Raw genomic sequence first — 56,523 nt, 5'->3', positions numbered from 1 at the left:
CGATCAGCGTCTCGCCCTTCTTCACGCTGCTGGTGGCGGCGTGCATGTTCACGACATCCGCGCCCAATCTTTTGCCCGCGATCTCGAAGCTCAGGAGCGTGCGGGTGGAATTCTCGAAAAAGGCATTGATGATCGTCAGCCCGGCGAGCGTATCGTGATGCTTGTGCCGCTTGCGGTTCAAATCGACCCATTGTTCCGCCTCGTCGAGCAGGAACAGGATTTCGTGCCGCTCCAGCTGCGCGATGCCGGTGAGGTCGCGATGCGGGAAGGCGAGCCGACCCGCAGGATAGCGGTTTTGGGAGGAAGGGACGCCGGACGATGCCATTGAAGCCATGCCCCTAATCGACCGCCATGGGCCGCTCAAGCATTATCGGTGGCGCTTGCCCCGCATCGTGCCTACACCCCGCCCCAAGCTGAAGACTGCAAGTTGATGGGGACGATCGCATGAAATTCGCAGGCCGGGTGTGGCGCTTGCTGGTGGGGATCAAGGACGGACTGGTGCTCGTCTTCATGCTGCTGTTCTTCTTCGCGCTCTATGCCGTGCTGACCGCGCGGCCCAGCCCCGCGCAGGTCCGCGAAGGCGCGCTGGTCCTCGCGCTAGACGGGGTGGTGGTCGAGGAACGCACCCCGATCGATCCGTTCCAGGCGCTGCTGTCGGGCGCCGCGCCGGTCGGTGAATATCAGGCGCGCGACCTCGTGCGCGCGCTTGACGCGGCGGCGAGCGACGAGCGGATCACCGCGGTCGTGCTCGATCTCGACAGCTTCTTGGGCGGTGGACAGGTCCATCTGCAGGATATCGGCGAGGCGATCGACCGGGTGCGCGCAGCGGACAAGCCGGTGCTGAGCTTCGCCACCGCCTATGCCGACGATGCCCTGCTGCTCGCCAGCCATGCCAGCGAGATCTGGGTCGACCCGCTGGGCGGCGCGGCCATTGCCGGGCCGGGCGGCGGCAATCTCTATTACGGGCAATTGCTCGAAAATCTCGACGTCAACGCCCGCGTCTATCGCGTCGGCACCTATAAGAGCGCGGTCGAACCCTATCTGCGCAACACCATGTCGGACGAGGCGCGCGAGAATTACGCCGCGCTCTACGGCGCGCTGTGGGGCGAATGGCAGGCGCATGTGAAGAAGGCGCGGCCCAAAGCCGATATCACGCTCGCCACGCGCGATCCGCAGGCGTGGCTGGCTGCGTCGAATGGCGATCCGGCCAGCGCCGCGCTCGCTGCCGGGCTGGTCGACAAGCTCGGCAGCCGCGACGAATTCGAAGCGCGGGTGGTGGAAGTGGTCGGCGCGGACGATTGGTCCAGCGAGCGCAACGCCTATCCGGCCACCGAGCTCGACCCCTGGCTCGAGGATACGGAGCCCGCGGCGGATGGCGGCACGATCGGCGTGGTCACCATTGCGGGCCAGATCGTCGACGGGGACGCGGGTCCGGGCACGGCGGGCGGGACGCGCATCGCCGACCTGCTCGACGAAGCGCTGAACGACGATCTTTCGGCTCTGGTCGTGCGGGTCGATTCGCCCGGCGGATCGGTGCTGGCGAGCGAGGAAATTCGCCGCGCGATCCTGCGGCACAAGGCGAACGACATCCCGATCGCGGTCTCGATGGCGAATGTCGCGGCGAGCGGCGGATATTGGGTCTCGACCCCCGCCGACCGCATCTTCGCCGAGCCGGAGACGATCACCGGATCGATCGGCATCTTCGCCGTGATCCCGACTTTCGAAAATCTCGCAGCGCGCATCGGCGTTTCGACCGATGGCGTGCGCACCACGCCGCTTTCGGGCCAGCCGGACCTGATCGGCGGCTTCACCCCCGAAGTCGATGCGATGATCCAGTCGGGGATCGAGGACGGCTATCGCGATTTCCTCACCCGCGTGTCGCAGGCGCGCAATCTCAGCATGGAACAAGCGGACCGCATCGGTCAGGGCCGGGTCTGGGACGGCGGTGCGGCGCGCCAGATCGGCCTGGTCGACCAGTATGGCAGTCTCCAGACCGCGATCGACTGGGCCGCGAAGGAAGCGGGCCTCGAGGACGGCGGCTGGCACGTCGCCTATCTGGGTGACGAGCCCGGCACCTACGATACCCTTCTGCGCCAGTGGCTGATCGGTGATGAAAGCGAGGCGCGGGCCGACATGACCGCCCTGTTCGCGCGCCGCCAGCAGGCGCTCGCCGGGAGGATCGAGGCCGATCTCGATCGCCTGCTCACCACGCAGGGCGCGCAGGTCTACTGCCTCGAATGCCCGCAGACACCGACCGCCAAAACGGCCCGTGTTGACGGGATGGGTGGCGAGCTGAATGGTTGGCTGGGCAGGCTGGCCAGACTGATCCTCGATTGATCGAGCAGCAGGCGAGGCGAGAGGCGCAAATTTCGCGCTGACCGCTTGCCAAGGCCGTCCACCAGGCGTAAAGGCGCGCCCCTGCCCGGCAGCCCAAAGCTGCCCCACGGGCGGGCGCGTAGCTCAGTGGTAGAGCACACCCTTCACACGGGTGGGGTCGCAAGTTCAATCCTTGCCGCGCCCACCATCTTTTCAATGACTTAGAAGAGATGGGCTGCGTTTCCATGAAAAAAACATGAAAAACTTGGGTGGACATCCGCGAACATGAGCGGAGACCTCGGCGTGACGATTTTTCGAGCAATCGCCGGCTTGATCGATTTGCAGCGATGCAGCGAGCCAGAGGGTTACCGCATTTTCACGATTGGCTGACAAATATGCCCGCTCAAATTCGAGAGAACGTATGTCAGTCCATCAACCAATCTTCCCGGCCAAGGCCATCGAGCTCGTTAAGTCCCGGGATCTCGAAAAAGCTGATGCTCTACTAGCCGATTTCGCCGCGGCCGGCCTAATCAAGACTTATGCTCTTGTGCGAGAGATAAGACCCACTGGGGGACCGACCAAGGTAGTACGCGACGCTCAGATTCCGGCCCAAGATTGGGAGAGGATTGTAGCATCAAAAAAGATTCAAGCCGCCCTGGACGGTGGAACGGTTCGGCTCGAAGGATCGCCCCTAGAAGGAGGCACGCCGTCCGTCCTCATAACGGGAATCAGCTTCTCCGAAGCCGCGCTGATCAAAGTCCTCGATAGATATTGCGTGGTTTCACCTGTTGGGCATGGCCGCTCGCGGTGATCTGGGTCCGGCCGACGAAGAGCAGCTGGAGGCCGATGCGGCCAATGCGGGGATCGGCTTCGCGCGCACGCCCCTGGTCTGCGTGATCGACGCGGATTCGATCGTCGAGCCGGATAGCCTGCTGCGCGCCTCCGAGCCCTTCATGCATGATGACGGCAGGCTCGTCGCGGTCGGCGGCGCCATCAGGGTGGCGAATGGCAGCAGGGTCGAAGGCGGATCGCTCCAGGAAATCCGCATATCGAGGGATTTCATCCCGCAATTTCAGGTCTGCGAATATCTGCGCGCCTTCCTCACCGCCAGAGTTGCGAACGCCCATACCAATACGCTGATGCTGATCTCCGGCGCCTTCGGGCTGTTCCGGCGATCGGATCTGATCGAGATGGGCGGATATCGGCACGACACCGTGGGTGAGGACCTCGAACTGGTCACGCATATCCATCGCCACATGAGGGAGAAGAAGCGGCCCTACAGGATAGCATTCGTTCCCGATATCGTCTGCTGGACCGAAGCCCCCGCGTCTTTGGAAGGCCTGGCCAATCAGCGCGCGCGCTGGCAGCAAGGCGCCCTCGAAACTCTCAGCTTTCATCGCCGGATGATCGGCAACCCGCGCTATGGCCGTATCGGAATGCTCGCCCTGCCGCAGATGATCCTGGAAGATCTGCTCGGTCCGCCAGCCGAACTCATCGGCTACGTCCTGATCCCGCTGGCGGTTCTGCTGGGTATTCTCGATCCGATGGCGGCACTGGTCTTCTTCTTCGTGTCGGTCGTGTTCGGATGCGGGTTGAGCGTGGGGACGCTGGCTCTCGAAGAACACCAGCTCCGCCGCACCCCGACCGCGAAGGACCTGTTGCGCATCGGATGGGCGGCGATCGTCGAGAACTTCGGATACCGCCAGTTGAACCTGTGGTATCGCCTCAAGGGGGTGAAGCGCTATCTCAAGAGCGACAGCACATGGGCGGCCGTTCCCCGCGAAGGCTTCAACGCCTGAATGTGATTTTGCTTTTTGAATGAGGACCAGTCAGGCGCGAGCCACCTCTGGAACGGTGGTCCGACGATCGCCTTCAAATGCTTTGGACGCTTGATTTGTCCCGATCCTGGAGAGATCAACCGCCGGTGCCCGCCATCGCCTCCCCTTGCATCAATCTCTGTCGGCTGGACCGGGACAATCGCCATTGCACGGGGTGCGGGCGCTCTCTCGACGAGATCGCGGCGTGGCAGGCGGCCAGCGACGCAGACAAGCGAGCGATCATTCGCGAGGCAGCAGAGAGGCTGCGTGTGGCCGGGTCGGTGCGACCGGAGCCGATGCCCTAAGCCCCACCAGTCTTGCCCACCGATCCCGGTGCGGGTCGCTCCGCCAGTCGCGCCGATCGGGCGGGCCGGTTCGAAGGGGTGTGGCTATGGACGTCCGGGTGTTTTACCCGTTCGTAACCATACCTGCCCTAGGGGTTTCCCGAACCAGCCGCTTCCACGTGTGAACCGAACACCGGGATCATCATCGCGACCATGCCCCAGGCCATCCTGCCGATCCTGACCAATATTCTGGTCGCCGCGATGTTTATCGGGGCGTTCCTCGTCACCGCCCATACCTACCCGATGGTCCGGCGCGCGCGCTGGTTCGCCCTTGCCTTTGCGTTCGGCGTGATCGAGCCTCTGGCTGGTCTCGCCATCTGGCTTGGCGGGAATGTCGCGGTCCTGCAAACCATCGGTTTCGCGTCTTTTCTCACCGCGCTGGTCACGATGGCGCTGGCCATGTCGCATTATCACAAGCGCCGACCGATGTGGGCGAGCGCCGCGCTGATCCTGATTTGCGGCTGCCTGTGGCGGGTCGCGACGATCGAGGCGCCGCGCGATACGGTTTGGTATCAGCTCTCCTTCCAGAGCTGGTTCACATTTGGGGCGATCCTTTGCACGGTGGCGATGAAGCGGCACGCGCCCCCGTCCCTGCTCAATCGCTGTCTCGTCGGTGTATCCGTCGTCATGGCCCTGCATTTCCCGCTCAAGGCGGCGTTCGCCATCTGGCTGGGAACGGGCGCGACGGAACGGGACTATGCGGGCACGATCTACGCCGCCATCTCGCAGGCGAGCAGCGGCTTGCTGACGATTGCCGCCGGCCTGTTGGTCATCGCGAGCTTCCTGCATTCGGTCGTGAGGGCCAGTCAGACCGAGGCGCTTTCCGATCCGCTCACCGGCCTCCCCAATCGCCGGGCGCTCGACCGATGGCTGGACGTTGCGCAGAGCGCAGACACGCACACTGCGCTCAGCATCGCGATCATCGACGTCGATCATTTCAAGCGGTTCAACGACCGTTTCGGCCATGCCGTCGGCGACGAGGTGCTGCGCAAGGTCGCCGCCTGTCTCGAACGCAACCGGCCTTCCGCGGGCCATGCGGCGCGCATCGGCGGCGAGGAATTCGTCCTGCTCCTGCCGCTGGACCAGCGCGCCGCCTTCCTTGCCTGCGAAAGCATGCGCCTCGCCATCGAGCAGCTCGACTACGCGGATGCCGATCTCATCACCGTGAGCATCGGCATGGCCACGATGAAGGCAGGCGAGGCGACGGGCGATCTTTTGCGGCGCGCGGACCGCGCGCTTTACCGTGCCAAGGCCGCCGGGCGCGACCGATGCGAGATCGATGCGGCAGATGGCGAGGTGGCACGGCAGATCGCACCCCCGGCCCTAAAGCTTGTTCCGCGTCGATGACCCCCCGAAAATAAACGCATAACAAACGTTTAAATGGAGCCCGGTGATCTCGCGGGCGGATTGGGTCCCTGTGAGTATCAGGGGCCCTCGTTTGCATATCATGTCGATCGCGCTGGGAGGCTGCCTTCGGGCAGAGCCGGTTCAATACGGAATTACCGAGGATACCGGCGGCCACATCACCTATATTCTCGGCGAGATGGAAGCGCTGGCGCGGCGGGACGATGTCGAGCTGGCGGAGATCATCACAAGGCGCTTCGTCGATAAAAGGCTCGGCGCGATCCATGCGCAGAGCGAGGAATGGATTTCGGACACATGCGTGATCCGGCGGATCGACAGCGGCGATCCGCGCTATCTGGCCAAGGAAGCCCTGGCGCAGGATCGTGCCGCCTTCATCGATGCTTTGTTCGCGGACCTGCGGGCGCGCAGCCGCTTGCCGGACATCGTCCACGCCCACTTCGCCGATGCCGCCGACATCGCCGCCCAGATCGAGCGCGAGTTCGGAATACCCTTCATCTACACCGCGCATTCGCTCGGGCTGGACAAGCGCGCTGCCGTCACCGCTCCCGGACCCGAACTGGCAGCCGAGTTGGATGGCCGGATCGCCGAGGAAGATCGCGCGATCGGTGCCGCGTCGGCGATCGTCGGCTCCTCGCGCGACGAATGCGAGCGGCAGATCCTGGCCTACCCGTCCGCCCGGATAGGCCGCGTCAACCGGATCGTGCCGGGCGTGAAGGTGCCCAGCGTCGGGCAAGACGCCAGGGACCGCGCACGCGATCTGATAGCGCCCTTCCTGCGTGAGCCGGACAAGCCGATCATCCTCGCTATCGCCCGACCCGTGGCGAAGAAGAACCTCGCCATGCTGGTCGAGGCCTTCGGTCGATCGCCCTGGCTGCGCGCGAAGGCCAATCTCGTGATCCTTGCCGGCCTGCGCGACGGGATCGAAAGCGGCGGGGCGGAAAGGCGCGCCGTCTTTTCCGAGCTCCTCGATACGATCGACCGGCATGAATTATACGGGAGCATCGCTTACCCGCCGCGCCACGCGCGCGAGGATGTGGAGGCGCTCTTCGCGCTTGCCCGAGAGAGTGGCGGCGTCTTCGTCAATCCGGCGAAGGTGGAGCCCTATGGCCTCACTCTCGTCGAAGCCGCGGCCCATGGCGTGCCGGTCGTCGCCACGCGCATCGGTGGCCCGATCGACATTCTCGACCAGCTGGACCACGGCTTGCTCGTCGATCCAGACGATCCGCAGGACATTGCCGATGCGATCGAGCGTCTGCTGGACGACCGCGCGCTCTGGGCGGAGAAATCGGCCAACGCCCTCGCCCGCGTAACCGCGATGACGTGGGAGGCCTATGCGGACCATTTCGTCGCTCTGGCGCGTGACATCTTGTCGCGGGAAGAGCCTGTGAACAAGGTCCTATCTTCGCTGCTCGTCTGCGATCTCGACAACACGCTGACCGGCTGCCGCATCGGCGTTTCGCGATTGCGCGAGTATCTGAGCAGGAACAGCGGCGTCGGCTTCGTCCTCGCGACCGGACGCTCGATCGTCGAGGCGCAGCGTATCGTGCGCGAATGGGGATTGCCCAGGCCGCGCGCCTGGATCACCTCGGTCGGAAGCGAACTCTACGTCGAGCGCCATGGAGAAATCGAGCGCGATCTCCTCTTCGATCGCAAGATCGCGCTCGGCTGGGATCCTGCTGCCGTGGACGAGGCGGTGAAAGGCCTCAAGGGCCTGACGCCGCAGCCCCATTACGAACAACGCGAATTCAAGCGCAGCTTCTTCGCCGACGACCCGACCGTGGCGGACGCCCTGCGCGTGCGTCTGCTGGAACGCGGCATCTACGCGCGGACCGTCCTCAGCCATGCGACCCTGCTCGACATTCTTCCGATCGCGGGGGGAAAGGCGGTTGCCATGCGGCACATCGCCGGACGGCTGGGCGTCGATATGCGCAACGTTTTCGCTGTGGGGGACAGCGGAAACGACGAGGATATGCTGAGCGTGTGCGACAATGCGATCATGGTCGCGAACCACTCGCAGGAAATCGCCACGCTGTCGGACCGGGCGAATGTCTATGTGGCGCGGCGCTCGCACGCCAATGGCGCGCTGGAAGGCATCCTGGCGCACCAGCGGCGCCAGCGCGCGGCTCACCGGGTGGAGCAGGTGGCATGACGCGCGCGCAGCCGATCGGCTATTTCGTCCACCACCAAGGACGCGGCCATGCCGAACGCGCGGCGAGCATTGCCAACGAGCTGGCGGCGAAAAGGCCGGTCACCCTGTTCTGCGCCCGCGAGGATATCTTTCCCGCTCTCGCCCCCGGTGTCGAGGTGATCGCCATCCCCTCCCTGTTCGAGCCGACCGGTCGCGAACCGGCAGCGCTACAAAGTTTCGCGATGCCGGACACCACGCATTGCGCGCCGCTGGGTTGGGATACGATCAGAGAGGCCATGGCGACCATCACCGCATGGTTCGCGCGCGCCAATCCGGCGCTGTTCGTCACCGACGTTTCCGCCGAACTCGGCCAGCTCGCGCGGCTCTGTTCGGTGCCGCATATAGCTGTGATGCAGCACGGCGCTCGCAACGATCCGGGTCACATGGCGGCGTATGACAGCGCGGTGGGCCTGCTGGCGCCCTATGCGCAGGCGCTGGAGCAGGCCGACCGGCCCTATCATCTGCGCAAGAAGACTCACTACGCCAGCGGCGTCGGGATCGATTGCCGCGCCGCGCCGTCTCGCATGGCGGCTAGGGCGGAACTGGGGATCGCGGAGGATGCGGAGATCGTGCTGGTGGTCGCGGGCGGCGGCGGCGAAGGCACGCCGAGCGCCCCGATCACGCTCGGCGCGCGGGCCGAACCGAATGTGCGCTGGATCACCATCGGCACCGTGCGGAGCGAATGGCACGAGACGCCGCCCGGCAATCTCGAGCATCGCGGCTGGGTCGACAATCCGCAGACCTGGATCGCGGCCGCCGACCGCGTCGTATCGAGCTGCGGCAACACGACCGCGCATATGGTGCTCGCCGCCGGTCGTCCTTGGATCGTGGTGCCCGAATGGCGCTATTTCGACGAACAGCTCTGCAAGGCGGAGGTGCTCGATCGCGAAGGCCTGGCCGCGGTATCGCGCCAATGGCCGTCCCATGCGGAAGGCTGGGCGGGCCTGAGGCGCGCTGCCGGTCTTATCGAGTGCGAACGCCAGCGCGCGATCATCGATCATGATGCTGCGACGAAGGCGGCACACTGGCTGGACGAACTGGCTGTCCGGCTCTGGCAATCGGACGGGGAAAAACCTGCCGTGGAAATAGTGGCGGAGATCATCGCATGACAGCTTCGGTTTGCACGCTCGCCCATGGGCGCGAGCGGCATCTCTCCAATCTCGTGAGCGGCCTCGCCCGTAATCGCCGACAGCCGATGGAACTGGTCGTGGCGGTCATGCAGGATCGCGAATACGATCTGCCGGAAACCGACTTTCCCATTCGCCAGATCGTCATGGGCGAAAAGGGAATCCCCCTGGCACAGGCCCGCAATCGCGCCGCTGCCGAGGCGCGGGGCGAGCTGCTCGTCTTCCTCGACGTGGATTGTATCCCGGATCCCGAATGTCTGGCGGATTACGCCATCGCCGCCGCATTGAACGATGGCGTGTTCATGGGCGAAGTCGGCTATCTACCGAAAGGCGCCACCGATGCGGGGATCGATTACGCCCGGTTCGAACGCGTCGCGGTCAAGCATTCGGAGCGTGCCGGCCCTCCGGCGGGAATGGTCGGCGAATGCGGCGATTATCGTTGCTTCTGGTCGCTCAATTTCGCTCTTACGAAAGCGGCGTTCACCCAGATCGGCGGGTTCGACGAGGGATATGACGGCTATGGCGGCGAGGATACCGATTTCGGGCGGACATTCGTGTCGCAAGGTCAGCCCTTGTGGTGGGTGCGCGGCGCGAAGGCCTATCACCAATATCACCCCCACCACATGCCGCCCGTCCACCACATCGACAGCGTGATCCGCAACGCGCAATATTTCGAAACGAAATGGAACGCGCCGACGATGGAACACTGGCTGCGCGCCTTCGAACTGATGGGCCTCGTCAAGCGCGATGGACAAGGCGGCTTCGTCAAGCTCCGCGATCCCGGCCCGGCAGAACTGGCCCTGACACGCCAGCAGGAACACGCGCCCTATGCGAGTGCCTCCAAAGCCTTGGCGCTGATGGAGGAACGGATCGCGCGCGGCGAACCGGCCGTGCCGCAAGCCGAGATGGCCGCCGCGTAGCAGCACTCGTACCCGGCGATCATCCGGGGGATCGAAAACCGCGCCAGCGCGCGCTCGCGGCACAGGGAGCGGTCGACCTTCGCGACAGCCTGAATGGCTCGGGCAAGCGCGGCCACGTCACCATCGGGCCCCAGTATCCCGCAATCGCCGACCACCTCCGGGATAGCCCCGCGCGCGAATCCGACGACGGGAGTGCCGCTGGCGAGCGCTTCCGCCGCGACGAGACCGAAAGGTTCGTCCCAACGCGGCGTGACGAGCGCGGCACGGCTGGTGCGGATTTCCTGTTGCAGGCGCGCGGAATCGAGATGGCCTTGATAGACGATCTGCTCGCAGAGATGCGGCGCGACTTCACGGGCGAAATACGCGGCATCCTCGATCGGGCCGAACACACGCAGCGCAGCCTTCGCGAGCCGCGCGGCGCGCACCGCTTCCGCCGTTCCCTTGTTCGGCGCGATCCGGCCCACCCATGTCAGGTGCTCCCCGACTGTCTCTTCGGGGTTAGCGGCTAGCGGACGCCATGCGTCGGTATCGACTCCGTTCGGCACCACGCGCAGCCGGTCCCGGCACGCTTCCGGCCAGAGAGAAACCTGGTGGTGCGAGGTCACGGTCACCGCCACACCCGGACGCCCGATATGGGCCGCAACCGCGTTCCTCATCGCGCCGAAGGGGGGCACGTGCTGGGATGTGACGCAGGGTATCCCCGCATCGGCGCACCAACCAATGACCGGAGCGAACAGCGAATTGTTGTGGACCATGTCGAACGATCCCGCGCGCAGGTGATCGAACGCGCTGGCGAACCCTTCGAATTGATAGGCCGCCAGCCGCTCCGTCCCGTGCCAGAGTTCGAACGGCAGCACGCTCTCATAGGGCTGCGCGACGGTCGGCACGAGAGCGGGATCGTCCGACCCGGCGGCGGCGAACAGCGTCACCTCGTGGCCTCGCGCCCGCAATCCGCGGCACAGGGCGTGGCAGTGCGCCTCCATCCCGCCCTTAAAGGGTTCGGCGATGGCGTGGCGGATATGGGCGAGAACCGCGATCTTCATGCGCGGCGTGTGCGTGTGGGCATGAGAAACCGAACGGGTTCGCCGCTCACCCGGCCACCGAACTAACAATAGTTGGCAGCTTGGCGATGCGCCGCTAACGCACCGCCATGGTGGACCAGACGGAGATCGAACGCTTCCCCCTGACCGGACGGTTCCTCGAGGGCCGCGCCCGGCACGCCCTGAGCGAGAGCGAAAAGGCGCGGATCGAAGGATTGGTGTCCGAAACGGTTGATCGCGACCATGGCGACCGCATCATCGCGCGCGGCGATGTCTGCAACACCTCCACCATGCTCGTCGAAGGCTTCATGCTGCGAACGCTCGAAAGCGACGGCAAGCGCCATGCGGTGAGCTTCCACGTGCCGGGAGACTTCGTCGATCTGCACTGCTTCGCGCTGAAGCACCTCGATCACAATATCGACTGCGTGGGCCCCGCCAAGATCGCGCTGGTTCCCCACGAGCGGCTGACCGCCGCCATGGCGGACGACCCCCATCTCGGCCGCCTGTTGTGGTTTTCCACCCTGCTGGACGCGGCCCTCCACCGCCAGTGGATCATGAAGCTGGAGCAGCTGACCGTGCCGCGCCGCATCGCCTATATCTTCGCCGAGATCTGGCGGCGGCTCGAAATGGTCGGCCTTGGCGACGAAACCGGGTTCGACACGCCGCTGACCCAGAACAATATCGCCGAAATGTGCGGCGCGACCGCGATCCATACGAACCGCGCGATCGGGAAACTGCGCGCCGAGGGCATCGCCGATTTCCGGCGCGGGCGCGTCGAGATCGCATCGCGCGAAACGCTCGAGACCTTCGCGGATTTCGAACCCGATTATCTCTACGGGGACGGAGACCTGTCCTTCCGCTGAGCGCTCGGTCTTCGCAAAAAACGCGAAACGAATAAAGAACAGGAAGCTAACATCCGTCAATAGACCCGCCCCACGGGCTCGCTTACGTCCGCGCCGACCTGAACGTGATGTGGGATTGCGAGACGATGGAGTATCCGCTGACCGGCAATTTCCTCGCCGGCCGCCTGCGCGACAATCTCTCCGAAGACGATCTGCGATATATCGAGACCCTGGTTGAATCTGTCGAGGAGCATGGCAATGCGACCGTCCTCATCGAGCGCGGCCAGGTCGCCGAACGCAGCACCCTTCTGATCGAGGGTTTCGTCTTCAGAACAATCGAGAAAACCGATCGACGGTATATCGTCGGCGTTCACGTGCCGGGTGACTTCGTCGACTTGCACGGGTTCGCCCTCAAGCGGCTGGATCACAACATCGTCACCGTAGGGCGAGTGAAGGTCGGGTATGTGAGCCACGGTGCGCTTCGATCGGTGATGCGCGAGCGGCCGGGTGTCGCGCGGGCGATGTGGTTCGCCACGCTGCTCGATGCCGCCATCCATCGCAAATGGATCCAGACGCTCGAACAGCTCGATGCCCCGCGCCGGATCGCGCATCTCTATTCCGAATTGCGCAAGCGGCTGCAATTGATCGATCGCCCGGTCAACGGACCGATGAGGACGCCGTTCACCCAATTGGACCTCGCCGATATGTGCGGGGTCAGCGCGATCCATGCCAATCGCGCAGTGGGCAAGCTGCGCGCGGCCGGGGTCGGCGAGATCCGGCGCGGCGATCTCTATCCCACCGATTGGGACGCGCTCGAAGCCTATGCCCGGTTCGAACCGGACTATCTCTATGGTGACGGCGCGCTGAGGCTGACGGAAGCGTGGGACGCCGCGTAAGCCCGCTGGTGACAGCCCTTATTCGCTGTCGAAGACATAGCCCAGCGATCGCACCGTGCGCAGCGGCTGGCCCGCGCCCGCCTGCTGGAGCGCGCGGCGCAGGCGGCCGACCCAGACATCGACGGTGCGCTCGTCGATCGGGGGGTCCTGCTTGCCCAGCCCCGCGATCAGATCCTGGCGGCTAAGCACGCGATCGGGATTTTCTGCGAAGAACCGCAGCAGGCGAAACTCGTTGGGGCGCAGGGCCAGCCGCTCGCCGCCCCAGCGCGCCTGGAGCGATCCCAGATCGATCGCCAGCGCCCCCAGTTCGATCACGCGCGCCACCCGCTGCTGCTGGCGCGGCGAGCGCAGGGCGAAGACCCGGTCGAGCATGGCGTGGCGATCGACGGGGCCGATCATGTAATCGTCCGCCCCCGCCTTCAGCGCGCGGCGCCGATCCTCGTCATGCGCAGCCTTGTCCTCGCCATCCAGCACCATGGTGATATGCGCATCCGCCATGCGCGGATCGCGGCGCAGGCGGCGGCACAGTTCGAGGCCCGACATATCCTCGAGCACCCAGTCGATAAAGGCCCAGACCTGCCCTTCCGCGATGCGGCGCGGCCCGTGCCCGGTCAGCCGGTCGAACACGACATGGGTGTCGTCATGATCGAAAGGCGCGAAGGTCTCCGCCTCTTCCCCGGTCAGAAAGATCGAAACGATTTGCATGATTCCCCGACGCAATGCCCCCTTTGCCGGAGCCTTGTGTCGCGCTTGCGTGACCGCTGCGTGACGGGGATATCGCGAATGTGACAGGCCTGTCGCAGATTGCGCGATTTGCGCGTGTTTTTTGGCGGATAGGTGCTTATTCCCCGCGCAGGGTAAGCGCGAGATCGCCCGCCACCGTGCTTTCGACTCCGACCGGATTTTTGGGAAGGTAGGGCGCTTCGAGCCGCGCGATCTCCTCCTCGCTCAGGGCAAGCCCGGTCGCCGCCACCGCCGCCGCGATATGGCCGGGCTTGGTCGCCCCGATGATGGGCGCGACCATGGCGGGCTTGGAAAACTGCCAGGCAAGCGCCACGCTGGCCCGCTCCACCCCGCGCTCCTTCGCGATTGCGCCGACCGCTTCGATCACCGCGCGATCGGCCTCGACGTGCTGGCGATAGAGCGTCTTGCCGAACCCGTCGGTCTCGCTGCGGACCGTGCTTTCGTCCCAGGCCCGCGCCAGACGTCCGCGCGCCAGCGGGCTCCACGGGATCAGGCCCACGCCCTGATCCTCACACAGCGGGATCATCTCGCGCTCCTCCTCGCGATAGAGCAGGTTCACATGGTTCTGCATCGAGACGAAGGGCGTCCAATTGTTCGCGCGCGCCGTCTCCTGCGCCTTGGCGAATTGCCAGGCATACATGCTGGATGCGCCGAGATAGCGCGCCTTGCCCATCTTCACGATGTCGTGAAGCGCTTCCATCGTCTCCTCGATCGGGGTCGACGGATCCCACCGATGGATCTGGAACAGGTCGACATAGTCCATGTCGAGCCGCTTGAGGCTGTCGTCCACCGCCTGGAACAGGGCCTTGCGCGACAGACCGCCAGCGTTCGGTGCCCGCTTCCACGGGAGAAAGGCCTTGGTCGCCACCACGATCTCGTCGCGATGGGCGAATTCGGGCAGCAATTTCCCGATCACCTCTTCCGATGCGCCCATCGAATACATGTTGGCGGTATCGAAGAAGTTGATCCCCGCCTCGACAGCCTCGCGGATGAAGGGGCGGGACTGCCCTTCGTCCAGCACCCAGTCGCCATGCCAGCCGCGGCTGGTGTCGCCATAGCTCATGCAGCCGAGGCACAGGCGCGACACCTTGAGGCCCGAACGGCCAAGATTGCCATATTCCATGATCGAAACCCTTACGCGTCGAGGAACCCGGCGAGCCGCTGACGGATAATCGCCTCGGCCTCGCTCATGATCCGGTCGATCAGTTCCTGACAGGTCGGGATGTCGCTGATGAGGCCGGCCACCATACCGCAGGACCAGGCGCCCGCATCCATGTCTCCTTCCGCCATGATGCGCGGATAGACGCCCGCGACCTGTTCGTAGATATCCTCGAAAGTGAGGTCCGCGCCCTTTTCCTTCTCGATCTCGAGCAGTTTCTCGACCGCGTCATTGGTCATCACCCGCTCGGTGTTGCGAAGGGGCCGCATGACCAGCCGCGTGTCGAGTTCGCTCGCCGCGAGGATCGCCTGCTTCACATTGTCGTGCACCGGCGCTTCCTTCGTCGCGATGAAGCGCGTGCCCATGTTCATCCCCTCGGCGCCCATAGCCAGCGCCGCGACAAGGCTGCGCGCATCGGCCATCCCCCCGCTCGCGACGAAGGGGATCTCCAGCTCGTCCGCCGCGCGGGGGAGCAGGATCATGTTGGGAATATCGTCCTCGCCCGGATGGCCGCCGCATTCGAACCCGTCGACCGAGACCGCGTCGCAGCCGATCGACTGGGCCTTCAGCGAATGGCGCACGCTGGTGCATTTGTGGATCACCTTGATCCCGGCACCTTTGAGATGCGGCAGGACCTGTTCGGGATTGCGCCCGGCGGTCTCGACCACCTTCACCCCGCCTTCGATGATCGCCTTGACGAGGCCGGGATAGTCGGGCGGATTCAGCGAGGGCAGGAAGGTCAGGTTCACGCCGAAGGGCTTGTCGGTCATGTCCTTGCAGCGTGCGATCTCGTTGGCGAGCTTTTCGGGCGTGCCTTGGGTCAGCCCGGTGATGATGCCCAGCCCGCCCGCATTGGAAACCGCCGCCGCCATCTCGGCAAAGCCGACATAATGCATCCCGCCCTGGATGATGGGATGCTGGATGCCGAACATCTCGGTGATCGCGGTCTTCATGGGCGGGCCTCTCCTTTGTGTTTCGTTTTGCAACCGGTATCGGTGCGGAAGAGAGCACGCAAGGGAGCAATAGGATGGAGCTGAACCCGGAACGGATACCGGTCATCGTGGGCGTTGGGCAGGTGAACGACCGCCCTGACCAGCCCGGAGACGGGCTCGATCCGGTCGGGCTGATGGCCGAAGCACTGCGGCGGGCGGAAAGGGATGGCGCCGCCGGGTTGCTCATGGATTGCGACAGCCTTGCCGTGGTGACGCAGATCGGCTGGCCCCAGCTCAATCCGGTTGAGGATGCTTTATGCGCCGCGCTGGGCATCGTTCCCGCCCACCGCACCCACACGCCCGGCCCGAACGGCGACGGTCCGACCCGTCTGCTGAACGATGCCGCCAATCGGATCGGCGCGGGCGAGGCGACAATCTGCGCGATCGTCGGTGGCGAGGCGCTGCGCACGGCGGGCCAGCTCGCCGCGCTGAAACGGCGCGAGGACGGCGCAAAACCCAACGCCCTGCGCGATGCGCCGCACCGCCGGAAGGAAGGTTATGCGCAGAGTTACGGCCTCACCCTGCCAGTCGACGTCTATCCGCTTTACGAGAACGCGGCGCGCTCCGCATGGGGGCAGCCGCTGGCCGAAGGGCAGGCGGAAAGCGGGGCCTTGTGGGCGGGAATGAGCGCGGTCGCAGCGGATAATGCGCACGCCTGGCTGGACGATGTCGTCTCTGCTGAGGAAGTCGTCACGCCTTCATCCCGCAACCGTCCGATTGCCTTTCCCTACACCAAATTCCAGGTCGCCAATGCGAGCGTCAATCAGGGCGCGGGTTTCCTCGTCACGAGCCTCGCCGAAGCGCGGCGGCGCGGCATCGCCGAACAGCGCCTGATCCATATCGGATACGGGGCGGCGGCGCGGGAGGATGCGGATTTCCTCGAGCGCGACAGCTACGCCGCCTCGCCCAGCCTCGCGGTGTCGATCGAACGGGCGCTCGACCTCAATGCCGTGACCGCCGCCGATCTCGACCATGTCGAACTCTACAGCTGCTTTCCCTGCGTGCCGAAGATGGCGCGGCGCGTCCTCGGGTGGCCACTGGACAGGCCGATCACCGTCTTCGGCGGCCTGACCTTCGGCGGGGGACCGATCGGCAATTATATGAGCCACGCGGTCGTCAGCATGGTGGAGCGGTTGCGTGGGCGTCCCGGCACGGGCCTGCTGTTCGCGAACGGCGGCTATGCGACCTATAACCACACGATCATTCTATCGAGCGAACCGACCGGCGCGCGCTTTCCGCAGGACTACGATTACCAGGCCGAAGCCGATGCGCGGCGCGGCCCGATCCCCGCGATCGACGAGGCCTATACCGGGCCGGTGACGCTCGAAACCTATACCGTCCAATACACCCGCAGCGGCGAGGTTCGGATGGGCACGGTGGTCGCGCGCACGGCTTCTGGCAAGCGTGTGCTGGCCTGCATTCCGGCGGAGGATGGCGAAACGCTTGCGACCCTGACCGATGGCGCGCGCGATCCGGTCGGGCTCGACGGAGTGATCGAAGCGGGCGCTGACGACCTGCGACGCTTCCGCTTCTGCTGACCGGCCTCAATCCTCGAATTGGGGCGCGCGCTTCTGCATCTCGGCCATCACCGCCTCGATCTGGTTGGGCTTGCGAATGACTGCATCCTGCTCCTCGCTCTCGGCCATCAGGATCGCGTCGGTATTGCGATCGTGCATCGCGTCGAACAATCGCTTGGACCCGCGCACCGCCGCCGGGTTCTTGCCAGCGATCGTCTGGGCCAAGGCCGTCGCGCGCGCCAGCGGGTCATTCTCGACGAAGGTCGCCAGCCCCAGCTCCTGCGCCTCGCGTCCGGTGAATTCGCGATTGGTGTAGACCAGCTCGCGCAGCACATCGTCGCGCACCAGCCCGCGCCACAGCGCGTATCCGCCCATGTCGGGGACCAGCCCCCATTTCATCTCCATGATCGCCATGCGCGTTTCGGGATGGACCACGCGGATATCCGCGCCGCTCGCGATCTGTAATCCGCCGCCGAAGCACACCCCATGCACCGCAGCGATCACCGGGACCGGGCATTTGCGCCAGGTCATGGCGGCTTCCTGCGCGCGATTAGAATTGCCGTGGGTGCGCTCGGCCAGCTTCGCCTGCGGGCTGGAGCCACCGGCGGCCATGCTGGAGAGGTCGAGCCCGGCGCAGAACGCCCTGCCCTCGCCCGACAGGACCACGACACGCAGGCCTTTCAGCGTGCGCAAATATTCGCCCGCTTCGATGATCCGGTCGAACTGTTCGGGGTCGAGCGCGTTCATCTTGTCGCCGCGCGTGAAGCGCACCTGCGCCACGCCATCCTCGCCGAGATCGATCCGAATCCGATCGTTTTCCTGCACGCCACTGCTCCTTTGCCGGGTCTTTCCCGCAATGGTGGGACAAGCGTGCGGCGCTGTCCAGCGTCAGCCTTTGAGCTTGTAGCCCCCTTCGGGTGCCGTCTCGATCAGGCCCGCGACTCCGGCGGCGTTCAGCTTGGTGCGCAGGCGCGAGACATGGACTTCGAGCGAATTGGTCCCCGGATCGTGCCGCAAGCGCCAGACCGCCATCAGAAGATCGGCGCGCGTCACGGCCTGGCCGGTCGTTTCGGCGAGATGCCACAGCAGCGCGAATTCGCGCGGATGCAGGCCGAGCCAGCGATCCTCCACCCGCCCGTCGCGGTGGAAGAGATCGAGTGTTACCGGCCCCGCCTGCATTTCGCGCGGCAGACGCGCGGCGTTGTCGGCCATGCGCGCGACGCGCGCGGCCAGTTCGGCGAGATCGATATCGGCTGCGAGGACTTCGCCGAAACCGCTTGTGAGCAGTTCGCCGCGCCGCGCCGGACTGTCCACGCCCAGCACCGCCACCCGGCGTCTCGGCGTCTCTGGAATGGCGGGCGCGGTGCCATCGCGCCCGTCGAGGAGGAGCGGCACGGTGCCGCCCTCGTCTGGCAGCATCGTCCAGCCCACCGTGCGCAGATCCCATGGCTCGGGCGGCTCGTCGGCGAGCGAAATCCAGCTGAATTGGCGCGCCATCGACCCTTCCCGGCTCCGCCACTGTGCGGGCCGGATGGGGGCCTAGCGGGCCGATCGCGAGGCTGCGGGCGCGGAAACCTCCGCTTTGGAGGGGTAGCGCGGTATTCCCGCTCAGCCCCGTTCGGCGAGGAAGCGCTTCACATTGCGTGCCGCCTGGCGGATGCGCTGTTCGTTCTCGACCATGGCGATGCGGACATAGCCCTCGCCCTCCTCGCCATAGCCGACGCCCGCCGCCACCGCGACACCCGCGTGTTCCAGCAATTGCTTGGAAAATTCGAGGCTGCCGACATTGTGGAAGCCCGGCGGCAGGGGCGCCCAGGCGAACATGCTGGCGGGCGGCGAGGGAATGTCCCAGCCCGCGCGCCCGAACGCCTCCACCATCACGTCGCGCCGATGCTGATAGCGGGCGCGGTTTTCCTCCACGATATCTTGCGGCCCGTTCAGAGCGGCGCAGGCTGCCGCCTGGATCGGCGTAAAGGCGCCGTAATCGAGATAGCTCTTCACCCGCGTCAGTGCCCCGATCAGTTCGGGATTGCCCACCGCGAAGCCCATCCGCCATCCGGCCATGGAATAGGTCTTGGACATGGAGGTGAACTCGACCGCCACATCCTTCGCCCCCGGCACTTCCAGGATCGATCGGGTCGGCTTGCCGTCGTAATACAGCTCGGAATAGGCGAGGTCGGACAGGACCCAGACCTTGTTCTCCTTCGCCCAGGCAACCAGCCGTTCGTAGAAGGCGAGATCGACCGTCTCGGCGGTGGGGTTGCTGGGATAATTGACGACCAGCACGGTCGGGCGCGGCACGGTGTAGGCCATCGCATTGTCGAGCGCCTGCCAGTATTTCTCGTCGGGCGTGGTCGGCACGCTGCGGATGGTGGCGCCCGCGATGATGAAGCCGAACGTGTGGATCGGATAGCTGGGGCTCGGCGCCAGCACCACGTCGCCCGGTGCGGTGATCGCGGTCGCCATGCTCGACAGGCCTTCCTTCGAGCCCATCGTGACCACCACCTCGCGCTCGGGATCGAGATCGACGTTGAAGCGGCGGCCGTAATAATTCGCCTGCGCGCGGCGCAGGCCCGGAATGCCCTTGGACTGGGAATAGCCGTGCGCGCCGGGCTTGCCCGCGACCTCGCACAATTTGTCGACGACGTGCTGGGGCGGCGGGCGATCGGGATTGCCCATGCCGAGGTCGATGATGTCGCGCCCTTCGCGCCGCGCCGCGTGCCGCATCGCGTTGACCTCCGCGATCACATAGGGCGGCAGGCGTTTGATGCGGTAGAATTCTTCGGCCAAGCGATCCTCCGAAAGTGCGAGACGGCGTCGTATCCCTTATGCGTCTAGCTGCTCCGGCCCGCCACGCAAACTCACCCTAGTCACGGCGCGCCGGAATATTCTACACGGGAGACAAGCGCGCCTTGATACCGATCGGCGCGACAGCGAACGAGCGGAGCCTGTGATGACCGACAAGACCCAAGCGCCCAACCCCTTCAGCACGGATGCCATGACGGCCATGGCCGAAGGCCCCGCCAAGCTCGCCCAGGCAATGTTCGCGCCCATGTTTACGCCGACGATGAACCCCTCCCTGTTCCCGATGGCGGGCGGCGAGGCGGTTTCCGCCATGTCGCCCCAGGATATGCAGCATTGGGCCGAGGTCGGCACGAAGCTTCAGACCATGTGGCTGGAATATCAGCAGGAGAAGCTGGCCGATCCCCAGGCGATGATGCCCTTCTTCGATCCGTCCCGCTGGATGAGCTTGGCCGAAAACTGGTACAGCCAGATGCCGATCGCCCAGGTCGAACAGCAGAAGGCCCTGTTCGAACAGGGCATGGCTTTGTGGGAACAGGTGCTGGGCCAATACGGCATCGGGCCGCAGGCCGACGCCGTGAGCGAAGGGGAGCCCGACCTCCCGCTCAAGGACAAGCGTTTCGCCGATCCGCGCTGGCGCGCCCATCCCGCCTTCGCGCTGATCCACCAGACCTATCTCTTCCTCGCCCAGCAGGCGCTGGCCATGGTCGACGATATGGAAGGCCTGACGCCCGACAAGCGCGAGCAGTTGCGCTTCACCACCCGCGCCATCACCGAAGCGGCGAGCCCGGCCAATTTCCCGATGACCAATCCGGTCGTGCTCGAACGCACGCTGGAAACGCGCGGCGAGAACCTCATCAAGGGAATGGAGCACCTGATCGCCGACCTGCGGCGCGGACAGTTGAGCCACACCGATTCCGACGCGTTCACGCTTGGCGAAAACATCGCGACGACGCCGGGCAAGGTCGTCCATGAAACGCCGCTGTTCCAGCTGATCCAGTATTCCCCGACGACGGACACGGTGATGGAGACCCCGCTCGTCATCTTCCCACCCTGGATCAACCGCTTCTACATCCTCGATCTGAACGAGAAGAAGAGCTTCGTGCGCTGGGCGGTGGCGCAGGGGCTGACCGTGTTCATGGTCAGCTGGAAATCGGCCGATGCCAGCATGAAGGATGTCGTTTGGGACGATTACGTGCGCGGCCAGATCGAGGCGATCGACCATGTGCGCGAACGGCTGGGCGTCGAAGCGGTGAACGCAATCGGCTATTGCGTGGCGGGCACCACGCTCGCCGCGACACTGGCGCTGCTGCATCGCCGGGGCGAGCAGGACAAGGTCAGCAGCGCGACCTTCTTCACCGCGCAGGTCGATTTCGAACAGGCTGGCGAATTGCTGCATTTCGTCGACGACCAGCAACTGGCCGCGATCCAGTCGCTCTCGCCCGAAGGCTATCTCGACGGGCGGTATATGGCGGCGACGTTCAACCTGTTGCGGGGCACGGACCTCATCTGGAACTACGTCGTCAACAATTACATGCTGGGCGAAGACTATCCGGCCTTCGATCTCCTGCACTGGAACGGGGACGTCACCAACCTGCCCGCCAAATGGCACCAGGACTATCTGCGCGATCTCTATCGCGACAACCGGCTGGTCGAGAAGGACCGGATGGAGGTCGACGGGACGAAGATAGATCTCGGGCTGGTGGAGACGCCCACTTATGTGCAGGCCGGGCGCGAAGACCACATCGCGCCCGCCGCAAGCGTCTGGAAGATCACCGAACACTTTAATGGCCCACTGCGCTTCGTCCTCGCCGGATCGGGGCATATCGCGGGCGTGGTCAATCCGCCCGAGGCGGGTAAATACCAGTACTGGATCAATGAAGGCGATCCCGCCTCGCTGGAGGAGTTTGCTGCCGGGGCGACCGAGCACAAGGGCAGCTGGTGGCCCGACTGGATCGAATGGCTGCGCGCGTCCGACGGATCGACGGTGAAGGCGACGGGCAAGCGCAAGCCGGGCGGCAAGGGCGACGCTGTTATCGAGAACGCGCCGGGGCGTTACGTGATGACGCGATAGGGGCCAACGCAAAGGGCGGACCCACCCTCTAAAATCGGAATTTGTGCACTGCACAAAAACTGCTTGACGTTTGTTGCCCCGCACCCTATTTGTGCAATGCAACAAAGTGAGGTTACCGATGGCCGAGGGTCAGAGCAAAATCGATGCTGCCGCGGAAAAGGCGTTTGCCGACGCGGCGCAGAAGAAAGCCGGCGAAGTAAACGCCAAGGCTGTCGAGAAGGCGGTTTCCGCTGACGAGACCGCTGCGGTCAAGCCGTCCGCGATTGCCGAAGCGGTTGCCGCGGAACCGGCGCAGGCCGAGTCGAAGGCTCCGGCTGCGAAAGTAGAAGCCGAAAAGGCGGTGCCTGCAAAGGCACCGGCGAAGAAGGCCCCTGCCAAGAAAGTCGCTGCCAAGAAGACGCCCGCGAAGAAGCGTGCGCCGAAGAAGGCTGCCGACAAGCCCACTGAGAAAACAACCAAGAAGGCGGCTGCGCGCAACAACGCCCGCCCCACTGTATCGCAATTGAAGGAAAAGATCATGGCCACTGCCAAGAACACCAAGACCGACTACACCGCCACCGCCAAGGACATGGCTGCCCAGCTGCAGACCCGCGCCAAGGCCGCTTTCGAAAAGGGCAGCGAAATCACCTCGCAGGTCACCGACTTCCACAAGGGCAACATCGAAGCCCTCGTCGAATCGGGCAAGATCCTCGCCTCGGGTATGCAGGACATGGGCCGCACCTATGTCGAGGAAGCCAAGACCGCTGCCGACACCGTCCAGGACGACGTGAAGAAGATGGCCGCGATCAAGTCGCCGACCGAATTCTTCCAGCTCCAGGGTGAGATCGCCCGTCGCAATTTCGACGCGATGGTCGCCACCACCTCGAAGAACGCCGAGATGATGATGAAGCTCGCCAACGAAGCCTTCGCGCCGATCTCGACCCGCGCCAGCGTCGCCACCGAGAAGCTCTCGAAGGCCGCCTGAGCGTAACAAGCTCCTCGTTCCCGGGCCTCTCTCCTCTCTCTCCCGCCCGGGGACGATACGATCACGGGCCGGATGGCATCTGCCATCCGGCCCGTTTTTTGTGGTTCCATCTCCAGGCAGCCATCGGCTTCGTATCCGATAAACCGCGCGCCGCATCGCGTGGCGACTTGCGAAGCGCACGATCGATACGATATGCGGTCTCTCATGCGATCCTTGCGCTCTCCCTATCCGGCCGCTGCCACCGATGCTGCGTATGCGGCGGGCCCTTTCGACCCTGCGATCTTCACCGCTGGCGGGGATGATGCCGATGGCGGCGGCGACGACGATGCCGGCGGCCAGAGCCGCGTCGGCCTCGCCACCCGGACCCGTGCCAAGCCGAAAAAGCCGAGCCAGTACAAGGTCCTGCTGTTGAACGACGATTACACGCCGATGGAATTCGTCGTCATCATCCTCAAGCGGTTCTTCCGCATGGACATGGAAGAAGCGACTCGCGTCATGCTCCACGTCCATCAGAAGGGCGTCGGCGTGTGCGGCATCTTCCCTTACGAGGTGGCCGAAACCAAGGTGAACCAGGTGATGGATTTCGCCCGCCAGAATCAGCATCCGCTCCAATGCACGCTGGAAAAGGCGTGAGCGCAGGCTGCGCAATCGTTTCGGGATGATCGGACATCCCGAACCCGATCAGATCGGTCCGGGGCAGGAAAGCGTCTGGGACTATCCCCGCCCCGCCGTGGCCGAACCGAGCGATCGCCATATCCTGATCCGTCACAAGGGTGTCGTCCTCGCCGATACGCGGAACAGCTGGCGCACGCTCGAAACCAGCCATCCGCCGACCTATTACCTCCCGCAAGGCGATATCGCGATGGACCTGCTGTCTCCCAATCCGCGCCGTTCGCTGTGCGAATGGAAGGGGCAGGCGCGATACTGGGACGTCGCGATCGGCGGCGACCGGTTTGAAGGCGTCGGCTGGTCCTATCCCGACCCCACCTCCTCCTTCGCGCCCGTCGCGGGCCACATCGCCTTCTATGCCGATCCGTTCGAGGAATGCCTTGTCGATGGCGAACAGGTCGTGCCGCAGCCGGGCGGGTTTTACGGCGGCTGGATCACCTCGCGCGAGGCTGGACCGTTCAAGGGCGTGCCCGGAAGCCGGTTCTGGTGACGGTTTGGTGCGTTTGCGACCCCGTTTCGAAGCCGGTACGACGCCTTTGCGCATGACCGATCCGGCAAACCACGCTAGGGCATTCGCGCCCCCCGAACGATAGCCAGGCCCCTAGTGTTCAACTTCGTCCCCAGCATCGATCGCTATATCTTCAAGCTCGTCGTCGTGCCGATGCTGGGCGTGTTCGCGCTCGCCGCCTCGCTGCTGACGCTCGACAAGATGCTGAGACTGTTCGATTTCGTCGCGGTCGAAGGCGGACCGGTCGGCGTCGTCTTCAAGATGCTAGGCGCGCTGATCCCTGAATATGCCAGCCTCGCCATTCCGCTCGGCCTGATGCTCGGCATCCTCGTCGCCTTCCGCAAGCTCGCCACCAGCAGCGAACTCGACGTGCTGCGCGCCGTTGGGATGAGTTATGGCCGGATGCTGCGGATGCCCTACATCATCACGGCGGTGCTGATGGCGGTGAACGTGGCGCTGGTCTTCTACGTCCAGCCGATCAGCCGCTATTATTACGAACAGCTCGAATACGAATTGCGGTCGGGCGCGCTGGGCGCCTCGATCAAGGTGGGCGAATTCACCACGCTGGCGGACCGGATGGCGCTGCGGATCGAGGAGAGCGAGGATGACGGAACACGCCTCAAGGGCATCTTCGCGCGCGTCTCCAACGATAAGGGCCAGATCCTCTCGATCAGCGCGCGCGAGGGCTCGTTCCTCGCCACGACCGACAGTCCCGACACGATCATCCTGCGGCTCGACGATGGCACCATCGTCCAGGACATGGGCAATCAGTCGCCGCGCGTCCTGGCCTTCACGCGCCAATATCTGCCAATCGACCTGCCCGCGATCGAGGAATTCCGCGCCCGCGGCGATGCGGAGCGGGAATATATCCTGCCGGAATTGCTGAGGATCGGATGGAATTCCGGTGAGAGCGAGGCGCGGCGCGATGCCAGCCAAGCGAGCTTCAATTTCCGCCTCGTCGAGGTGGTGATGATGGCGCTGCTGCCTCTGCTCGCCGTGTCGCTCGGCATTCCGCCCAAGCGATCGACCAGCGCGCTCGGCGTGTTCGTCTCGATCGTGATGGTGGTCTCCTACCACAAGATAAACCAGTACGGCGAAGACCTCGCCGCGCTCGGGCGCTTCGACCCGATCCTCGCCCTGTGGGGGCCGTTCGTGCTGTTCGCGGCGCTGATCGGCTGGATGTATTATCGCGTCGCCCATGTGCCCGGCGGACAGGCGATCGGCGCACTGGAAAGCTGGTTCGCGAAGATCGCCAAACGGCTCGGCAGGCTATTCGGACGGCGGCGGATGCGCGATGAGACGGCGCATCCCGACACGCAAGGCGGCACGCCGCTCGATCCGGTCCCGGCGGAATAGGACACGGCGCCCACAGATGCAGTTCGATTTCTTCCCCTCGCGCACGCTGACGCTTTATCTCGCAAAGATGTTCATCGCCCGCATCCTGGCGGTGCTGGTGATGCTGGTGCTCGTCCTGCTGATGCTGGACCTGCTCTCCTCGAGCGGCGAAATCCTCGCGGTGGAGGGGAACGGTCAAGCCGAATTGCTGACCTATGCCGGATTGCGCATCCCGCAGCTCGTCGCGCGTTTCCTGCCCTATTCGGTTCTCCTTGCGACACTGATCGCGCTTGTCGGCCTCAACCAGAACAGCGAGGTGGTGGCGATGAAAGCCGCCGGCCTGTCCGCCCATCAGGTGCTCGCCCCCTTCCTGCTAACGTCGCTGGTCGTCGCGGGCGTCAGCTTCGCCTTCAACGAGCGGGTGGTGACGCGCGCGACCGCTACGTTGAAAGCGTGGGAGGCGAACGAATTCGGCTCGATCCCCGAGACGAGCAATGTCCGCACCAATGTCTATCTGACCGATGGCACCGACATCCTTTCCGCTGCGGCCGTCGCTGGCAGCGGGGAGGCGATCGCGATGCGGCAGGTCACCTGGTATCGCCGCAGCCCCGAAGGCGCCATCGTCGAACAGATCCGCGCGCCGGTCGCGACCTATGCGGCGCCCGGCTGGCGGCTGGAGGATGCGACCCGCTTCGAGGTCGCAAGCGCGGGCGCGGAGCAGATACCCGAGATCGTGGTCGCCCAGGGGTTGACGCCCGAGCAGGTCGACCTCGCCCAGGTCGATCCCGACACCGTGTCCTTCTTTGCTCTGTCCGGCGCCATCGATCGATACGAGGCGGCGGGACGGCGCACGGCCGAATTGCGCGCCAAATGGTGGCACAAGCTGTCAGGGCCGCTCTCGGCCGTCCTGATGCCTTTATTGGGTTCGGTGGCGGCGTTCGGCCTCGCGCGGTCGGGCCAGTTGTTCGTTCGCGCGCTGATCGGAATGGCTCTGGGCTTTGCCTATTTCGTGGTCGACAACGCGGCGCTGGCGATGGGCAATTTCGGCGGCTACCCGCCCTTTCTTGCTGCCTGGGCGCCGTTCCTCCTGTTCTTCCTCGTGGGTGAGACCGTCCTGATCCGGACCGAGGAGTGAGCGGCGCCTGGTCGCTTCGTCTCGCGCGCAGCGAAGATGCGGCTGCGTTTCATCGGGTCGAGGAAGATGCGGCGGACCTGCTGCGCTCCGCGCCCGAACTGGCGGGCGTCGCGATCCCGCCTTCGCAGAGCGAGCAGGATTACGCGCGCCTGATCCGTCGCGGTCATTGCCTGTCCGCCATCGCGGGCGAGCAAGTGATCGGCTTCGCCGCCGCTGCCCCCAAGGGCCGCGAGCTTCATCTCCATGAACTGAGCGTCGCGCGATCCTGGCAACGTCGCAGGATCGGCGCGACATTGCTCGAAGCGCTCGCGATCGATGCGCGCAATTCCGGCTTCCGGGCGATCACTCTCACCACCTGGCGCGACATCGCCTGGAATGCGCCGTTCTATGCTTCGCAAGGTTTCGTTGAAGTGGCGAACAGTGATGATAGCGCGGTCGAGGACGGCGCGCCGGATCTGCCGCGCTGCGCGATGATCCGGCTGCTGGACTGACGCGCGCCCCCTCGATCAGCGGCGCGTCATGGTGCTCCGCGTGATGCGCGCCACCAACGAGGCCATTCCGGGGTGGTTCGCGCCATGATAGGTCGACCCCTCGCCCAATTCCCTCGCCAGACGCCGATGCGCCTCGGGCAGCGAATGGTAAGGCATGGACGGCATCAAATGGTGCAGCGCGTGATAGCGCAGGCCGACCGGCGCCCACAATTCCGCGATCCGCCCCGGCGGCGGCACGTTGACGCTGTCGAGGAACTGGGCGGTCACCGTCATCGGTTCGCCTTCATTCTCCCAGAGATGCGCCACCAAGGTCCGCAGCTGGTTGACCGTCGCCACGACCGAGAACACCGCGAAGGCGATCAGGATCGGCTTCCAGCCCAGCAGAAACACGCTGGCGATCAGCGTCCAGGCCCAGACCGCCCCGCCCAATTCCTGCCAGAACACCTTCTGGCGCAGATCGTCTTCCACCGGGCGGCGCCGGAACTTGGGATTGATCGCGAGGGCGGAAAAGCGCGCCCAGGTCACGCGTCGCACCGCCGGAATGACGGCCCCGAGCGGCACGAGCACCGCGAACCGGAACAGCAGCCCGACCGTCGCGAGCGGCGCGATCACGACGAAGAGCGGAAGCGTCCACGGTTTCATTAGAGCGAGCGGGAGATATTCCGGGTCCTCGACCGTGCCATACTGGGTGCGTTTGTGATGGATGACATGGGCGCCCTCATACATGAAGGACGGCGTCAGCAGCGGAATGCCGACGAGGACGTTCCAGGCCGCACCGAAGCGCGCCATCGCACCCCTGCGGAAATGCGAGATTTCGTGGATGAACAGCAGGGCGCGATACAGCGCCAGCGCCGATATCACCCCGAGCGCGATGGCGAGGGGAACGCTGTCGGCAAGGATCGCCCCGGCCAGAGCGCCATAGCCGATCAGGGCGGACACCAGCATATCGGTCCAGTAGATCGCGGGATTGGCCTCCGCGATATCCTTGGTCAGATCCCGCGCGGCGCGCAGCATCACCTTGTCGTCCTCGATCGGCTGGCGCGCGGCGGCAGGGGCCGCGCGCTGCTGCGTCACGATGCCGCGATCCGTGTTTCCGGGGTTCAAGGTGTGCTGACCATTCATGCCGCGATCTATCCGTAACTGCGCCGCGTAGGCAAAGCGATGTTTATCGTCGCGTTTGGGCGGGCGTCTTGACACGATGCTCTTTGGGGAAGCAGGGGCGAACCCCGGCTGAATGCCCAATTCATAGCGACGCACATTCCATCGAAAGGTTCGCACCGTGACGACAGGCGAAATAGTGATCCGCCCGGTATCGGGCAAGGCCGGTCGGGCGGAATTCGTCGATCTCGGCCGCAGATTCGCCGCGCGCGAGCCCCATTCGGTGCCGCAATTGCGCTCCGAACAGCTCGAACTGATCGATCCCGACAAGAACCCCTTTTTTGGCCATGCCCGTGCCGCCTTCTTCATCGCCTATCGCGGCGACACCCCGGTCGGGCGCATTTCCGCCCATATCGACGAACTCGCGCTCGAACTCCCGCGCGAACAGGGGATGGGGCCGGGCACCGGCCTGTTCGGCTATTTCGATGCCGAGGACGAGGAAACTGCCCGCGCCCTGCTGACCCAGGCCGAAGCCTGGAACCGCGCCCAGGGGATGACCCGCGTGCTGGGTCCGATCTCGCTGTCGATATGGGAGGAGCCGGGCCTGCTGGTGAAGGGGCAGGATCACCCGCCGACCATGCTGATGGGCCACCATCCGGCGCATTATCGCCGCTGGATCAAGGACGCGGGCTATGCGCCCGCCAAGACGCTTCTGACCTACGAACTCGACATCACGCAGGATTTTCCGCCGCTGATCCGCCGTATCGTCCAGTCGGGCGAACGCAATTCCCGCATCACGGTGCGGCCCGTCGACAAGGCGAACTGGGACCGGGATCTGGCGATCGTGCTGGCGATCCTCAACGATGCCTGGTCGGATAATTGGGGCTTCGTGCCCTTCACCGATCGCGAGATCGCCTATGCCGCGAAGAAGATGAAACCGATCGTGCACGAACGGCTCAACATGATCGCGGAAGTCGATGGCGAGCCGGTGGCCTTCATGCTGACCTTTCCCGACATGAACGCAGTTCTGAAGCGCATAAACGGTCGGCTGCTGCCCCTCGGATGGCTGCGCCTGCTGCGCTGGCTGAAGAAGCCGACCGGCGCAGATATGCGTGTGCCGCTGATGGGAGTCCGCCGCGAGCTTCAGAACTCGCGCATGGCCAGCCAGCTCGCCTTCATGATGATCGAGCGCATACGGCAGAACGCGACCAGGGATTTCAAATCGGTGCGCGGCGAGATCGGCTGGATCCTCGAAGACAATAAGGGGATGCTCGCCATCGCGGATGCGATCGATAGCCGGATCAACCGGGAATACGTAATCTTCGAAAAGCCGCTCGACGAGCGCTGAGCCGCATCGCCCGAAAACTGGGTCTTTGTCGCAACAGGGTCGTAATTCGCGTCAGGCGGGGAACCGGGAGGGGCCGCGCTCGGTTCGGAAGGACAGGTGCGGATACTCGCGCCCCAGATGGATTCGCGCACCCCGATCATGACTCGCACGGCTCAGCCTCCTTCCCGTTCCCTTCCCCGCCACGTCCTGGTGGTGGAAGACGACGCCATTCTGGCGATGGCGCTGGAAATGGCCCTGCGCGACGCGGGCGTGGAGCAGGTCGAGATCAGTTCGACGAGCGAAATGGCATTGGCCGCGCTCAGAACCGGGCAACCCGATGCTATCGTCCTCGACGTCCATCTGGCGGATCGCGACGATGGCTGGGCGGTCGCCGAGCTGGTTCGCTCGCTCGGTCCATCCGGCCCGAGAATTGTCTTTTCGACCGGTGCCCCGCAGGACATTCCCGAACAGATCGCGGAAATGGGCTGTGTCATGGAAAAGCCCTATGACCCTAAGGAACTGGTCGAAGTTCTGACGGAGCCGAAGCGGCGCGGCCTGATTTCGCGCCTGCGTGCTGTTCTGAAATGACGGCTGCTTGAGGCAGCGTCGAAAGCCAGTCCTAACCCGAATGTCCCTGTGCGATTTCCCGGTGCGGCCTTAGGGCGCAGCACCGCTCCACGACCGGTAGCGTTCCATCAAGACCGAGAAAGCCATCCGAAGAAAAAAGGCCTCCGTTCTTTGTGAACGGAGGCCTTTCGGGATCGTATCACCAGCCGCTTGGACGGGAGGGGGGGTCTCGGCGGTGACATGGGTATAATGTGCGACCGCGACAGGGGTTCCCGCCCTATCCCAAAAAATTGCAAGTCTTTTTCGGAAAAAGGTTTTTTCGTTTCAAATAAAGGGCTTGGGCCGCGCGCAACACCGTTCGAAATGCGCGAATTCGCGCGCAGCCGGAAGATCGGGCACATGGATCTCGTTCGGCTGCCAGGTAACCAGACCATCGCGATCGAGCGCCTTGATAGTGCGATTGGTGTGCACCAGCGACAATCCGAGCATGTCCGCGATCTGCGCCTGCCGGATAGGGAGCGCGAGCCGGTTATCGTCACCGGCCATGCCCACGCTCTTGGCGCGATCCATCAGAAATACGGCGAGATAGGCGACCCGCTCTTTCGCGGAGCGGCGACCGAGAGCGACGAGATGCTCTTCGAGCGCGGATTCCTCCTCCGCCGCCATCCAGATCACGTCATAACCGAGGCGCGGATGTTTCGCGATCAGGTTTTCGAATTTCGGGCGCTGGAACACGCACAGGCGCGACGCCAGCAGGGCTTCCACCGAATGCGCGGACGGGTCGTCGAATGCCCCTTGCAGGCCGACCAAATCGCCGGGGAACATGAAATTGACGATCTGTCGCCGTCCGTCTTCGAGGGTGCGATACCGGATCAGCACGCCTTCCATCAGCGTATAGAGGCTTTCGAGCTGCTGCGACTGCTCGACGAGGACCTCCCCTCTACCAAGCTGGATTTCGCCATCCTTGAAATCCTGCATATAGGCGATCTGGGTCTCGTCCAGCTCGCGCAATCCGGGCATATCCTGCAGCGGGCAACGCGCACAGGCCATCGCCCGCACTATATTTTCCATCGAAATTCGCCCCTGCCGTCCTTGTTCGGCCCTGATTTTTCCAACCTGCAGGGAAAATGTCAAATTTCGCACGGAGTGACGCTTGAAGGCAGAGGAACCATCCCCCAAACGGGGCGTTCTACGCGCGAATTCCTTGGAAGGGGTCTCTATGTCACTTGGTGATCAAATTGCTAAAAACCTACCCTATTTGCGCCGTTACGCGCGTGCCCTGACCGGCTCGCAGGCGACCGGCGATGCCTTTGTCCGCGCGACTTTGGAAGCGGCGCTGGCCGATGAAGATCTGAAGGCCTCGCTCGAAGGCGGTCGCGTTCCTCTCTACCGCGCCTTCAACAAGGTGTGGGGCAGCGCCTATATGGAAACGCCCGACAGCGGGTCCGATTTCAGCGACCACGAAGAAGCGGCCAGCGGGCGGCTCAAGGCGATTACGCCGATGAACCGCCAGGCGCTGTTGCTGACCACTCTGGAGGATTTCTCCACCGATCAGGCGGCGGAGATCATGGAAGTCTCCGAAGAGGATATCGAGAAGCTGGTTCAGGAAGCAGTCGAGGAAATCGATCGCGAAACCTCGACCGAAGTGCTCATCATCGAAGACGAGCCGCTGATTTCGATGCAGCTCGAAGATCTGGTTACCTCGCTCGGCCATCAAATCTGCGGGACTGCCGCCACGCGGACGCAGGCGCAGGAAGTGGTCGCGGAAAAGACCCCCGGCCTCGTCCTCGCCGATATCCAGCTTGCCGACGGGTCGTCCGGCCTCGACGCGGTGGACGACATCCTGGCGATCGGCAGCGTTCCGGTCATCTTCATCACCGCCTATCCCGAACGCCTTCTCACCGGTGACCGGCCTGAACCGACCTATCTGGTCACCAAGCCGTTCCAGGAACAGACGGTGCGCGCGGCGATCAGCCAGGCCTTGTTCTTCGGCTCCAGCCGTCCGCTTGCCTGACGCTTTCCGCCTGACGGAAATATCGCATTGAAACGGCCGGTGCCTTCGTGGCGCCGGCCGTTTTGTTTGCTTCACGCGAACCAATGGGCGGGCCCAGATCGGAGCGGCGGCTGCGCTTGATCGCGCAACCAATACGACTTCGTCAGCGGGAGGTCGGCAGCTGGCGGCTGGCGCGAATTTCGAAATCGCCGCGTTCGCGCACCGGAACCATGAGCGTGCACCGCACCCCCTTGGGGTCGAAGATCAGCTCGACCGGATGGCGCAATTCATGGGCGACGATCTTTTCGATCAAGTCGGTTCCGAAACCGCGCTTGCGCTGTTCGGGCACCGATGGCCCTCCCCGCTCCTGCCATTCGATCCGCGCCAAGCCTTCGGACATCAATTCCCACCGGATGTCGACGCAGCCGTTTTCGCAGCTGAGAGCGCCGTATTTGGACGCGTTGGTCGCCAGCTCATGCAACGCCAGCCCGAGCGACAGCGCATCGTTGGGCGCAAGTTCCACCGGCGGACCCTGGCTGACGATGGTATGCGCCTCGTCATGCGCGTAGGGCGCGAGTTCGGCCGCCACGACCGATGCGATCGGCGTGGTGCCCCATTCGGATTGCGTGAGCAGGTCGTGGGTCGCGGAAAGCGCCCTGATCCGCCCGTCCAGCCCGTCCGCAAAGGATTGGACGTCCTCTGCCCGTCGCCTGGTCAGCGCCACGATCGACAGCACGTTCGCAAGCGTGTTCTTGACGCGATGATTGAGTTCGCGGGTCAGGGAATTGCGGATCGAGTTCTGTTCCGCGAACCAGTTCAACGATCGCTGGTCCTCCAGCGCCTGTTTGGTCAACAACCGCGCCACCAGCATGAGCAGGCTGGCGACCGCCAGTCCGAACAACATCGTGATCATAGAAAGCGGCGACAGAGCCGAATCGTTCTTGGCGCGAACCACCAAGCGCATATCGCGATTGGCGACATTGACTTCGCGTTCCACGGTCCTCCCGTCCTCGTCCCCACCCTCGAGGGTTCCGAGCAAGGCGCCCCCGGCGGCCCCACCATCGTAGAGCTCGATACCGACATTGCCCCGGTCGACCAGTTCGCTCGCGGATTTGAGGAAGTCGGGCGCGTTGAAAGGGCTGTAGATGAACCCGAGCAGAGTGCGTCGCTCGCCCGTGCCGGAAAAAACGGGCATATAGATCAGAAAGCCGGGATCGGAGCCGCCGCCTTCCTGCGCGAGGACGACGCTTCCGCTGGCAGTCGGCCGCAGCATTCGCTGGGCGCGATCCATCGCCTCGCGCCGGATGGGTGAGGAATACATATCGTATCCCAGCGCGCGTCGGTTCCTCACCGTGTCCGGCTGGAGATAGCGCACCGGGACCAGCCGATCGCGCGGCTGTTCGGCGAGTGTGGGCCTGATACGGACATCGCCGATGCGGTAGCGGTTGAGATCGGCTTCGAAGGCCGGAACTTCGGAAGGGCGCAGGACCGGCGCCCAGCCATAGCCTTCCGCGCCCTGGTAATCGGCATCGAGCCGCAATTCCGCGACGAACCTGTTGAACAGCGCCGGATCGACGCTTCCCTGGGCGGAAAACAGGGCGGCGCCTGCGCGAAGATAGGAAGCGTTGACCGAGGCCCGCCGTTCCAGCACCGCCGACATCGCACCGGCGGTGCGCGCCATCGCGGCATCTTCGCGCGCCCGCTCGCCACGCTCTATCGTCAGCACGCTGAGCGCCGTGAGAGCGACGATGATCAGGAAGATGCCCACCGGGATCAACCTGGGGTAGGTCACCAGCCAATGCCTCGGGCCGCTTTCGCGCGAGTCCGGGCTCCTGGTTTCCCGTTTGCTAGCCAGAGCCCTGCCTTCCAAAAAAACTTCCAAAGAGTGCCTTTTCCCAATTGCCGGGGGAGCGGTTCGGTTCGGCCGAACGCGCAGAAACCTCAGGACACTCACATTATCGACACGGACGTCTGGGCGAAATTCCCGGATACGTCAAAACAGGGAACAAAAATATGGGGGCATCGTTCCCTCCAAACTCACGGGATCGACATCTGCACCGGGGTTCCCTATCTCCGGTGCCTGGAATGACAGGAACCTACCTTTCCGCCTATGAAATCCGAACAGGACAAAGACGCCGGGCGCTTACCCGCTGCTGGCGCGGCACCAGTCGAGAAAAGCAAGGCTCGTACCGAACGCCCCGAATGGGCGACGGGCTTGCGGCAGCTTTACGATTCCGTTGTCGACGAGGACATACCGGATCAATTCAAGGATCTGCTATCGCAGCTGGACACTAAGAGCTGATGGGGTCGAACACACGCACGGTCGCGGAAAAGGCCGATTTCAAACGGGAACTGACAGAGGTCGTTCCGCATCTGCGCGCCTTTGCGCGCGGGTTGTGCGGTCGCGCCGACATGGCGGACGATCTGGTGCAGGAAGCCCTGCTCAAGGCCTGGGCGGCGCAGGAACGGTTCGAGCCGGGCACCTCGATGCGCGCATGGACCTTCGTGATCCTGCGCAACGCCTATCTGACCGATATGCGCCGCAACCGCTTCCGCGGGGAATATGACGAGAACGTCGCCGAACGCGTCCTCACCGCGCCCGCGGGCCAGGAAGAGCCTTTGCACCTGTCCGACATGCATCGCGCTCTGCTGACCCTGCCGCCCGAGCGGCGCGAGGCCCTGCTGCTGGTGGGGGCAGGCGGCTTCTCCTACGAAGAAGCGGCGAATATCTGCGGCTGTGCCGTCGGCACGATCAAGAGCCGGGTCGGTCGCGCCCGCGCCGCGCTGAACGCGATGCTCGCCGACGGGTCGATCCCGCGCCGCTCCACATCGGACGACGCGGCGCATCGGGCGATCCTCGAAGAACTGGATGAAGTTGCCGCCGGCAATGGTATCGCCGCGCGCAATTGAGCGCCTTGCGGTCGCGTCCATAGAGGATGCGATGCGGGTTTCGCCTCGCCTCGCGTACCGACCTCTCGCATGAGCGACGCTAATCCCGGACCGGTGGGAACGCCGCAAGACCCTGCCGTGCCTGAACGCGCGCCGCGCGTCGGGCGCAGGATGGGCTTCGCGGAACAGGAATTGCGGCTGATTTCGGCGCTGGTCGTACTCATCGGCCTTGGCCTCTTTTTCGCCCTGCCTTTCGTGCTGTCGATCGGATCGGTCGTCTTCCTGCCCGTGACGGCGGCCCTCGTCCTCACGATCATCCTGTCCCCGCTGGCGGACAGGCTGGCGGCGTGGGGGCTTCCCAACGTGCTCGCATCCTTCATTGCACTGCTCGTCTTTCTCGGCGTCCTTCTTCTTGCGCTCGCCCTGATCCTGCAACCCGCGACGGTCCTGTTCGACCGCCTGCCCACCATGATCGCCACCGCCGGCGCCCGCTTCGCCGATTTGCGCAACCAGTTCGGCTGGGTGGCGCAGATCAACGAGCAGCTGGCCGAACTCATGACCCGCGAGGAATCGCGCGAGGTCGTGGTGGCGACACCGAGCCTGCTCGAGGAACTCGCCTTCGCCACGCCGAGCGTGGTGATCGAGACGATCCTGACCTTCCTGATGGCCTTCTTCATGGTCGAGGCGCGCGTGAGATTGCGCCAGAAGCTCCTGTTCGGGCGCAGCTCCTTCGGCACCAGCGTCAAGGCCGCACGGGTTCTGCGCGAAGTGCAGGATCGCGTCGCCGCCTATGTGCTGACGGTGGGCTGGATCAATATCTGCGTGGGCATCGTCGCCGGGCTCGGCGCCTGGGCGCTGGGGGTCGAGGCACCGGTGATGTGGGGCGGCCTTGCCGCGCTGCTGAATTTCCTGCCCTATATCGGCCCGACGATCATGGTCGGCCTGCTGGCGCTGTTCGGCATCGGAACGATGGAGACGGTGCTGATCGGCCTGATCCCAGCGGCGGCCTATCTGGGCCTGCACACCGTGGAAGCGAATGTCGTGACGCCTTCGATTTTGGGCGCGCGGTTCACGATGAACCCGGTCATGATCCTGATCGCGCTGATGTATTTCTCGTGGATCTGGGGGATGATCGGCGCGCTGCTGTCGGTGCCGATCCTGCTGATGCTCACCGCCCTGTTCGATCATATCGGGAGGCCGAACCTGATAGGCTTCGTGTTCGGTGAGCCGCTATTCGCCAACAATGTGTTCGAAAGCGAAAGCGATGGTGCGAACGCTTCTGCGGGCGACGATACGCGCACGAGCTGACCGCCACGACGAGCTCGCAACGGCGTCGCAACGCGCCTGGAACGGGGTTGCAACCCATACGAAAACGGCCCGCACCGCGCGTGGCGGTACGGGCCGATCTTTTCGCTTAGGTAATACCCGGCTTAGCTCGAATATTTCCAGGTTTCGCCGCGCGCCAGATTGTCGGACGCGAAGCTCCAGTTGATCTTGCTGCCGAGAACCGCGTCGAGATATTCCGGACGCTTGTTCTGGTGGTCGAGATAATAGGCGTGTTCCCACAAGTCGATCGTCAGCAGCGGATTGACACCGTCCTTGTCGGCCAGCGTATCGCCATCATGCGTTTCTTCGATCGTCAGCTCGCCATCCTTGACCGCGAGCCAGACCCAGCCGCTGGCGAAGTGGCCTGCGCCACGCTCTGCGAGCTTCTTCTTCAAGTCCTCGGTCGAGCCGAAGGCCTTGTCGATCATCGACTGCAATTCGTCGGAAATCTTGCCTTCTTCGGCAGCCATCGAATGCCAGTAGAAGCCGTGGTTCCAGGCCTGGGCCGAATTGTTGAACAGGCCCTGGTCGCTGCCGCGCGCCGCCGCGATCACCTCTTCGAGCGATTTGTCCGCATGGTCGGTGCCTTCGATCGCCTTGTTGGTCTTGTCGACATAGGCCTGGTGATGCTTTCCGTGGTGATAGGAGAGAGTTTCCGCCGAAACGGCCGGATCGAGCGCGCTGTCGGCATAGGGAAGGTCGGTGAGTTTGAAAGCCATGTCGTAAAAGTCCCTCTTTGGTTTCGATAGGGTTGGGGCGGTTAGCCGCGTGTATGGTGGATTAACGCATATACGCCATGATTGTTGCACAGCGGGGAACCAATTTCTTGCCTGCCCGTGATCGCTTCGCTCGATTGGAAATCCGAAGGAGGCACCCCCCTTCCCTTTCGCGGCCATTCGCGCCAGAAGCGCCACCGTAAATCAGGCATTTGGACAATCGCATGGCACGCAAGTTCTTCGGCACGGACGGGATCCGGGGCCGCACCAATTCCGGCAAGATGACCGCCGCGATGGCGATGACGGTGGGGCAGGCCGCCGGTCTCCATTTCCGCCGGGGCGATCACCGGCACCGGGTCGTGATCGGCAAGGATACGCGGCTGTCGGGCTATATGATGGAAAGCGCGCTGGTGGCGGGCTTCACCAGTTCGGGCATGGATGTCATCATGACCGGGCCGCTGCCCACCCCGGCCATCGCCATGCTGACCCGCGAAATGCGCGCCGATCTGGGCGTGATGATCTCCGCCAGCCACAATCCTTACGAGGATAACGGGATCAAGCTGTTCGGCCCCGACGGGTTCAAGCTGTCGGACGAGGACGAATTGGCGATCGAGGCCCTGATCGGCGAACAGCCCGTCCTCGCCGATGCGCCCGAGATCGGCCGCGCGCGCCGGATCGAGGATGCGCGCGGGCGCTATATCCACGCGATCAAGCAATCGGTCGGCCCGGCCATGCGCTTCGACGGGCTGAAGGTCGTCATCGATTGCGCCAATGGCGCGGCCTATCAGGTTGCCCCGTCCGCGATCTGGGAATTGGGGGCCGAGGTTGTCACGCTCGGCGTGGAACCCAATGGCACCAACATCAACCGCAATGTCGGCTCCACCGCGCTCGACGCCGTCAAGGCCAAGGTGGTCGAGGTCGGCGCGGATATCGGCATCGCGCTCGACGGGGATGCCGACAGATTGATCGTGGTCGACGAGAAGGGCCGCACGGTCGATGGCGACCAGATCATGGCCCTGATCGCGGACCGGATGGCGGACAAGGGCGTGTTGCGGGGCGGCGGCGTGGTCGCCACCGTCATGTCCAATCTCGGCCTCGAACGCCATCTTGCCGAGCGCGGGCTGACGCTGGAGCGCACCAAGGTCGGCGATCGGTATGTGCTGGAGCGGATGAAGGAAGGCGGCTTCAATGTTGGCGGCGAGCAATCGGGGCACATGATCCTGCTCGATCACGGCACCACCGGAGACGGCACGATCGCGGCGCTGCGCGTGCTGTCGAGCCTCGTCTGGTCGGGCAAGCCGGCGAGCGAATTGCTGCACGTCTTCGATCCCGTTCCGCAATTGCTGAAGAACGTGCGCTACGAAGGCAGCTCCCCCCTCGATGACGAGACGGTCAAACGGGTTATCGCCGACGCCGAAAGCGAGCTTTCCGGCAAGGGGCGCCTCGTCATCCGCGCTTCGGGCACCGAGCCGCTTATCCGCGTAATGGCCGAAGGCGACGATGCCGATCAGGTCGAAACCGTGGTCGACCGTATCTGCGACGCGGTGCGCGGCGCGGCATGAGTTCACCTACCCCCCCTTCCGTGCCGCCCCGCATCCTCACCATCGCAGGGTCCGACAGTTCGGGCGGCGCCGGGATCCAGGCCGATCTCAAGACGATCGCCATGCTGGGCGGTTACGGGATGAGCGCGATCACCGCCGTCACCGCGCAGAACACCGAGGGCGTCCAGGCAGTCGAGACGCTGGAGGCGGATTTCGTCATGGCGCAGGTCGATGCCTGCCTCGACGACATCGGCGCCGACGGGATCAAGATCGGGATGCTGGGATCGCCCGCGATCGCGCACGCTCTCGCGGTCAGGCTGGACAGCTTCGCAGGCCCGATCGTGTTCGACCCGGTGATGATCGCGACGAGCGGCGCGACCCTCGCGGACGAGGCGACGATTGGGGGCTTCGCCGAATTGATGGCCATCGCGACCGTCGTCACGCCGAACATCCCCGAACTGGCCGTGCTGACCGGGCGAGAGGCCTTGTCCGAAGACGATATCGTCGAAGCGGGGCTGGAGCTTGCGGCCCGCCACGATGTCATGGTCCTCGCCAAGGGCGGCCATGCCGAAACGGGCGATCAGGTCCTCGACCGGGTGCTGGCGCCCAGCGGCAAGATCGCGAGCTTCGGCCATGCCCGGCTCGACACGCGCCACACCCATGGGACGGGCTGCACCCTGTCGGCGGCGCTGGCGACGATGCTCGCCCATCGCCTGCCCCTGACCGATGCGGTGCGGATGGCGCGCGCCTTCACCTTCGCCGCCATCGAGAACGCGCCCGGCTTCGGCGCCGGACATGGGCCGCTCGGCCATCAGGCCGTGCGCAGGCTGGCCGAGCCTGACTGAGCGACCGGGTAGCCTAGCGCTTCAATTCGTAGAATGCTGCGATGTGGTCCCAGGCATCCTCGGCGCTTTCGCACCAGCGGAACAGGTCGAGATCGGCGTGATTGATCGTGCCTTCTTCGGCCAAGGCTTCGAAATTCACCACGCGCGTCCAGAAATCCTTGCCGAACAGCAGGATCGGCATCGGCTTCATCTTGCCGGTCTGGATGAGGGTGAGCAGTTCGAAGAATTCGTCGAACGTCCCGAACCCGCCCGGAAACACCGCCACCGCCTTGGCGCGCAGCAGGAAATGCATCTTGCGCAGCGCGAAATAGTGGAAGTTTAGCGAGAGATACGGCGTCACATACTGGTTGGGCGCCTGTTCGTGTGGCAGGATGATGTTGAGGCCGACGCTTTCGCCGCCCGCATCGCTCGCGCCGCGATTGGCCGCTTCCATGATCGAAGGGCCGCCGCCCGAACACACGACGAACTGGCGCTTGCCGTTCTCGATGATGGATTTCTCGGTCGCGATCTTGGCGAGCTTGCGCGCCTCGGCGTAATATTTGCTTTTCGCGACCAGGCTCTCGACGACGCGGCGTTCGTCCTCGGGCAGGTCCTTGGCGCCTTCAAGCGCGGTGTCGGCCGCTTCGGGCGGAGGGATGCGGGCGCTGCCATACATCACCAGCGTCGAGCCGACGCCCGCTTCGTCGAGGATCATTTCGGGCTTCAGCAGTTCGAGCTGGAAGCGGACCGGGCGCAATTCCTCGCGCAGCAGGAAATCGGTGTCCTGGAACGCCAGCTGATACGCCGGATGCGCGGTCTGCGGCGTCTGGCGCGGCTGCGATTTCTCGAACTTCGCCTCTTCTTCGGCCGGATAGAACTTGCGGTCGCTCAGATCGCGTTCGGTCTTGTCTGTCTTTTCGTTTTTCATCACCGCGCCGATAGGTCGGCAGGCCGACCCGATCAAGCATCCTGTCAGGCCGTGGCGCGCTGCCTCGGTTTCGCCGCCATCTCATCGAACAGCTCGTTCACTCCCGCGCTCGGGATCGGCTCGCTGAGCAGGTAGCCCTGGATATATTGGCAGCCTTCGCGGCGCAGGATTTCCAGCTGCTCGGGCAGTTCGACGCCTTCCGCCAGCGTATCCATCCCCAACGCCTCTGCCAGGGTGGTGATCGCGCGGATCACGGCATGGGCGTTGCCCTCCTGCGCCAGATCCTGGACGAAGCTGCGGTCGATCTTGACCTTGTCGAAGGGGAAGCTGCGCAGATAGCTCAGCGAGGAATACCCCGTTCCGAAATCGTCGAGCGCGATGCGCACGCCGACATCGCGCAGCGAATGCAGCGTCCCCAGCGTCTTCTCGACATTGGCGATGAACACGCTCTCCGTAATTTCCAGCTCCAGCCTTTCGGGCGAAAGGCCGGTCGCTGTCAGCGCCTGCATGATCGTGGTGGCAAGGCCCGGAGCGAGGAATTGCTTGGGCGAGATATTCACCGCGACAGACAGGTTGTCGGGCCAGGCGCGCGCAATACGGCAGGCCTCGCGCAGGACCCATTCGCCGATCGGCAGGATCAGGCCGGTCTCTTCGGCCAGGGGGATGAATTCGCCCGGACTGACCATCCCCTTGGTTGGGTGCGGCCAGCGGATCAGCGCCTCGAAACCCTGCAGGCGGTCCGCACGCAGATCGTAGAGGGGCTGGAAATACAGCTCGAACCCACCGTCGCGGATCGCCAGCCTTAGATCCAGTTCCATCTCGCGGCGGCGGCGCGCCTGTTCGTCGAGCGAGGGTTCGAAGAAATGGTGGTTGGCCTTGCCGTCCCTCTTGGCGCGATAGAGCGCGAGGTCGGCGTGCTTCATCAAGGTGATGCCGTCCGCCCCGTCACCCGGCGCGACGGCGATGCCGATGCTGGCGGAACTGACCGCCTGATGGCCGCCCAGATCGACCGGACGTTCGAAACAGGCCTGGATCTCGTCGGCGAGCGCGGTGAGATTTTGGTCGGGATCGATGCCCTTGACCAGCACCGCGAATTCGTCCCCGCCGAACCGCGCGACCTTCGCCTGGGGCAGGTGCTTGCGCAGGTGAACGGCGGTTTCGCGCAGCAGCGCATCGCCCGCCGGATGGCCCATCGTGTCGTTGACGACCTTGAAATCGTCGAGGTCGACATAGGCGACCAGGATTTGATCGTCGTCCCTCCGCAGCGACAGCGCCTCGTCCAGCTGCTGGACGAACAGCTTGCGGTTGGGCAGCCCCGTCAGCCCGTCATGCAGGCCGACATGGATGATCTCGCGCTCGCGCTCGGCGATCGCCTGGACCATGCCGTTGAAATTGGTTGCGAGGCGGCCGATCTCGTCCTCGCCCTCGACCGCGAGCGTCGCATCCTCCCCGCGCGCGAATTTGCGCACTGCGATATCGAGGCGATTGAGCGGCCGCGTGATGCTGCCGGCGATACGGAAGCCGAGCGCGATGACGAGCGCCAGTCCGGCGGCGATGACGGCGGCGAGCAGATAGCGCAGCGAGGCATATTGCGCCAAGGCTTCGGTAAGCGAATGCTGGAGCACGAGGCGCGGCTCGATCCCGTCCTGCAAGGCGGGCAGGCGCGAGACGTGATAGAGGCCGTCGTCCTGCCCCGGCGCTTCGACGATTTGGCCATCCGCGCTTTTCGCGGCCCAGTCGGGCAGGTCGGATTGCGACGCGACGCGCGCCTGCATGTCGACCGCGCCCAGCTTCGCAAGGCGGTCCATCTCCCTGGCGCCGAGCGGTTGCGTCACCACCAGCCAGCCCACGAGATCGGGCACTTCGATCGGCGATGACGCGGCGAGCGCGAATTCGTCACCATAGCGCATCAGGCCCTTCTGGTTACCGTCATCGAGCGGCCCCCAGATCGTATCCACCGGGGGATGGCGCCCGCTGCCATCATCCACCATCGACCCGTCGAGACCGACCACGAAAGCCGATCCGCTCTTGGCGCGCGCCCGAAGCGATCGCAGCGCGCTCGCGATTGTCGCGCTATCGCCGGTGGCGACCGCTTCGCGAAAACCGAAATCGCGCGACAGGACCTCCGCCGAGGCGCGCATCTGCTGCGCGCGCAGGTCGAGGATTTCGTCGACGACCTTGGCGTTCGCCGCGAGATCGCCGGATGCGGCCCGTTCGCCGAACCGTTCGATGCTCTGGCTGACGAGGATCATGACGACCGACATGACCAAGGCGAACAGGATCGTGAACAGGACCGCGATCCGCAGGCGCAGGGTCCCGAAACGCAAGCTCGGGAGCCGGTCGAGAAACATGCCTTTCATCGCAAATTGACCGCGAGCCGGTGCCTGTTCGAACCGCCCGAAATCGTAACGGTGCGGCGCATCTCATTGCCCGGAGCCCGCAGGCGCGGGTGCCAGACCGTGATGACCGCCGAACCGCTCGGAACCGCATCGAGCGACAGCATCCCGTTATGATCGGTCTTGCCCGCATAAGGCGTGTCGACGACGCGGATATAGCCCCGCATGTCGTCATGGATGTTGCAGCCCAGCGCCACCGCGCCCGCGATCGGGAAATTCTGGGTCCGGGTCTGGTCGCGCCCGAACAGGTCGATCTCGAACCGCGCGGGCTTGGAGAAGCTGTAGACCGAATGGCGCACCTTATCGAGATTGGGAAACGCCACCGTGCTGCCCCGCGCGACCACCAGCGTACCGGGCACGAATTGTTCGTTGCGCTGCGCCATCGCCATCCGCCAGGGGAAGGTGATGCGGCCGCTTTCGGACCCTGCCGCGTCGATTTCCACCACTGCATCGCGCACCGGCACGCCCTTGGCATCGACCACCTGAACCCGCACCGGCACGCTCGCGGCGGCCCAGGCGGCGGTCAGGGGAATGACGATGAGGAGGCAGAGCAGGGAAATCGTTCGGATCATGATCCACGCGATAATACGACATTCCTTAAATTTCTCTGCCGCGAGGATTAGAAGAATATTGACCATTGTGTGGGAGGGGGCTGCCATGACCTCGCGCTTCCTCACCGCAGCTTCGGCGATCGCCTTTCTGTCCGCCGCATCGTCCGCGAATGCCGCCGAGGCGCAGATCGCCTACGATACGGCGCTTTTCCACACGGAGTATGACGGCGTTTCGAACAGCGCGATCGCGCCTGCTTCGGCGCCTTCGACGGGTGGTGACGCTACGGCACAGGCGGGAACCGCACAGCGCGCAATTTCTACGCAATTTGCTGATTCCGAAGAAGAACAGGGTTCGAGCGCAGCGGGCGCGCCCATGGTCACCCCGTCCTTCCGGGACGGCTATTCGCGTAAGCTGTTGCTCACCAACGGGATCGCCAGTCTCGAAGGCGCCAGCGGCGGAGGAATCGCGAATTGGGCGATCCTTGCCGGAATGCAGGAACGCGGCTTCGGCGGCGGCCTCCATGCGACCGCCGTTCTCCTGCCCGATTTCGACTGGCAGAGCTTCGGCGCGGGCGTCAGCTACGCCAATCGCGTCGAACTGTCCTATGCGCGCCAGCGTTTCGACACGCGCGATGTCGGCGCGGCCTTGGGCCTCGGCCAGGGTTTCACCTTCGATCAGGACGTCTTCGGCGCCAAATTGCGGCTGTTCGGCGATGCGGTCTATGGCGACCCGCTGCTGCCTCAGGTCAGCCTGTCGATCCAGCACAAGCGAAATCGCGATAGCGCGGTGGTCCGCGCGGTGGGCGCGCTGCACGATAGCGGCACCGATATCGCCCTGTCGGCGACCAAGCTGCTGCTCGCGCAAAGTATTCTCGTGGGCGGGACCGTGCGCCTGACCAAGGCCAACCAGACCGGCCTGCTCGGTTTCGGGAGCGCGGCGAACCCAGATTATTCGCTCCAGTTCGAAGGCTCGCTCGCCTATCAGCTGTCGCGCCGCGCGGTCGTGGGCGCGGAAGTGCGCACCAAGCCCGACAATCTGGGCCTCGGCGAGGACGATTGGATGGATCTGTTCGCGGCCATCGCGCCGACCGATTTCCTCACGCTCACCGCCGCCTATGCCGATCTCGGCTCGATTGCCACGTTCGAGGATCAGCGCGGCGCGTTTCTCCAGGCCCAGCTGGCCTTCTGACCTTATCCCAGGATTTTCCCATGTTTTCAAATGCCGCCACGATCGCCCTCGCCCTGCTCTTCCAGCAAGCGCCGGACGAGAATGTCGATTGGGACGCCGAATTCGGTGTCGAGGAGGTCGAGCGCGATCCCGTCACCGGCGAACTTCCGGTCGAGGATTACGAACAGAGCAACGCCAATGCCGGAGCCACGCCCTTTTCCGGGGACGGAATGGCGCAGGCCTTCGGCGGGCAGGACGGCATCCGTCGCATCACCGACCGCCTGATTGCGCTCAACACCGCCGATCCGCGCATCGCAGCAGTCTTCGAAGGCCATGACATGGTCCGCCTGCGCCGGGTGCTGTTCGAACAGTTCTGCTACATCCTCAACGCCGGCTGCACCTATACCGGGCGCGACATGAAGGATTCGCATTCCGGCATGGGCACGACGCGCGGCGACATGAATGCGCTGGTCGAGAACCTGCAACGGGCGATGCGCGAAGAAGGCGTCGGATTCCGGGCGCAGAATCGCTTCCTGTCGAAGCTTGCGCCGATGTCGGGCGACGTGATCACCCGCTGATCGCGCATTTTGCTATTGAGAGTTATTCTCATTGACGGAGCGACCGCACCCGGCTAGCCGCCCCGTCATGACGCGCGGGACGATCAAGACCTGGTATCTGATTCACAAATGGAGCGGTCTGATTCCGACCGTGTTCCTGCTGATGCTCTGCATCACCGGCCTGCCGCTGATCTTCCATGACGAGATCGACGCAATGATGGAGGATGGAGCCTCGTCGGCGCTTGCGGGGACGCCGTCCGCCGAAGGAGGCCTGCCGCTCGATGCGATGCTGGCCACCGCGCTCGCCGAACGGCCCGGCGAAGTCCCGCTGTTCATGGCTTTCAGCCCCGATTCGCCGCTTCTGACCGTAACCACCGGCCCGACGCCCGATGCGGCGGGCGAGGATATGAGCCTCCTCTTCCTCGACCGGGCGACCGGCGCATCGCTTGGCCCCGCACCGACCAATCCGGTGATGGATTTCCTGTTGCAATTGCACACCGACATGTTCCTGGGATTGCCGGGCATGTGGGTGCTGGGCGCGATGGGTCTGCTATTCGTCGTCGCGCTGGTTTCGGGCACGGTCCTTTACGCGCCCTTCATGCGACGCCTCGCTTTCGGGACCGTGCGCGCCGATCGCAGCGAACGTGTAAAACGGCTCGACCAGCATAATCTGATCGGCGTGGTCGCGCTCGCCTGGATGGCGGTGATCGGCCTGACCGGCGCGATCAACGCCTTCGCCGATCCGCTGACCGATAGCTGGCGCGATGGCGAGGTCGCCGCGATGGCCGCGGCCTATGAAGGCGAAGCGCCGTTGCCGCCCGCGCGCTACGGCTCGCTCGACACCGCGATGGCCTCGGCGCAGGCCGTCCTGCCCGGCCGATCGCCCCAGTTCATCGGCTTTCCCGGCGGCGACTGGTCGAGCGGGCATCATTACGCGATCTTCTTCCAGGGCGACCGCCCGCTGACGCAGAACCTGCTGACGCCCGCGCTCGTCGATGCCGAGACCGGCGAACTGACCGATGCGCGCACCATGCCCGCGCTCAACCAGGCGCTGATGATGTCGAAGCCGCTGCATTTCGGCGATTACGGCGGGCTGCCGCTCAAGATCGTCTGGGCGCTGCTGACCTGCGCGACGATCTGGGTGCTGTGGACCGGCGTGATGCTGTGGCTGCGCCGCCGTCCGGGCGCGCTGGAGCGGCGGATCGAGGAAATCGCCAGCGGCGGTTTCAGGAGAGTGCGCGCATGATGCCTTTCTCTCCCGACCGCAGCCGAAAGGCGCACGCCGCACGCCGCCTCACGCATCGCCGCAGCAATCTGGAAATCTTCGTCTGGCCGCTCCTGATCGGTTTCGCCAGCATTCTCGGCCTCGTCCTCGGCCTGACCGGCGACGGCCTGCGCGATCTTGCCTGCTGGGTCCTCCTGGGCCTCGCACCGCTCGTCATAATCGCGGCGCTCCTGCGCCGCCGCACCCAGCCTTCCAACTAGAAAGACTCTCCGATGGTCCCCGCCTACCGCATCTCCTCGCTCGCCCTGATCGCCTCGCTTGCAACTGCGACGCATGCGCAGCAATCGACCCCGCAATCCTCCGAACAATCCGCCGAAATCGTCGTCACCGCGCAGGCCGAGAACGCCACCGAGGTGGTGAATGGCGGCAGCGCGGGCGTGCTGGGCGACAAGCCTGCCGAGGATCTGCCCTTCACCATCCGCTCCTATGACGAAAGCCTGATCCGCAACCAGCAGCCGCAAACCCTCGGCGCGGTGCTGGAGAATGATCCGACCATCCGCACGACCTACGGCTTCGGCAATGCCGCCGAACAGTTCATCGTGCGCGGCTTCAGCCTGTTCGGGGACGATGTGGGCGTCAACGGTCTCTACGGGATCGGCCCGCGCCAACTGGTCGCGCCCGAACTGTTCGGCAGCGTGCAGGTCCTGAACGGAGCCAGCGCGTTCCTCAACGGCGCCGCGCCGGGCGGCTCAGGCCTGGGCGGCAATGTCAATCTGATCCTGAAGCGCGCGCAGACCCGCGACTTCGTCCGGGCCACCGCCAGCGCGGAAGAAAGCGCGCGCTTCGGCGGCGCAGTCGACGTCTCGCGCCGTTTCGGTGCGAATGGCGAATGGGGCCTGCGCGTCAACGGCGCCTATCGCGACGGCGAAACCGCGATCGACCGCGAGGATCGCCGGACCGCCGTGATCGGCACCGCGCTCGATTACGATAGCGGGCCGTTCCGCGCCGTGCTCGACCTCGCCTACCAGGAAATCCGGGTCGATGCGCTGCGCCCCAAGGTGACGGTGGCGACGGCCACGATCCCCGCCGTGCCTGAAGCGGACGCCAATTACGCGCAGGACTTCACCTATAGCGAATTGCGCGACGTGTTCGGGACGCTGAGCCTCGAATACGACATCGCCGACAATGCGCTGCTCTATGCCCGCGCGGGCGCGCGCGATGGGGACGAGGCGGGACTCTATGGCGGCATCACCGTCAACGACGCGACAAGCGGCGCGGCAAGAGGAACGGCCCTGTTCGTCCCTGCGACAACCAATAACGAAGCAATCGAGGCGGGCCTGCGCGTGAAGCTGGGCAGCACGATCACGCATGAATTCAATTTCGGCGGCAATGCCAATTGGCAGGTGTTCCGCACGGCCTTCGATTTCCTGCCCGGATACGCTACCAATCTCTCTGCAACGCCCCAGGTGCCCGAACCCATCGGCCCCGGCTTCGTCGGCGGCGATCTCGCCGATCCGAACCCAACCGCGCGCACCACTTTGTGGAGCGCTTTTGCCAGCGACACGATCGGTCTGTTCGGCGATCGCGTGCTTCTGACCGGCGGCATGCGCCTGCAGACGATCCGCCAGGAAAACACCAATTACGATGGCACGCCCGGCGCCATCTATGACGAGAACGCCGTCACGCCCGTCGCCGGGATCGTGGTCAAGCCGACAGAGCGCCTGTCGCTCTATGCCAACCGGATCGAAGCGCTCCAGCAGGGGCCGAGCGTGCCGGTCGATCCCAACAACCCCACCACCAATCTCGGCCAGTCGCTGCCCCCACGCAAATCGACCCAGTACGAATTCGGCGGGAAGCTGGGGCTCGGCGGGATGTTGCTGACGCTCGGCGCCTATCGCATCGATCGGCCGGGCGAAGGCGTGCGTGCCGATGGCAGCTTCGGCTATCTGGGCGAACAGCGCCATGAGGGGATCGAATTCACCGCCAATGGCGAGGTCGCACCCGGCCTTCGCCTGATCGGCGGCGCGGCGCTGACCGACACCGAATTCGTGAACGGGAACGCGGTGCCGGGCGTGCCCGAATACACCGCCAACGCCAATGTCGAATGGGATCTGGGCTTCGTCCCCGGCCTCACGCTGACGGGCCGCGTCGTGCAGACGGGGGAGCAATTCGTCGATCAGGCCAACACGCTCAAGCTCGACAGCTGGACGCGCTTCGATCTCGGCGCGCGCTACGTCTTCGCGGCGGCTGACACGCCGGTCACGCTTCGCCTCTCGGTCGATAACGTCGCCAATAAACGTTATTGGGCGAGCGCGTTCGATGCCTTCTCCCCTGCCCTGTTGCAAGGCGGACCCCGCGCGGTGAAGGCCTCGATCTCCGCCGACTTCTGATCGGTGTGACGGGGAGCGCGTCGTCCGACCGCTCCCCTCTGACCGCTCCCCTCCGACCGCTCCCATCTGGTATTCGTCGAGTTTCGCCTTGCCCCGGCGACGATCGCGCCGCACGATCCGCGCGACTATTCGGGTAAGGGGTTTATCATGAAGACGATCACAATTTCGGCGTTCGCGCTGGCAGCGGCGCTTGCGGCAAGCGCGGCACCGCAGGCGCTGTCCGCACAGGAGACCACCACCATGGCCGAGGAAACCGAGGCGCCGTTCGAAAGCGAAAACGATCCCTTCATCTGGCTGGAAGAGGCGCGCAGCGTGCCCGCCCTGTCCTGGGTGCGCTCGGAGAACGAGCGCGTCGACCAGACACTCGGCAACGATCCGCGCTTCGCCGAATTGAAGGCCGAAGCGCTCGCCATCCTCGATAGCGAGGATCGCATCCCCTATGTCAGCTTCACGCCGCACGGGCTGATGAATTTCTGGCAGGACGCGAAAAATCCCAAGGGTGTGCTGCGCCTCACCACGCTCGACAGCTATCGCACCGACAGCCCGCAATGGGAGACGGTTCTCGATATCGACGCGCTGGCGCGCGAAGAGGGCCGCGAATGGGTGTTCGCGGGCTTCAACTGCCTGCCGCCCGAAGGCAATCGCTGCATGGTTGGCCTGTCCGATGGGGGCAAGGATGCCAACGAGATGCGCGAATTCGACGTGGAAGCGCGCCAATTCGTCGACGGCGGTTTCCGCCTGTCGGAGAGCCAGGGCGGCGTCAGCTGGATCGATGACGATACGCTGCTCGTCAGCCGCGATTTCGGCGAAGGCACGCTGACCGAGAGCCTCTATCCCTTCACCACCCGCCTCTGGAAGCGAGGCACGCCGATCGAGGACGCGCCCGAAATCTTCCGTGGCGAGCCGTCGGACGTATCCGCGGGCGCGATCCTGCTGCGCGACTCGACCGGAACGGTACAGGCCCGCGCCGCCTATCGCGGCCTGAGTTTCCATGAGCGCGCCTATTATCTGCAACAGGGCGAGAAATGGACCCGGCTCGCCATGCCGGAGAAATCCGGCCTGTTCGGTATCGTCGACGGGCATGTCCTCTTCAGCACCGACGTGCCCTGGACGGTCGACGGTATCACCTTCCCGGCGGATTCGATCGTCGCCGCCGATCTCGAGGAATGGAAGGCCGATCCCAATGGTGCAGCCAAGTCGCTGGTCTGGGCGCCCGGTGAGCGCCAGACCAAGCAGGGCGCCTCGATCACCGCCAATTCGATGTTCGTGAACCTGCTCGACAATGTGCGCGGGCAGGTGCTCAAATTCGATTACGAGAACGGCGAATGGGTCAGCCGCCGCGTCGCCCTGCCCGACAACGCCACGGTGGGCGTCGCCGCGTCGGACAATGAAAGCGACCGGATCATGTATTCGGTCACCGACTTCCTGACGCCCAGCACGCTCTATTATTCGGACGGCAGCGGGGCGCCCGAAGTGCTCAAGACCAGCCCCGCGCGCTTTTCTGCCGAAGGGATGGAGGTCGAACAGTTCGAGGCCATCAGCAAGGACGGGACGCGCATCCCCTATTTCGTGGTCAAGCCCGCGGGGATGACAATGGACGGGACCACGCCGACGCTCCTGTCCGGCTATGGCGGCTTCCAGGTCCCGCGCCTGCCCGGCTATCTCGGCACCACGGGCAAGCTCTGGCTGGAGCGCGGCGGGGCCTATGTGCTCGGCAATATGCGCGGCGGGGGCGAATTCGGCCCCGAATGGCACCAGACCGCGATCCGCGAGAACAAGCAGCGCACCTGGGACGATTTCATCGCCATCGCCGAAGATCTGGTGAAGCGCGGCATCACCAGCCCGCAGCATCTCGGCATCCAGGGCGGCAGCCAGGGTGGCCTGCTGGTCGGCACCGCCTTCACCCAGCGCCCCGATCTCTACAACGCGGCGATCGTCCAGATCCCGCTCTTCGACATGTTGCGCTATCACGAGATCGGGCGCGGCGCGTCGTGGATCGGTGAATATGGCGATCCGCGCATCGCCGAACAGCGCGGCTGGATCGAACCTTACTCGCCCTATCAGAAGCTGACGCAGGACACCGATTTCCCGACACCCTTCTACATCACCAGCACTGCCGACGACCGCACCCACCCCGCCCACGGGCGCAAGGCGGCGGCCCGGATGAGCGCGCAGGGTCAGGCCTATTACTATTACGAGGACATGACCGGCGGCCATTCGGGCGGCGTCGACAACGACCAGCGCGCCAAATTGCTGGCCCTGCAGCACGTCTATCTGATGCAGCAGCTGATGGACGAAGGCGGCGGCTACGACGAGGACTAATCCGTCGACCCAGGCGGTGCGGCCCGCACGATGCGCGGCGCACCGCCCTGCCCAGATACTCAGGTCACGCCCACGACGCCGAGCGCGCGGCTGCGCTCGCGTTTGTTTGATTGTCTGTTCGAGAAACTGGATGCCCCGCGAGGATTCGAACCTCGATTGACGGAGTCAGAGTCCGTAGTCTTGCCATTAGACGACGGGGCATCGGCACGATGGCTGCCCGGCGCGGAAACGGTCGGGAAGCGGTGCGAGCGGCGCCCTTAGGAAAAGCGCGCAGCACGGTCAAGGGGGTCCGAACGCTCGCGATCCGTCAGCCGCTTGCCCTCACCGGGCTTCCGCTGTAGCATCCGTGTCAGGTCCCCGCATCGCACGCCGCGCTGCGGGAGGATAATGGAAGACACGATTTATGGCGGACGCTCCTCCGCCGGACGCAACAGGGGCTGGCAAGCGACGGGGCGGCACGTCCGGCAAGGTAGCCGATTTTCGCTACAAGCGCCCCGCCCAGCCCGAAAAGAAGCGCCGCGATGCGCGCTCTGGCCATGAACGTTCGGGCCCTGAGCGTTCAGGCCGTGAGCGTTCTGGACAAGCGTCGCCGCTGCCTTCGCAGATGCGTCCCGACGCGGGGGCGCAGTCGCGCGCAGGCAGCGCGCGCAGGCAGGCCTATGCGGCCCTCGATCTCGGTACGAATAATTGCCGTCTGCTGATCGCGCGGCCTTCCGGCGAAAACTTCACCGTCATCGACGCCTTCAGCCGGGTCGTGCGCCTCGGCGAAGGGCTCGCGGCGTCGGGGCGCCTGTCCGATGTGGCGATGGACCGCGCGCTGGCCGCCCTCCATGTCTGCGCGGAGAAACTGCGGCGGCGCAACGTCCATCTCGCCCGCTCGGTCGCGACCGAAGCCTGCCGCCGTGCCGCCAATGGCGAGCGCTTCATCGAGCGCGTGCGCGAGGAAACCGGCATCGCGCTGGACATCATCTCCGCACAGGAAGAAGCGCGGCTGGCCGTGCTCGGTTGCCATATCCTGCTGGAAGACGGGCGCGATGGCACCAGAGGTCCGGCGGTCATCTTCGATATCGGCGGCGGTTCGACCGAACTCGTCCTGATCGAACCGGGCGGGCCGGTCCCGCGCATTCTCGACTGGATGAGCGTGCCCTGGGGCGTCGTCTCGCTGACCGACAGCGTGGACGGGCCGGACGGAACGGCAGCGGGCCGCGCGGCGCGCTATGCGGCGATGCGCGCCATCGTCGACAAGAGCTTCGCGCCCTTCGCGCGCCGCATCGCACCCTATCGCGACACCGACGAGGGTATCCGCCTTCTCGGCACGAGCGGGACCGTCACCACTCTGGCAAGCCTGCACCTCGAACTGCCGCAATATGATCGCCGCGCGGTCGACGGGCTGGTCGTGCCCTCCGCCTCGATGCGCGACATCTCGACCAGGCTGTCGACCATGAGCGAGGCCGAGCGCGGCACGCTTCCCTGTATCGGGGACGACCGTGCGAATCTGGTGGTGGCGGGGTGTGCGATCCTCGAATCGATCCTCGACATCTGGCCCGCGCGCGATCTGGCGGTAGCCGACAGGGGTATTCGCGAAGGCATATTGCGCAGCCTGATCGCCGCCGATGCCGAAGGCGAGCGCAGCCGCGAGGAATTGCAGCGCGCGCGCGATGTCACCCGCTCGGGAGCATCGTTGTGAGCAGGGGCAGCAAGGATGCGGGCAAGCGCGTCAGGACCGCGCGCGGGCGGACGGCCTCGTCGACTCGCTGGCTCGAACGGCAGTTGAACGATCCTTACGTCAAGCAGGCCAAGGCCGAAGGCTATCGCAGCCGCGCGGCCTACAAGCTGATCGAGCTCGACGACAAGTTCGGCCTCTTGAAGGGCGTGGCGCGCGTGGTCGACCTCGGCATCGCGCCCGGCGGCTGGAGCCAGGTCGTGAGAAAACGCGCGCCCAAGGCCGCCATCGTCGGGATCGATCTGCTGGAAGTCGAACCCATTGAAGGCGTCGCGATCCTGCAGATGGATTTCATGGACGACGCCGCGCCCGCCGCCTTGGAAGCGGAGCTGGACGGGCCGCCCGATCTCGTCCTGAGCGACATGGCCGCCAACACGGTGGGCCACAAGCAGACCGATCATCTGCGCACGATGGGGCTGGTCGAAGCGGGCGCCTGGTTCGCGACCGAAAATCTCGCGCCCGGCGGGGCTTATGTGGCCAAGGTCCTCGCCGGGGGGACCGATGCCGACCTGCTGACGCTGCTCAAGAAGCATTTCCGCACGGTCAAGCACGCGAAGCCGCCCGCGAGCCGCAAGGGATCGAGCGAGTGGTATGTCATCGCGCAGGGCTTCAAGGGCCGCGCCTGATCGTCGATGAAATGAGACAGGATGACGTACCGGATCGACCGGCCCGCCGAAATCGTCTTCGCGGGATCAGGCGCCCGGCTTGGTCGCCCCATCATTGGTCGTGGCACCCTGCTCGCTCGGCACCGGCTGGTCGTCGCCCATGGCGCCCGCTGCCTGCACCGAACCGGTGTCCCCACCCTCGATCGCGCCCGGCCCCTCGGCTGCACCGTCGACCGCTTCACCCTCTTCCGCTTCGGGAGCGGCAGGGGCAGGCTTGGCAGGTGCACCGCCATTGGCGGCGAGATATTCCATGACGTTGGCGCGGTCTTCGGGGCTCGAAAGCCCGGCGAAGCTCATCTTGGTGCCGCTGGCAAAGGCGCGCGGGCTCTTCAGCCATTCGTTCATGGTTTCCCAATTCCACTGGCCGCCATGGTCCGCCAAGGCACTCGAATAGGCGAAGCCGGGTGCGTGCGCGCCGATCGTGGTGCCGAACACGCCGTAGAGATTCGGACCGATGCCGTTCGCCCCACCCTGGTTGATGGTGTGGCAAGCGGTGCACTTGGCGAACACCTTTTCGCCCGCTGCGGCATCCGCGCTGGCGAGCAGGGTGCCGAGGTCCGGCCCCGCATCCTCGCCCGCGCCCTCTTCCGGTGCATCGATGAAATAGCCCGGCTCCTCAGGGCTTTCAGGCTTGTCGGCATGGAAATACATGCCCGAAGCGATCGAGGATCCGAGCGCGACGATGCCTGCGAAAAGCACCCAGCCGGCGGCAGTGTTGAACTTGTCGTCCATGCGAGAAAAGGTCCGCGTATCTGTTCTGTATCGAGGTGTTCGGGCCCGCATTAGTGTGACGGGGGTGCTTGCGCAAGTGGCATGGGCGAAAGCGGGAACCGGCCACCCTGCGCCCGCAAACCGCTTGCGAGCGTTCGTGACGCTGGATAGCAGGCGGGCGATGCGAAAATTTCCCGCCCCCGCGCTGGCCATGGTCGATTCCATGCGCGCCGCCGCCGCCGCAGAGCCCGCCCGCGCCATCGCCTTCGGAGGCGCGCCGGGGTCGAATTCCCACCAGGCGACCATGCAGTTCGCACCCGATGCGCTGCCGCTGCCCTGCTATGGCTTCGAGGACGCGCTCGACGCGGTGAAGAGCGGTGCGGCGGGCGCGGCGATGATCCCGATCGAGAATTCGCAGCACGGGCGCGTGGCGGATATCCACTTCCTGCTGCCCGAAAGCGGGCTTTCGATCGTGGCGGAACATTTCATGCGCATCACCCACGCGCTGATGGCGGTGCCCAATCAGGATGGCGGCTTCGGACCGTTCAGCGCGGCCTACAGCCATCCGCAGGCGCTCGGCCAGTCGCGCGAATATCTGCTCGCCCGCAACATCGTGCCGATGAGCCATGCCGATACGGCGGGCGCGGCGGCCTTCGTCGCGGAGAAGGGCGATCCCAACCTCGCAGCCCTTGCCCCGCCGATGGCCGCCGAGCTGTACGGGCTAGAGATCGTGGAGGACGCGGTCGAGGATGCGCATGACAACACCACGCGCTTCGTTCTGCTGGCGAAGGAGGCCCGCGATCCCCTAAAGCTTTTGGGCGAGCTTGCGAGCGGACGGGAAACCGCGATGACGACCTTCGTCTTCGAAGTGAAGAACGTGCCCGCCGCGCTCTACAAGGCGCTGGGCTGCTTCGCGACGAACGGCGTCAACATGACCAAGCTGGAAAGCTACCAAAAGGGCGCCAGCTTCGCCGCGACGCGTTTCTACGCCGATGCGGAGGGCGCGCCCGGCGATCCCCGCATAGATGCGGCGCTGGAGGAGCTGGAATTCCAGTGCAACAGCGTACGCCTGCTCGGCAGCTACGCGCAGGCGAGGAAACGGGGATGACGACGCGACGGACCCTATTGGGAGGCGGGCTGACCGCTATGGCCGGACTGGCCCTTGGCGGCTGCATACCACGCGACACATCGGAGGCAGGGCGGCTGGAAGCGCAGTTCCGCCTGATCGAGGTGGCCACCGGCGGCACGTTCGGCATTGCGGCCTATGACACGCGGGCGGATCGCATGATCGCCTATCGCGGGGACGAGCGGTTCGCGCTCGCTTCGACCTTCAAGGCCTCGCTCGCCGCGTTCGCGATGACGGAAGCCCAGGCGGGGCGGATTGATCTCGACGAGCGCACATTTTGGACGCAAGCCGATTTCGTATTCCACCGGCCTTTCACGGGCGAGCGGGTGGACAGCGGCGCGACCTGGCGCGAACTGGCCTATGCCGCGCAGACCCAGTCGGACAATGTGGCGGCGAACCTGCTTTTGAAAAGGCTTGGCGGCCCCGAAGCTTTGACGGCGTTCTGGCGCAGCCTGGGCGATCCGGTGTCGCGGCTCGATCGTTTCGAAACCGACCTCAACCGCGTTCCTCCGGGCACCGTCGAGGATACCACGACGCCCGCCACCATGGCGCGCACGCTCGCGACCCTTCTGTTTGCGGAGGACCGCACGCCGCTGGTGCCCGAACGCCGTCAGGAACTGCGTCGCTGGATGGCCGAAAGCGTGACCGGCCTGCAAAAGATTCGCGCAGGCTTACCGCGCGGCTGGGAAGCGGGCGACAAGACCGGCAATTCGAGCGACTGGCCCGATGCACCCCAGGTGCGCGGCGATATCGGCTTCGTCATCGGGCCGCTCGATGCGCCCGTGACCTTTGCCGCCTACCACCGCTCTCCGCTCGGCGCGCCGCTGGACGATGCGCCTGTCGATGCGGGGTTCGCGGCGATCGGGCGCGCGCTACGCGGTTATGTCGAGCGCACCCAGATCGTCATAAACAGCTGAGCGGCTTCACTCGGTTTCCTCACCGAAGATCGCCACCTCGCTGATGCCTTCGCTCGTCGCGCGGCCGCGATACATGCCGGATGTGTTGAAGCTGTAAATCGCTGCGCCCGAGGGGGCGACGACGATCACGCCGCCATCGCCGCCGAGATCGGCGACCTCGTCCAGAACCGCATCGGACACACGCTGGACAAGCGCGTCGGTGAGCTGGACATCGCCGCCCGTCTCGCTCTCGTCGGCAAGGTCTTCGAGCGAGGTTTCGCTCGACAGCCGCAGCCGCGTGCAGATTTCCTGCGCCACGCCGACGCGGATGAAATATTC

General features: G+C 64.9%; 52 protein-coding genes and 2 tRNA genes (2 of these 54 running past the window's edge). 36 read left to right on the top strand and 18 right to left on the bottom strand.

What is annotated here, in order from left to right:
- Window positions 1-325: the beginning of an aspartate carbamoyltransferase catalytic subunit gene (locus GRI47_RS00820; protein WP_160661225.1), read on the bottom strand. It extends 692 nt beyond the left edge of the window; only the first 325 of its 1,017 coding nucleotides appear in the window; the start codon lies at window positions 323-325; its stop codon lies beyond the left edge, outside the window.
- A gap of 119 nt (window positions 326-444) precedes the next feature.
- Between GRI47_RS00820 and sppA the strand changes: the two genes are divergently transcribed.
- The 8 genes from sppA to GRI47_RS00780 all read left to right on the top strand — a co-directional run bounded on the left by sppA (window position 445) and on the right by GRI47_RS00780 (window position 10,077).
- Entirely contained in the window at window positions 445-2,337 is a 1,893-nt protein-coding gene (gene sppA / locus GRI47_RS00815) for a signal peptide peptidase SppA (protein ID WP_160659523.1), read from the top strand.
- Between the two features lie 112 nt (window positions 2,338-2,449).
- Window positions 2,450-2,524: transfer RNA gene (locus GRI47_RS00810), tRNA-Val, on the top strand.
- A gap of 586 nt (window positions 2,525-3,110) precedes the next feature.
- Complete coding sequence (locus tag GRI47_RS00805; RefSeq protein WP_160659522.1) at window positions 3,111-4,115, top strand: glycosyltransferase family 2 protein; 1,005 nt, start codon at window positions 3,111-3,113, stop codon at window positions 4,113-4,115.
- 77 nt (window positions 4,116-4,192) lie between these two features.
- The gene (locus GRI47_RS00800) at window positions 4,193-4,438 is read left to right on the top strand and encodes a DUF1289 domain-containing protein (RefSeq protein WP_160659521.1); all 246 of its coding nucleotides are present in this window, start codon (window positions 4,193-4,195) and stop codon (window positions 4,436-4,438) included.
- Window positions 4,439-4,630: 192 nt separating this feature from the next.
- The gene (locus tag GRI47_RS00795) at window positions 4,631-5,824 is read left to right on the top strand and encodes a GGDEF domain-containing protein (RefSeq protein WP_160659520.1); all 1,194 of its coding nucleotides are present in this window, start codon (window positions 4,631-4,633) and stop codon (window positions 5,822-5,824) included.
- Window positions 5,825-5,924: 100 nt separating this feature from the next.
- A complete protein-coding gene (locus GRI47_RS00790) occupies window positions 5,925-7,991 on the top strand; it encodes an HAD-IIB family hydrolase (protein WP_237452681.1) in 2,067 nt (688 codons plus the stop codon).
- Window positions 7,988-9,139, top strand: a complete 1,152-nt coding sequence (locus GRI47_RS00785; RefSeq protein WP_160659518.1) for a hypothetical protein — start codon at window positions 7,988-7,990, stop codon at window positions 9,137-9,139. The genes GRI47_RS00790 and GRI47_RS00785 overlap by 4 nt, the downstream gene beginning before the upstream one ends.
- Window positions 9,136-10,077 carry a glycosyltransferase family 2 protein gene (locus tag GRI47_RS00780; protein ID WP_160659517.1) on the top strand — a complete coding sequence of 314 codons (942 nt, stop codon included), beginning with the start codon at window positions 9,136-9,138 and terminating at the stop codon, window positions 10,075-10,077. The genes GRI47_RS00785 and GRI47_RS00780 overlap by 4 nt, the downstream gene beginning before the upstream one ends.
- Here the strand turns inward: GRI47_RS00780 and GRI47_RS00775 are convergent.
- Complete coding sequence (locus GRI47_RS00775) at window positions 9,984-11,120, bottom strand: glycosyltransferase (protein WP_160659516.1); 1,137 nt, start codon at window positions 11,118-11,120, stop codon at window positions 9,984-9,986. The two genes, GRI47_RS00780 and GRI47_RS00775, sit on opposite strands and share 94 nt — an antisense overlap.
- Window positions 11,121-11,227: 107 nt before the next feature.
- Here GRI47_RS00775 and GRI47_RS00770 point away from each other — a divergent pair, with 107 nt between their 5' ends.
- Window positions 11,228-11,980, top strand: a complete 753-nt coding sequence (locus GRI47_RS00770) for a Crp/Fnr family transcriptional regulator (protein ID WP_160659515.1) — start codon at window positions 11,228-11,230, stop codon at window positions 11,978-11,980.
- A gap of 125 nt (window positions 11,981-12,105) precedes the next feature.
- Complete coding sequence (locus GRI47_RS00765; RefSeq protein ID WP_160659514.1) at window positions 12,106-12,855, top strand: Crp/Fnr family transcriptional regulator; 750 nt, start codon at window positions 12,106-12,108, stop codon at window positions 12,853-12,855.
- Between the two features lie 18 nt (window positions 12,856-12,873).
- Here GRI47_RS00765 and GRI47_RS00760 read toward each other — a convergent pair whose 3' ends face one another.
- The 3 genes from GRI47_RS00760 to GRI47_RS00750 form a co-directional block, all read right to left on the bottom strand.
- Window positions 12,874-13,560, bottom strand: coding sequence for a response regulator transcription factor (locus tag GRI47_RS00760; RefSeq protein WP_160659513.1), 687 nt, complete (start codon window positions 13,558-13,560; stop codon window positions 12,874-12,876).
- Window positions 13,561-13,696: 136 nt separating this feature from the next.
- Window positions 13,697-14,722 (bottom strand): aldo/keto reductase, encoded by a 1,026-nt coding sequence (locus GRI47_RS00755; RefSeq protein WP_160659512.1) that lies wholly within the window; start codon window positions 14,720-14,722, stop codon window positions 13,697-13,699.
- An 11-nt stretch (window positions 14,723-14,733) separates the two neighbouring features.
- Window positions 14,734-15,711, bottom strand: coding sequence for an NAD(P)H-dependent flavin oxidoreductase (locus tag GRI47_RS00750; protein WP_160659511.1), 978 nt, complete (start codon window positions 15,709-15,711; stop codon window positions 14,734-14,736).
- A 74-nt stretch (window positions 15,712-15,785) separates the two neighbouring features.
- Here GRI47_RS00750 and GRI47_RS00745 point away from each other — a divergent pair, with 74 nt between their 5' ends.
- Window positions 15,786-17,288: an acetyl-CoA acetyltransferase gene (locus GRI47_RS00745; RefSeq protein ID WP_160659510.1), complete on the top strand. Its 1,503-nt coding sequence runs from the start codon at window positions 15,786-15,788 to the stop codon at window positions 17,286-17,288.
- A gap of 6 nt (window positions 17,289-17,294) precedes the next feature.
- On the opposite strand, the gene GRI47_RS00740 is transcribed toward GRI47_RS00745, so the two are convergent.
- From GRI47_RS00740 to GRI47_RS00730, 3 genes are all read right to left on the bottom strand, one after another.
- A complete protein-coding gene (locus GRI47_RS00740; protein ID WP_160659509.1) occupies window positions 17,295-18,092 on the bottom strand; it encodes a crotonase/enoyl-CoA hydratase family protein in 798 nt (265 codons plus the stop codon).
- A gap of 63 nt (window positions 18,093-18,155) precedes the next feature.
- On the bottom strand, window positions 18,156-18,764 hold the full coding sequence (locus GRI47_RS14895; RefSeq protein ID WP_160659508.1) for a winged helix-turn-helix transcriptional regulator: 609 nt from the start codon (window positions 18,762-18,764) through the stop codon (window positions 18,156-18,158).
- A 111-nt stretch (window positions 18,765-18,875) separates the two neighbouring features.
- On the bottom strand, window positions 18,876-20,057 hold the full coding sequence (locus GRI47_RS00730) for an LL-diaminopimelate aminotransferase (protein WP_160659507.1): 1,182 nt from the start codon (window positions 20,055-20,057) through the stop codon (window positions 18,876-18,878).
- A gap of 163 nt (window positions 20,058-20,220) precedes the next feature.
- On the opposite strand from GRI47_RS00730, the gene GRI47_RS00725 reads away from it, so the two are divergent.
- The 7 genes from GRI47_RS00725 to GRI47_RS00695 all read left to right on the top strand — a co-directional run bounded on the left by GRI47_RS00725 (window position 20,221) and on the right by GRI47_RS00695 (window position 27,245).
- Window positions 20,221-22,143: a PHA/PHB synthase family protein gene (locus GRI47_RS00725; protein ID WP_160659506.1), complete on the top strand. Its 1,923-nt coding sequence runs from the start codon at window positions 20,221-20,223 to the stop codon at window positions 22,141-22,143.
- Between the two features lie 118 nt (window positions 22,144-22,261).
- Entirely contained in the window at window positions 22,262-23,107 is an 846-nt protein-coding gene (locus GRI47_RS00720) for a phasin family protein (RefSeq protein WP_160659505.1), read from the top strand.
- Between the two features lie 204 nt (window positions 23,108-23,311).
- Window positions 23,312-23,740, top strand: a complete 429-nt coding sequence (clpS, locus tag GRI47_RS00715) for an ATP-dependent Clp protease adapter ClpS (RefSeq protein ID WP_419956972.1) — start codon at window positions 23,312-23,314, stop codon at window positions 23,738-23,740.
- A 25-nt stretch (window positions 23,741-23,765) separates the two neighbouring features.
- Window positions 23,766-24,266: a DUF427 domain-containing protein gene (locus tag GRI47_RS00710; RefSeq protein ID WP_160659504.1), complete on the top strand. Its 501-nt coding sequence runs from the start codon at window positions 23,766-23,768 to the stop codon at window positions 24,264-24,266.
- A gap of 114 nt (window positions 24,267-24,380) precedes the next feature.
- On the top strand, window positions 24,381-25,640 hold the full coding sequence (locus GRI47_RS00705) for an LptF/LptG family permease (protein WP_160659503.1): 1,260 nt from the start codon (window positions 24,381-24,383) through the stop codon (window positions 25,638-25,640).
- Window positions 25,641-25,656: 16 nt separating this feature from the next.
- Window positions 25,657-26,754 carry an LPS export ABC transporter permease LptG gene (lptG, locus tag GRI47_RS00700; RefSeq protein WP_160659502.1) on the top strand — a complete coding sequence of 366 codons (1,098 nt, stop codon included), beginning with the start codon at window positions 25,657-25,659 and terminating at the stop codon, window positions 26,752-26,754.
- Complete coding sequence (locus GRI47_RS00695) at window positions 26,751-27,245, top strand: GNAT family N-acetyltransferase (protein WP_160659501.1); 495 nt, start codon at window positions 26,751-26,753, stop codon at window positions 27,243-27,245. The genes lptG and GRI47_RS00695 overlap by 4 nt, the downstream gene beginning before the upstream one ends.
- A 15-nt stretch (window positions 27,246-27,260) precedes the next feature.
- On the opposite strand, the gene GRI47_RS00690 is transcribed toward GRI47_RS00695, so the two are convergent.
- Window positions 27,261-28,367: a fatty acid desaturase family protein gene (locus GRI47_RS00690; RefSeq protein ID WP_160659500.1), complete on the bottom strand. Its 1,107-nt coding sequence runs from the start codon at window positions 28,365-28,367 to the stop codon at window positions 27,261-27,263.
- A gap of 157 nt (window positions 28,368-28,524) precedes the next feature.
- Between GRI47_RS00690 and GRI47_RS00685 the strand changes: the two genes are divergently transcribed.
- Window positions 28,525-29,691, top strand: coding sequence for an N-acetyltransferase (locus tag GRI47_RS00685; protein WP_160659499.1), 1,167 nt, complete (start codon window positions 28,525-28,527; stop codon window positions 29,689-29,691).
- A gap of 117 nt (window positions 29,692-29,808) precedes the next feature.
- Window positions 29,809-30,258 (top strand): response regulator, encoded by a 450-nt coding sequence (locus GRI47_RS00680; protein WP_237452582.1) that lies wholly within the window; start codon window positions 29,809-29,811, stop codon window positions 30,256-30,258.
- A 303-nt stretch (window positions 30,259-30,561) separates the two neighbouring features.
- Here the strand turns inward: GRI47_RS00680 and GRI47_RS00675 are convergent, their stop codons facing one another.
- Entirely contained in the window at window positions 30,562-31,308 is a 747-nt protein-coding gene (locus GRI47_RS00675) for a Crp/Fnr family transcriptional regulator (protein ID WP_160659498.1), read from the bottom strand.
- Between the two features lie 148 nt (window positions 31,309-31,456).
- On the opposite strand from GRI47_RS00675, the gene GRI47_RS00670 reads away from it, so the two are divergent.
- On the top strand, window positions 31,457-32,251 hold the full coding sequence (locus GRI47_RS00670) for a response regulator (RefSeq protein WP_160659497.1): 795 nt from the start codon (window positions 31,457-31,459) through the stop codon (window positions 32,249-32,251).
- Between the two features lie 142 nt (window positions 32,252-32,393).
- On the opposite strand, the gene GRI47_RS00665 is transcribed toward GRI47_RS00670, so the two are convergent.
- On the bottom strand, window positions 32,394-34,022 hold the full coding sequence (locus GRI47_RS00665; RefSeq protein ID WP_337190609.1) for a CHASE domain-containing protein: 1,629 nt from the start codon (window positions 34,020-34,022) through the stop codon (window positions 32,394-32,396).
- Between the two features lie 318 nt (window positions 34,023-34,340).
- Here GRI47_RS00665 and GRI47_RS00660 point away from each other — a divergent pair, with 318 nt between their 5' ends.
- The 3 genes from GRI47_RS00660 (at window position 34,341) to GRI47_RS00650 (ending at window position 36,427) form a co-directional block, all read left to right on the top strand.
- Entirely contained in the window at window positions 34,341-34,532 is a 192-nt protein-coding gene (locus GRI47_RS00660) for a NepR family anti-sigma factor (protein WP_160659496.1), read from the top strand.
- The gene (locus GRI47_RS00655; RefSeq protein WP_160659495.1) at window positions 34,532-35,140 is read left to right on the top strand and encodes a sigma-70 family RNA polymerase sigma factor; all 609 of its coding nucleotides are present in this window, start codon (window positions 34,532-34,534) and stop codon (window positions 35,138-35,140) included. The genes GRI47_RS00660 and GRI47_RS00655 overlap by 1 nt, the downstream gene beginning before the upstream one ends.
- 69 nt (window positions 35,141-35,209) lie before the next feature.
- Window positions 35,210-36,427 carry an AI-2E family transporter gene (locus GRI47_RS00650; RefSeq protein WP_160659494.1) on the top strand — a complete coding sequence of 406 codons (1,218 nt, stop codon included), beginning with the start codon at window positions 35,210-35,212 and terminating at the stop codon, window positions 36,425-36,427.
- A 122-nt stretch (window positions 36,428-36,549) separates the two neighbouring features.
- On the opposite strand, the gene GRI47_RS00645 is transcribed toward GRI47_RS00650, so the two are convergent.
- The gene (locus GRI47_RS00645; RefSeq protein WP_160659493.1) at window positions 36,550-37,164 is read right to left on the bottom strand and encodes a superoxide dismutase; all 615 of its coding nucleotides are present in this window, start codon (window positions 37,162-37,164) and stop codon (window positions 36,550-36,552) included.
- 221 nt (window positions 37,165-37,385) lie between these two features.
- Between GRI47_RS00645 and glmM the strand changes: the two genes are divergently transcribed.
- Both glmM and thiD read left to right on the top strand, forming a co-directional pair.
- Window positions 37,386-38,723, top strand: a complete 1,338-nt coding sequence (gene glmM / locus GRI47_RS00640; RefSeq protein WP_160659492.1) for a phosphoglucosamine mutase — start codon at window positions 37,386-37,388, stop codon at window positions 38,721-38,723.
- A complete protein-coding gene (thiD, locus tag GRI47_RS00635; protein ID WP_160659491.1) occupies window positions 38,720-39,547 on the top strand; it encodes a bifunctional hydroxymethylpyrimidine kinase/phosphomethylpyrimidine kinase in 828 nt (275 codons plus the stop codon). Before glmM ends, thiD begins: the two co-directional genes overlap by 4 nt.
- A 13-nt stretch (window positions 39,548-39,560) precedes the next feature.
- Here thiD and GRI47_RS00630 read toward each other — a convergent pair whose 3' ends face one another.
- From GRI47_RS00630 to GRI47_RS00620, 3 genes are read right to left on the bottom strand one after another with little or no spacing between them, the layout of a single operon-like run.
- On the bottom strand, window positions 39,561-40,454 hold the full coding sequence (locus tag GRI47_RS00630; RefSeq protein ID WP_160659490.1) for an LOG family protein: 894 nt from the start codon (window positions 40,452-40,454) through the stop codon (window positions 39,561-39,563).
- Between the two features lie 44 nt (window positions 40,455-40,498).
- Window positions 40,499-42,814, bottom strand: a complete 2,316-nt coding sequence (locus tag GRI47_RS00625) for a putative bifunctional diguanylate cyclase/phosphodiesterase (RefSeq protein ID WP_160659489.1) — start codon at window positions 42,812-42,814, stop codon at window positions 40,499-40,501.
- Window positions 42,811-43,422, bottom strand: a complete 612-nt coding sequence (locus GRI47_RS00620; protein WP_160659488.1) for a cupredoxin domain-containing protein — start codon at window positions 43,420-43,422, stop codon at window positions 42,811-42,813. Before GRI47_RS00620 ends, GRI47_RS00625 begins: the two co-directional genes overlap by 4 nt.
- Window positions 43,423-43,507: 85 nt before the next feature.
- Between GRI47_RS00620 and GRI47_RS00615 the strand changes: the two genes are divergently transcribed.
- The 6 genes from GRI47_RS00615 (at window position 43,508) to GRI47_RS00595 (ending at window position 51,063) form a co-directional block, all read left to right on the top strand.
- Window positions 43,508-44,590, top strand: coding sequence for a DUF3034 family protein (locus GRI47_RS00615; RefSeq protein ID WP_237452581.1), 1,083 nt, complete (start codon window positions 43,508-43,510; stop codon window positions 44,588-44,590).
- A 20-nt stretch (window positions 44,591-44,610) separates the two neighbouring features.
- On the top strand, window positions 44,611-45,147 hold the full coding sequence (locus GRI47_RS00610; protein ID WP_160659487.1) for a group I truncated hemoglobin: 537 nt from the start codon (window positions 44,611-44,613) through the stop codon (window positions 45,145-45,147).
- Window positions 45,148-45,214: 67 nt separating this feature from the next.
- Window positions 45,215-46,372, top strand: coding sequence for a PepSY-associated TM helix domain-containing protein (locus GRI47_RS00605; protein WP_160659486.1), 1,158 nt, complete (start codon window positions 45,215-45,217; stop codon window positions 46,370-46,372).
- Complete coding sequence (locus tag GRI47_RS14720; RefSeq protein WP_202387458.1) at window positions 46,369-46,611, top strand: hypothetical protein; 243 nt, start codon at window positions 46,369-46,371, stop codon at window positions 46,609-46,611. Before GRI47_RS00605 ends, GRI47_RS14720 begins: the two co-directional genes overlap by 4 nt.
- Before the next feature lie 12 nt (window positions 46,612-46,623).
- On the top strand, window positions 46,624-48,741 hold the full coding sequence (locus GRI47_RS00600) for a TonB-dependent receptor (RefSeq protein WP_160659485.1): 2,118 nt from the start codon (window positions 46,624-46,626) through the stop codon (window positions 48,739-48,741).
- 147 nt (window positions 48,742-48,888) lie between these two features.
- A complete protein-coding gene (locus GRI47_RS00595) occupies window positions 48,889-51,063 on the top strand; it encodes a prolyl oligopeptidase family serine peptidase (RefSeq protein WP_160659484.1) in 2,175 nt (724 codons plus the stop codon).
- Between the two features lie 127 nt (window positions 51,064-51,190).
- Here GRI47_RS00595 and GRI47_RS00590 read toward each other — a convergent pair.
- Window positions 51,191-51,264: transfer RNA gene (locus GRI47_RS00590), tRNA-Gln, on the bottom strand.
- Window positions 51,265-51,466: 202 nt separating this feature from the next.
- Here GRI47_RS00590 and GRI47_RS00585 point away from each other — a divergent pair.
- The gene (locus GRI47_RS00585; protein ID WP_160659483.1) at window positions 51,467-52,750 is read left to right on the top strand and encodes a Ppx/GppA phosphatase family protein; all 1,284 of its coding nucleotides are present in this window, start codon (window positions 51,467-51,469) and stop codon (window positions 52,748-52,750) included.
- Window positions 52,747-53,412 carry an SAM-dependent methyltransferase gene (locus GRI47_RS00580; RefSeq protein WP_160659482.1) on the top strand — a complete coding sequence of 222 codons (666 nt, stop codon included), beginning with the start codon at window positions 52,747-52,749 and terminating at the stop codon, window positions 53,410-53,412. Before GRI47_RS00585 ends, GRI47_RS00580 begins: the two co-directional genes overlap by 4 nt.
- A 66-nt stretch (window positions 53,413-53,478) precedes the next feature.
- On the opposite strand, the gene GRI47_RS00575 is transcribed toward GRI47_RS00580, so the two are convergent.
- Window positions 53,479-54,183 (bottom strand): c-type cytochrome, encoded by a 705-nt coding sequence (locus GRI47_RS00575; RefSeq protein ID WP_160659481.1) that lies wholly within the window; start codon window positions 54,181-54,183, stop codon window positions 53,479-53,481.
- Between the two features lie 160 nt (window positions 54,184-54,343).
- On the opposite strand from GRI47_RS00575, the gene GRI47_RS00570 reads away from it, so the two are divergent.
- Both GRI47_RS00570 and bla read left to right on the top strand, forming a co-directional pair.
- Entirely contained in the window at window positions 54,344-55,270 is a 927-nt protein-coding gene (locus GRI47_RS00570; protein ID WP_160659480.1) for a prephenate dehydratase, read from the top strand.
- Window positions 55,267-56,205, top strand: a complete 939-nt coding sequence (bla, locus tag GRI47_RS00565; protein ID WP_160659479.1) for a class A beta-lactamase — start codon at window positions 55,267-55,269, stop codon at window positions 56,203-56,205. The genes GRI47_RS00570 and bla overlap by 4 nt, the downstream gene beginning before the upstream one ends.
- 6 nt (window positions 56,206-56,211) lie before the next feature.
- On the opposite strand, the gene GRI47_RS00560 is transcribed toward bla, so the two are convergent.
- Window positions 56,212-56,523: the final stretch of an isoaspartyl peptidase/L-asparaginase family protein gene (locus tag GRI47_RS00560; RefSeq protein ID WP_160659478.1), read on the bottom strand. The gene runs 777 nt beyond the window's last position; the window shows 312 of its 1,089 coding nt (coding positions 778-1,089); the start codon falls outside the window, past its right edge; its stop codon occupies window positions 56,212-56,214.

The organism is Qipengyuania pelagi (genome assembly GCF_009827295.1).
Classification (GTDB): Bacteria; Pseudomonadota; Alphaproteobacteria; order Sphingomonadales; family Sphingomonadaceae; genus Qipengyuania; species Qipengyuania pelagi.
The sequence above is the reverse complement of the archived record's forward strand: the minus strand, read 5'-3'. Positions and strand labels throughout refer to the sequence as shown.

Coding starts and splice junctions, on each gene's coding strand:
- GRI47_RS00805 (WP_160659522.1), top strand. CDS start 3,111: ATGGCCGCTCGCGGTGATCTGGGTCCGGCCGACGAAGAGCAGCTGGAG.
- GRI47_RS00800 (WP_160659521.1), top strand. CDS start 4,193: ATGCTTTGGACGCTTGATTTGTCCCGATCCTGGAGAGATCAACCGCCG.
- GRI47_RS00690 (WP_160659500.1), bottom strand. CDS start 28,367: ATGAATGGTCAGCACACCTTGAACCCCGGAAACACGGATCGCGGCATC.
- thiD (WP_160659491.1), top strand. CDS start 38,720: ATGAGTTCACCTACCCCCCCTTCCGTGCCGCCCCGCATCCTCACCATC.
- GRI47_RS00650 (WP_160659494.1), top strand. CDS start 35,210: ATGAGCGACGCTAATCCCGGACCGGTGGGAACGCCGCAAGACCCTGCC.
- GRI47_RS00670 (WP_160659497.1), top strand. CDS start 31,457: ATGTCACTTGGTGATCAAATTGCTAAAAACCTACCCTATTTGCGCCGT.
- GRI47_RS00625 (WP_160659489.1), bottom strand. CDS start 42,814: ATGAAAGGCATGTTTCTCGACCGGCTCCCGAGCTTGCGTTTCGGGACC.
- GRI47_RS00645 (WP_160659493.1), bottom strand. CDS start 37,164: ATGGCTTTCAAACTCACCGACCTTCCCTATGCCGACAGCGCGCTCGAT.
- GRI47_RS00600 (WP_160659485.1), top strand. CDS start 46,624: ATGGTCCCCGCCTACCGCATCTCCTCGCTCGCCCTGATCGCCTCGCTT.
- GRI47_RS00675 (WP_160659498.1), bottom strand. CDS start 31,308: ATGGAAAATATAGTGCGGGCGATGGCCTGTGCGCGTTGCCCGCTGCAG.
- GRI47_RS00760 (WP_160659513.1), bottom strand. CDS start 13,560: ATGCAAATCGTTTCGATCTTTCTGACCGGGGAAGAGGCGGAGACCTTC.
- clpS (WP_419956972.1), top strand. CDS start 23,312: ATGCGATCCTTGCGCTCTCCCTATCCGGCCGCTGCCACCGATGCTGCG.
- GRI47_RS00775 (WP_160659516.1), bottom strand. CDS start 11,120: ATGAAGATCGCGGTTCTCGCCCATATCCGCCACGCCATCGCCGAACCC.
- GRI47_RS00750 (WP_160659511.1), bottom strand. CDS start 15,711: ATGAAGACCGCGATCACCGAGATGTTCGGCATCCAGCATCCCATCATC.
- GRI47_RS00575 (WP_160659481.1), bottom strand. CDS start 54,183: ATGGACGACAAGTTCAACACTGCCGCCGGCTGGGTGCTTTTCGCAGGC.
- GRI47_RS00605 (WP_160659486.1), top strand. CDS start 45,215: ATGACGCGCGGGACGATCAAGACCTGGTATCTGATTCACAAATGGAGC.
- GRI47_RS00790 (WP_237452681.1), top strand. CDS start 5,925: ATGTCGATCGCGCTGGGAGGCTGCCTTCGGGCAGAGCCGGTTCAATAC.
- GRI47_RS00680 (WP_237452582.1), top strand. CDS start 29,809: ATGGATTCGCGCACCCCGATCATGACTCGCACGGCTCAGCCTCCTTCC.
- GRI47_RS00745 (WP_160659510.1), top strand. CDS start 15,786: ATGGAGCTGAACCCGGAACGGATACCGGTCATCGTGGGCGTTGGGCAG.
- lptG (WP_160659502.1), top strand. CDS start 25,657: ATGCAGTTCGATTTCTTCCCCTCGCGCACGCTGACGCTTTATCTCGCA.
- GRI47_RS00770 (WP_160659515.1), top strand. CDS start 11,228: ATGGTGGACCAGACGGAGATCGAACGCTTCCCCCTGACCGGACGGTTC.
- GRI47_RS00710 (WP_160659504.1), top strand. CDS start 23,766: ATGATCGGACATCCCGAACCCGATCAGATCGGTCCGGGGCAGGAAAGC.
- GRI47_RS00570 (WP_160659480.1), top strand. CDS start 54,344: ATGCGAAAATTTCCCGCCCCCGCGCTGGCCATGGTCGATTCCATGCGC.
- GRI47_RS00585 (WP_160659483.1), top strand. CDS start 51,467: ATGGCGGACGCTCCTCCGCCGGACGCAACAGGGGCTGGCAAGCGACGG.
- GRI47_RS14895 (WP_160659508.1), bottom strand. CDS start 18,764: ATGGCGCGCCAATTCAGCTGGATTTCGCTCGCCGACGAGCCGCCCGAG.
- GRI47_RS14720 (WP_202387458.1), top strand. CDS start 46,369: ATGATGCCTTTCTCTCCCGACCGCAGCCGAAAGGCGCACGCCGCACGC.
- GRI47_RS00780 (WP_160659517.1), top strand. CDS start 9,136: ATGACAGCTTCGGTTTGCACGCTCGCCCATGGGCGCGAGCGGCATCTC.
- glmM (WP_160659492.1), top strand. CDS start 37,386: ATGGCACGCAAGTTCTTCGGCACGGACGGGATCCGGGGCCGCACCAAT.
- GRI47_RS00720 (WP_160659505.1), top strand. CDS start 22,262: ATGGCCGAGGGTCAGAGCAAAATCGATGCTGCCGCGGAAAAGGCGTTT.
- sppA (WP_160659523.1), top strand. CDS start 445: ATGAAATTCGCAGGCCGGGTGTGGCGCTTGCTGGTGGGGATCAAGGAC.
- GRI47_RS00755 (WP_160659512.1), bottom strand. CDS start 14,722: ATGGAATATGGCAATCTTGGCCGTTCGGGCCTCAAGGTGTCGCGCCTG.
- GRI47_RS00620 (WP_160659488.1), bottom strand. CDS start 43,422: ATGATCCGAACGATTTCCCTGCTCTGCCTCCTCATCGTCATTCCCCTG.
- GRI47_RS00610 (WP_160659487.1), top strand. CDS start 44,611: ATGTTTTCAAATGCCGCCACGATCGCCCTCGCCCTGCTCTTCCAGCAA.
- GRI47_RS00655 (WP_160659495.1), top strand. CDS start 34,532: ATGGGGTCGAACACACGCACGGTCGCGGAAAAGGCCGATTTCAAACGG.
- GRI47_RS00725 (WP_160659506.1), top strand. CDS start 20,221: ATGACCGACAAGACCCAAGCGCCCAACCCCTTCAGCACGGATGCCATG.
- GRI47_RS00595 (WP_160659484.1), top strand. CDS start 48,889: ATGAAGACGATCACAATTTCGGCGTTCGCGCTGGCAGCGGCGCTTGCG.
- GRI47_RS00615 (WP_237452581.1), top strand. CDS start 43,508: ATGACCTCGCGCTTCCTCACCGCAGCTTCGGCGATCGCCTTTCTGTCC.
- GRI47_RS00795 (WP_160659520.1), top strand. CDS start 4,631: ATGCCCCAGGCCATCCTGCCGATCCTGACCAATATTCTGGTCGCCGCG.
- GRI47_RS00660 (WP_160659496.1), top strand. CDS start 34,341: ATGAAATCCGAACAGGACAAAGACGCCGGGCGCTTACCCGCTGCTGGC.
- GRI47_RS00630 (WP_160659490.1), bottom strand. CDS start 40,454: ATGAAAAACGAAAAGACAGACAAGACCGAACGCGATCTGAGCGACCGC.
- GRI47_RS00785 (WP_160659518.1), top strand. CDS start 7,988: ATGACGCGCGCGCAGCCGATCGGCTATTTCGTCCACCACCAAGGACGC.
- bla (WP_160659479.1), top strand. CDS start 55,267: ATGACGACGCGACGGACCCTATTGGGAGGCGGGCTGACCGCTATGGCC.
- GRI47_RS00765 (WP_160659514.1), top strand. CDS start 12,106: ATGGAGTATCCGCTGACCGGCAATTTCCTCGCCGGCCGCCTGCGCGAC.